Annotated in this window: 37 protein-coding genes and 1 pseudogene; 12 read left to right on the forward strand and 26 right to left on the reverse strand. The window is 61.0% G+C overall.

Translation table 11 applies throughout. The annotated features are described in order from the left end of the window. The 4 genes from A3A9_RS40200 to A3A9_RS0133520 all read right to left on the reverse strand — a co-directional run. Positions 1-531, reverse strand: a 531-nt coding sequence (locus A3A9_RS40200; protein ID WP_152536239.1) for a vWA domain-containing protein, incomplete at its 3' end; no start/stop codon positions are given. Between the two features lie 136 nt (positions 532-667). Then, the gene (locus A3A9_RS0133505; RefSeq protein ID WP_027062477.1) at positions 668-1,666 is read right to left on the reverse strand and encodes a GlxA family transcriptional regulator; all 999 of its coding nucleotides are present in this window, start codon (positions 1,664-1,666) and stop codon (positions 668-670) included. Positions 1,667-1,677: 11 nt separating this feature from the next. Further along, positions 1,678-2,577, reverse strand: a complete 900-nt coding sequence (folD, locus tag A3A9_RS0133510; RefSeq protein WP_027062478.1) for a bifunctional methylenetetrahydrofolate dehydrogenase/methenyltetrahydrofolate cyclohydrolase FolD — start codon at positions 2,575-2,577, stop codon at positions 1,678-1,680. A gap of 171 nt (positions 2,578-2,748) precedes the next feature. Next, a complete protein-coding gene (locus A3A9_RS0133520; protein ID WP_027062480.1) occupies positions 2,749-5,328 on the reverse strand; it encodes a GumC family protein in 2,580 nt (859 codons plus the stop codon). 199 nt (positions 5,329-5,527) lie between these two features. Here A3A9_RS0133520 and A3A9_RS0133525 point away from each other — a divergent pair, with 199 nt between their 5' ends. Continuing rightward, positions 5,528-6,823: a lipopolysaccharide biosynthesis protein gene (locus A3A9_RS0133525; protein WP_027062481.1), complete on the forward strand. Its 1,296-nt coding sequence runs from the start codon at positions 5,528-5,530 to the stop codon at positions 6,821-6,823. A gap of 2 nt (positions 6,824-6,825) precedes the next feature. Here A3A9_RS0133525 and A3A9_RS0133530 read toward each other — a convergent pair whose 3' ends face one another. The 3 genes from A3A9_RS0133530 to A3A9_RS0133540 are packed head-to-tail and all read right to left on the reverse strand — an operon-like array spanning position 6,826 to position 9,715. After that, positions 6,826-7,755, reverse strand: coding sequence for a DUF6492 family protein (locus tag A3A9_RS0133530; protein WP_027062482.1), 930 nt, complete (start codon positions 7,753-7,755; stop codon positions 6,826-6,828). Then, positions 7,752-8,546, reverse strand: coding sequence for a WecB/TagA/CpsF family glycosyltransferase (locus A3A9_RS0133535; RefSeq protein ID WP_027062483.1), 795 nt, complete (start codon positions 8,544-8,546; stop codon positions 7,752-7,754). Before A3A9_RS0133535 ends, A3A9_RS0133530 begins: the two co-directional genes overlap by 4 nt. Then, entirely contained in the window at positions 8,543-9,715 is a 1,173-nt protein-coding gene (locus A3A9_RS0133540) for a glycosyltransferase family 4 protein (RefSeq protein ID WP_027062484.1), read from the reverse strand. Before A3A9_RS0133540 ends, A3A9_RS0133535 begins: the two co-directional genes overlap by 4 nt. Positions 9,716-9,886: 171 nt before the next feature. On the opposite strand from A3A9_RS0133540, the gene A3A9_RS0133545 reads away from it, so the two are divergent. From A3A9_RS0133545 to proC, 3 genes are read left to right on the forward strand one after another with little or no spacing between them, the layout of a single operon-like run. Continuing rightward, positions 9,887-10,885: a glycosyltransferase family 2 protein gene (locus A3A9_RS0133545; protein ID WP_027062485.1), complete on the forward strand. Its 999-nt coding sequence runs from the start codon at positions 9,887-9,889 to the stop codon at positions 10,883-10,885. Then, entirely contained in the window at positions 10,854-12,200 is a 1,347-nt protein-coding gene (locus A3A9_RS0133550; protein ID WP_027062486.1) for an O-antigen ligase family protein, read from the forward strand. The genes A3A9_RS0133545 and A3A9_RS0133550 overlap by 32 nt, the downstream gene beginning before the upstream one ends. Before the next feature lie 60 nt (positions 12,201-12,260). After that, positions 12,261-13,076 (forward strand): pyrroline-5-carboxylate reductase, encoded by an 816-nt coding sequence (gene proC, locus A3A9_RS0133555; protein WP_027062487.1) that lies wholly within the window; start codon positions 12,261-12,263, stop codon positions 13,074-13,076. 3 nt (positions 13,077-13,079) lie between these two features. On the opposite strand, the gene A3A9_RS0133560 is transcribed toward proC, so the two are convergent. Further along, positions 13,080-14,396: an NAD(P)H-dependent oxidoreductase gene (locus A3A9_RS0133560; RefSeq protein WP_027062488.1), complete on the reverse strand. Its 1,317-nt coding sequence runs from the start codon at positions 14,394-14,396 to the stop codon at positions 13,080-13,082. A 344-nt stretch (positions 14,397-14,740) separates the two neighbouring features. Between A3A9_RS0133560 and A3A9_RS0133565 the strand changes: the two genes are divergently transcribed. From A3A9_RS0133565 to A3A9_RS0133575, 3 genes are all read left to right on the forward strand, one after another. Continuing rightward, positions 14,741-15,736: a PTS transporter subunit IIC gene (locus A3A9_RS0133565; RefSeq protein ID WP_027062489.1), complete on the forward strand. Its 996-nt coding sequence runs from the start codon at positions 14,741-14,743 to the stop codon at positions 15,734-15,736. Between the two features lie 73 nt (positions 15,737-15,809). Further along, complete coding sequence (locus A3A9_RS0133570; protein ID WP_027062490.1) at positions 15,810-16,271, forward strand: PTS sugar transporter subunit IIA; 462 nt, start codon at positions 15,810-15,812, stop codon at positions 16,269-16,271. 20 nt (positions 16,272-16,291) lie between these two features. Continuing rightward, complete coding sequence (locus A3A9_RS0133575; RefSeq protein WP_027062491.1) at positions 16,292-16,579, forward strand: PTS sugar transporter subunit IIB; 288 nt, start codon at positions 16,292-16,294, stop codon at positions 16,577-16,579. A gap of 42 nt (positions 16,580-16,621) precedes the next feature. Here the strand turns inward: A3A9_RS0133575 and A3A9_RS0133580 are convergent, their stop codons facing one another. Both A3A9_RS0133580 and A3A9_RS0133585 read right to left on the reverse strand, forming a co-directional pair. Beyond that, complete coding sequence (locus A3A9_RS0133580; protein ID WP_027062492.1) at positions 16,622-18,016, reverse strand: multicopper oxidase family protein; 1,395 nt, start codon at positions 18,014-18,016, stop codon at positions 16,622-16,624. 184 nt (positions 18,017-18,200) lie between these two features. Beyond that, entirely contained in the window at positions 18,201-18,854 is a 654-nt protein-coding gene (locus A3A9_RS0133585) for a TetR/AcrR family transcriptional regulator (RefSeq protein ID WP_027062493.1), read from the reverse strand. Positions 18,855-18,956: 102 nt separating this feature from the next. Between A3A9_RS0133585 and A3A9_RS0133590 the strand changes: the two genes are divergently transcribed. Continuing rightward, the gene (locus tag A3A9_RS0133590) at positions 18,957-19,361 is read left to right on the forward strand and encodes a VOC family protein (protein WP_027062494.1); all 405 of its coding nucleotides are present in this window, start codon (positions 18,957-18,959) and stop codon (positions 19,359-19,361) included. A gap of 62 nt (positions 19,362-19,423) precedes the next feature. Here the strand turns inward: A3A9_RS0133590 and A3A9_RS0133595 are convergent, their stop codons facing one another. The 3 genes from A3A9_RS0133595 to A3A9_RS0133605 all read right to left on the reverse strand — a co-directional run bounded on the left by A3A9_RS0133595 (position 19,424) and on the right by A3A9_RS0133605 (position 21,029). Next, on the reverse strand, positions 19,424-19,825 hold the full coding sequence (locus tag A3A9_RS0133595) for a helix-turn-helix domain-containing protein (RefSeq protein ID WP_027062495.1): 402 nt from the start codon (positions 19,823-19,825) through the stop codon (positions 19,424-19,426). Beyond that, entirely contained in the window at positions 19,825-20,121 is a 297-nt protein-coding gene (locus A3A9_RS0133600; protein WP_027062496.1) for a type II toxin-antitoxin system HigB family toxin, read from the reverse strand. Before A3A9_RS0133600 ends, A3A9_RS0133595 begins: the two co-directional genes overlap by 1 nt. Before the next feature lie 95 nt (positions 20,122-20,216). Further along, positions 20,217-21,029 (reverse strand): IS5 family transposase, encoded by an 813-nt coding sequence (locus A3A9_RS0133605; RefSeq protein WP_027062497.1) that lies wholly within the window; start codon positions 21,027-21,029, stop codon positions 20,217-20,219. Positions 21,030-21,108: 79 nt separating this feature from the next. Between A3A9_RS0133605 and A3A9_RS0133610 the strand changes: the two genes are divergently transcribed. Continuing rightward, complete coding sequence (locus A3A9_RS0133610) at positions 21,109-21,480, forward strand: hypothetical protein (RefSeq protein ID WP_027062498.1); 372 nt, start codon at positions 21,109-21,111, stop codon at positions 21,478-21,480. An 87-nt stretch (positions 21,481-21,567) separates the two neighbouring features. On the opposite strand, the gene A3A9_RS0133615 is transcribed toward A3A9_RS0133610, so the two are convergent. The 3 genes from A3A9_RS0133615 to A3A9_RS40205 all read right to left on the reverse strand — a co-directional run bounded on the left by A3A9_RS0133615 (position 21,568) and on the right by A3A9_RS40205 (position 30,916). Continuing rightward, positions 21,568-22,998, reverse strand: a complete 1,431-nt coding sequence (locus A3A9_RS0133615; RefSeq protein ID WP_027062499.1) for a cryptochrome/photolyase family protein — start codon at positions 22,996-22,998, stop codon at positions 21,568-21,570. A 121-nt stretch (positions 22,999-23,119) separates the two neighbouring features. After that, positions 23,120-26,929, reverse strand: coding sequence for a methionine synthase (gene metH / locus A3A9_RS0133620; protein WP_027062500.1), 3,810 nt, complete (start codon positions 26,927-26,929; stop codon positions 23,120-23,122). 123 nt (positions 26,930-27,052) lie between these two features. Next, positions 27,053-30,916: a caspase family protein gene (locus A3A9_RS40205; protein ID WP_051371403.1), complete on the reverse strand. Its 3,864-nt coding sequence runs from the start codon at positions 30,914-30,916 to the stop codon at positions 27,053-27,055. A 232-nt stretch (positions 30,917-31,148) separates the two neighbouring features. Here A3A9_RS40205 and A3A9_RS0133630 point away from each other — a divergent pair, with 232 nt between their 5' ends. Further along, positions 31,149-31,919, forward strand: coding sequence for an SDR family NAD(P)-dependent oxidoreductase (locus A3A9_RS0133630; protein ID WP_027062501.1), 771 nt, complete (start codon positions 31,149-31,151; stop codon positions 31,917-31,919). A gap of 50 nt (positions 31,920-31,969) precedes the next feature. Here A3A9_RS0133630 and A3A9_RS44420 read toward each other — a convergent pair whose 3' ends face one another. Beyond that, positions 31,970-32,878, reverse strand: coding sequence for a hypothetical protein (locus tag A3A9_RS44420; RefSeq protein WP_152536240.1), 909 nt, complete (start codon positions 32,876-32,878; stop codon positions 31,970-31,972). A gap of 9 nt (positions 32,879-32,887) precedes the next feature. Beyond that, positions 32,888-33,985, reverse strand: a complete 1,098-nt coding sequence (locus A3A9_RS46410) for an ion channel (RefSeq protein WP_082222346.1) — start codon at positions 33,983-33,985, stop codon at positions 32,888-32,890. A gap of 166 nt (positions 33,986-34,151) precedes the next feature. Between A3A9_RS46410 and A3A9_RS40215 the strand changes: the two are divergent. Further along, positions 34,152-34,499: pseudogene (locus A3A9_RS40215) on the forward strand (SDR family NAD(P)-dependent oxidoreductase); the annotation flags it as partial. Positions 34,500-34,549: 50 nt separating this feature from the next. Here A3A9_RS40215 and A3A9_RS0133645 read toward each other — a convergent pair. The 8 genes from A3A9_RS0133645 to A3A9_RS0133680 all read right to left on the reverse strand — a co-directional run bounded on the left by A3A9_RS0133645 (position 34,550) and on the right by A3A9_RS0133680 (position 41,815). Then, complete coding sequence (locus A3A9_RS0133645) at positions 34,550-36,184, reverse strand: DUF882 domain-containing protein (RefSeq protein ID WP_027062502.1); 1,635 nt, start codon at positions 36,182-36,184, stop codon at positions 34,550-34,552. Positions 36,185-36,457: 273 nt separating this feature from the next. Next, positions 36,458-37,600: a hypothetical protein gene (locus tag A3A9_RS0133650; RefSeq protein ID WP_027062503.1), complete on the reverse strand. Its 1,143-nt coding sequence runs from the start codon at positions 37,598-37,600 to the stop codon at positions 36,458-36,460. Between the two features lie 96 nt (positions 37,601-37,696). Beyond that, positions 37,697-38,242 (reverse strand): serine O-acetyltransferase, encoded by a 546-nt coding sequence (locus A3A9_RS0133655; protein WP_027062504.1) that lies wholly within the window; start codon positions 38,240-38,242, stop codon positions 37,697-37,699. A 307-nt stretch (positions 38,243-38,549) separates the two neighbouring features. Next, a complete protein-coding gene (locus tag A3A9_RS44425; protein ID WP_152536241.1) occupies positions 38,550-38,888 on the reverse strand; it encodes a hypothetical protein in 339 nt (112 codons plus the stop codon). 166 nt (positions 38,889-39,054) lie between these two features. After that, positions 39,055-39,255 (reverse strand): hypothetical protein, encoded by a 201-nt coding sequence (locus tag A3A9_RS0133665; RefSeq protein WP_027062506.1) that lies wholly within the window; start codon positions 39,253-39,255, stop codon positions 39,055-39,057. Positions 39,256-39,277: 22 nt separating this feature from the next. Continuing rightward, positions 39,278-39,757, reverse strand: coding sequence for a hypothetical protein (locus A3A9_RS0133670; RefSeq protein ID WP_027062507.1), 480 nt, complete (start codon positions 39,755-39,757; stop codon positions 39,278-39,280). A gap of 66 nt (positions 39,758-39,823) precedes the next feature. Continuing rightward, positions 39,824-40,756 carry a metallophosphoesterase gene (locus tag A3A9_RS0133675; protein ID WP_027062508.1) on the reverse strand — a complete coding sequence of 311 codons (933 nt, stop codon included), beginning with the start codon at positions 40,754-40,756 and terminating at the stop codon, positions 39,824-39,826. Positions 40,757-41,281: 525 nt separating this feature from the next. Further along, positions 41,282-41,815, reverse strand: coding sequence for a hypothetical protein (locus A3A9_RS0133680; RefSeq protein ID WP_027062509.1), 534 nt, complete (start codon positions 41,813-41,815; stop codon positions 41,282-41,284). Positions 41,816-41,944: 129 nt separating this feature from the next. On the opposite strand from A3A9_RS0133680, the gene A3A9_RS0133685 reads away from it, so the two are divergent. Beyond that, a partial coding sequence (locus A3A9_RS0133685; protein ID WP_027062510.1) for a transposase occupies positions 41,945-42,161 on the forward strand: 217 nt, incomplete at its 3' end.

A 42,161-nucleotide genomic window follows, 5' to 3' on the forward strand; every position in this document is an offset into this window, starting at 1 on the left:
GATCTGCTTGCCTTCATCGGCTGTCAGGCCGAAGCCGACGACATCGGCGGTGAAGTCGACGCCGGATGCCTTCAGTTCCTTGCCAAGAGCACAGGGGTCGCCACCACAGGTTTCCAGGCCATCGGTGATGAGGACGACGGTTGCCTTGTCCTCCGTGTATTTCAAGGCTTCGGCGGCCTGCTTGACGGCCGCCGTCAGCGGCGTCTTGCCGAGGAATTTCAGACTGTCGGCGGCGTCCGTGATGGCGCTTGCCGAGCCAGCCTGAGGCGGCACGATCAGCTGGATGTCCTCGCAGCTGCCTTTCTCGCGATGGCCATAGGCCATGAAGCCGATCTCATCGTCGGCGGGAACCGACTTCAGCACGGTTCTCAGCGTTTCCCGAGCAATTTCGAGCTTGGGCTTGCCGTCGATCTGCGCCCACATCGAGCCGGATGCATCGAGAATGATGATGACCTTGTTTGCGGCAAAGCCGAACGTCGTCATCGACAAAAGGAGGATCGCCGCAGCGACGCTCCGTGAAAGTCCCAACATCAGAATCTCCTGAGTAGCCGCCCCGCCTGCGGCTCAAAACTATTTGAGCGCGTGCCGGGACACAAGCCCACACGCAGCCATCTCGCTCAAGGCGCCTGCTTGTCGTCTCCATGTCCGGGCATGGACCGGAACTGGCTCAGTAGGTGGTGCGTCGTTCTTCGGACGGCGGACGGCCAAACTGCAGCCGGTAGCTCTGGGCGAAATACGAATGCGAGGTGAATCCCGTCGCGATCGCCACGTCGAGGATCGGCATGTTGGTCTGGCGCAGCAATTCGCGTGCCCGCTCCAGCCGCAGCCGCATGTAGTAGCGGCCGGGCGTGACGCTGAGGTGGCGCAGGAACAGGCGCTCCACCTGGCGCACCGAAAGACCGGCCGACTTGGCGAGTTGCACCGCCGACAGCGGTTCGTCGAGATGGTCGGCCATCAGTTCGACGATGCGCCTCAGCTTCTCCGACTTGCCGGTCAGGTCGCGCTCCGGCCCGACGCGCTGGCGGTCGCCGGCCGAGCGGATACGCTCATGCTGGAACTGGTTGGCGACGCCATTGGCGAGGTTCGAACCGAAATCGCCGCGCACGATCTCCAGCATCAGGTCGATCGAGGTGGTGCCGCCGGCGCAGGTGTAGCGCTTGCGGTCGATCTCGAAGACATTGCCGGTGCAGTTGATGTCGGGGAAGCGCTCCATGAAGCCGGCGCGGTTTTCCCAATGGATGGTGCAGCGGTACCCGTCGAGCTGTCCGGCCTCGGCCAAAAGGTACGAACCAACCGACAGCGCGCCAAGCGCATTGCCACGCCGGCCCCAGCTGCGCAAGGCCGCCAGAACCTTGCTCTTGCCGGGAAATTCCGTCGTCAGGCCGACCGAAACGAAGAGGATGTCCACCGGCGGCAGGTCGGCAACGGCATAGTCGATCTTGAGCGGCAGGCCGTTGGAGGCCATCACCGGATCGCCGTCGGCCGATACTGTGGTCCAGCCGTAGAAATCGCGGCCGAGCAGGCGGTTGGCCGAGCGGAACGTGTCGATCGCGGCGGCCAGCGAGAACATCGAAAACTTGTCGACCAGCAGGAAGGCGAACTGCCGGCCGCCTTGAACGGGGTCACTCGTGACTGGCCGTTCCTGGGAAACAAAAGGGTTCGGCAAAGCTGGCGCTCTCAGAAGGAGGGCCGTTTCAATCCGGCCGCAAGGTAGGCAGAAGCTAACGTATTGGCCATCAGCATGGCAATGGTCATCGGGCCAACGCCGCCGGGCACCGGCGTGATGGCGCCGGCGACCTTGGCCGCCTCGGCATAGGCGACATCGCCGACGAGGCGCGACTTGCCCTCGCCCTTCTCAGGTGCGGGAATGCGGTTGATGCCGACATCGATGACGGTGGCACCGGGCTTGACCCAATCCCCCCTAATCATTTCCGGCCGGCCGACGGCGGCGACAAGAATGTCGGCGGTGCGGGCGAGCGCAGGCAAGTCCTTCGTGCGGCTGTGGGCAATGGTGACGGTGCAATTGGCGGCAAGCAGCAGATTGGCCATCGGCTTGCCGACGATGTTGGAGCGGCCGACGACAACCGCATTGAGCCCGGACAGGTCCTTGCCGCGCACACGCTCGATGAGAAGCATCGAGCCGGCGGGCGTGCAAGGAACGAAGGCGGTGTCGAGTTCGCCGGTGCCGACCTTGCCGACATTGATGAAATGGAAGCCGTCGACATCCTTCTCAGGCGCGATGGCCTGGATGATCTTGCCGGCGTCGATATGGGCAGGCAGCGGCAGCTGCACCAGTATGCCGTTGATGGCTGGATCGGCGTTGAGGTCGGCGATGATCTTGAGCAACGCCTCCTCAGAGGTTTCGGCCGGCAGCGTGTGCTGGAGCGAGTGAAAGCCGCATTCCTTGGCGGTGCGCGACTTGGAAGCAACATAGACTTGGCTCGCCGGATCCTCGCCGACGATGACGACAGCAAGGCCAGGCTGGGACTTGCCCTTGGCGACCAGTTCGGCGGTCAGCGCCTTGACCGTCTGCACCACATCGGCGGCAACGCTTTTTCCGTCAATCACTTCGGCCATGAACCATCCTCAACACCGTTTCGCCAAAACGCCGCATCGCAGCGGCATCGGCAACATGCAGCGCGGCATTGTCACGAAAATCCGACAACGCAATCCCGTCAAAACGCCGTCCGATGCCGTTTACGCGAAACCGGGTTGGTTTTGTTCGGCCTCCGCGAAGTATTCGGTGGCTCAAAAATAGCGGCGGCGGGCGCGGCTCTCGGTGAGTTCGCGGACCGCTTCGCGGAATTCGCGCAGGCTGGCGCGAATTTCCTCGATGGGCGCCTGTTCGGCGCTTTCCTGGACCTGGTGATCAGGCTCCGGCGATGGCGGGGCTGCATAGGCAGGCGGCTGCGGCGCAGCGGCCTGTGGCGGGTACGGCATATGCCCGGCATAGGGGGCCTGGGCATAGGGGCTGCCTGCCGACGGCTGTGCCTGCCAGGTCTGCGTCTGCGGATAGCTTGCCTGCTGTCCATGGGGGTAGGGAGGCGGAAGGGGAGCCGGATAGACCGGCAACGGTGGCATCAGGGGTGACCGCGACGGCGGACCCATGGGCTGGGAATAGGTGGCATCGAAGCCTGGCTGGAAAGGCGGCCGCGAATAGTCCGACGGTCGAGGCATGAAGGCGGGATCCGGGTTCGGGAAGCCGGAGGGTATGGCAGCATCCGTCGGCCGCGCGTTTTCACCAAAGGCGGCGAACTCGCTGGCGTCATCCACTTCGGCGGGTGGCTTGCGGGACACGGCGTTGCGCAGCTTCGCCATGAGGGCGCCGATCCGCCTGGGCCTTTCGGCTGGCGCGGCTTCGGTCTGCGCGACGAGCGGCGGTGTTGCGGGTGGCGGGGGCGGTGGCGCCGGGGGCACTGGCGCTGCCGGCATTGGCGGCGCCGGTGGCGGTGCTGCTCGAAATGCCTGCGCCTCGAGAGGCGCCTTGCGGTCGCGGCGCGAGCGCGATGTTGCTGTCTCGCGCAAGCTTTCATAGGCGCCGCGCATGGCACCAAGGCCAACGCCAGAGGCAAAGCCAAGCAGCAGTCCGGCAAGCGCCATCAAGGCGCGCGACGGGCCTTTCGCTTCGAGCGGCGCAAAAGCCTTGGAGATCACATTCATGTTGGCGGTGTTGATGTCCTTCTGCTCGCCGGTCTCCTTGGCGCGCAGCAGATATTGTTCGTAAACGGAGCGCTTGGCGGCGGCCTCACGCTCCAGTTCGCGCATCGACACCAAATCGCTGTTGACGTCGCCGCTGCGGACCTTGAGCTGGGCAAGGCGGGAGGAAAGATCCTGTTCGAGCTGAACGGCGCGTTTCAGATCGACCTGCAGCGAAGAGGCGATGCGGCGCAATTCACCTGCGATGCGGTCGCGCGCGCCGGCGATCTGTGCGTTGATCGCCTGGAGTTCGGGATGGCGCGGGCCGAGCCGGATGGCGGCACGATCGGCCTCCTGCTTGAGCGTCGCATATTGCGAGCGCAGATCGCTCATCGTGTTGGAGTTGATCTCTTCCGGCAAGGTGCCGGAGAGAACCGAATTGACGTCGATCGAACGCGCCGAGGCCGCCCTCGCATTCAATTCCAGCGTGCGGGCGCGAGCGACCGAGAGCTGCTCGTTGAGCTTCAGCATCTCGTCGTCGCTGATCAGATGGCCTTGGGCATCGACAAGATCATGCGAGGCCCTGAAATCCTCGACCTTGCGCTCGGCCGCCTCGACGCCCTTGCGCAGGTCATCGAGCCTTGCCGTCAGTTCGTCGGTCGCGCGGCCGGCCGTATCCGACTGAATCTGACCGAAGGTCTGCAGAAACACATCCGTCATCGTGTTGGCGATGAGGGCCGATTTCTCGCCGTTCTGCGTTATCGCGCTGACGGTGATGACGAAGGTCTTGCCGCCGCGCTCGACCGAGAGGCTTTCGGCCAGATTGCCGACGGCGAGCGCGCGCCGACGGACTTGATCGACACCCTCCGGCCCATCCTGGCGTGACAGGATCGAATGGATCAGCGACCTGATGCCGAGGCCGCCGGAGCCCTGACCGTTGAACTCCGGATCGTTGACGAGATTGAGCTTGTCGACGACCTTGTTCAAAACCGTGCCCGAGGTCAGCACCCGGACCTGGTTTTCAACGATGGCGAGCGTAGCGTCGGAAGCGACGACATTTTGGGTAAGGTCACGGTCGGTGAGCTTGAGGTCCCGCGGATCGACGATCAGTTCGGCGGTGGCTTCATATTTCTTCGGCGTCGACAGCGCGATCGCTATGCCCAGCCCGGCGCCGATCAGGGTGGTCGTGATGATCAGCAGCTTCGACTTGGCAATGCCGCGCACCACCTGCATCGGATCGATCAACGGCTTCCATTGCTGGTCGTCACCACGACCGCCAAAGGAGGCATTCGCTTCACCCTCATGGTGGGATCCGGATGTGTCATGAGAGCTAACGCCGGCGGAAGGCTCTTCGGCGGCCGCCCTTGCGCGCGGCATCGCCGGCGGCAAATCGCCGGTGCCGACGCCCTCCTGCGAGCGCCAGGCGTCCTCCTGTGCAGCAGCCTCCGGCTGCTCGTCTGGCCGGAGCCGCTCTGTTTCGGCGGCGGCAGACGGTGTCGGGTTCGCCCGCGCCTCACGCCGTGAACGGGCCAGACGATGTCGTGTGGCAGCATCCTCGCGCCATGACGGATCGGCTCGATCGCCTATGGAGACCAGGGACGGGTCGGTGTCATCCTCGCCGCGCATGGCCTGGCCGAGCGCCAGCAAGGAACGCTCGCGCCTCCAGTCTTCACGGTTTTCCCTGTCGACCATTGTCTTGGAGCTTCACTTTTTGGCCGCTTGGCAGCGGCGGTCGGCCAATCGTTAAGTCACGCTAAACAAGCATAGGAAACAAAAGGTTAATTTCGGCAGGCCGGCGGGTAAGCTTTTCATAACCTCAAGCGCGGGAATTTCAACTTGTTCGGGCCTCAAAACGGCGCGTTAAGCTTTCCCGCCTATGGCTTCCCCGGACATGACCGAGGCTCGCGGCATACCGCAAAGGCGGACTTTCGCCCGGATCGGCACTTTCGTGGCCGAGCGACGGGGGCTGGTTCGCGACTATTTTTCGGCGATCAGCGGCGCCGGTGGGCGACTGGTGTTTTCGCTGGCCTACTTCATCGCACTTGCCAACACCCTGTCCATCTCCGAGTTCGGCATGTTCGCCACCGCTTCGGCGGCCGGCGTGATGCTGTCGCGGATCCTGGCCTTTGGTTTCATCTCGGCGCTCTATCGCACCGCCACCATCCGCCCCAATCTGATTGGTACCTTCACCGCCGGCTTCCTGCTGCTCGGGATCGTATCGCTGCCGCTGCTGGCCGCGGCCTCGTTCGGCGTCTACCTGATCTTCTTCGCCGGCACCGTACCGCTGTCGGTGTTTTCGGCAATCGTCTTCGCCGAGGCGCTGCTGTGGCGGCCGGTGGAAGTGGCGCTGATCGTCAACAACGGGCTGGGCAAGTTCGGCCGTGCTGCCGTGCTGGCGATCCTGGCGACAGCGCTGCGGGCGCTTGGCGCGGTGCTGTTCATGCTTTGGGCACAGCACAGCATCTGGGTGTGGTCGTGGTTCTATATTGGCGCCAACGCAGCCTCGCTGCTTTTGGCTTTCGGCTGGTTCTATCCGCGCCAGCGGCTTCGGCTGCGCATCGAGCTTTATCTGCGGCGGCTTGCCGATTCCCTCTACGTTGCCGGCGCCGAGATACTGTTCTACCTGCAATCGGAGTTCGACAAGCTGCTGGTGCTGGCGATCGGCGGCCCGCATTTGGCCGGCATCTATGCCATCATCATGCGGCTGGTTGACCTCACCGCAATCCCCATCCGCACGTTCTCCATGATGCTGGTGCAACGCATGATGCGCGCGCCGGACCTGTTGTCGCGCTTGACGGTCAAGAGCGGCATTGAGGGCGGCGTGTTCGCGGTCTCGACGGCGGCGCTGCTGGCGCTTGGCATCGTGCTGCATTTCTTCCCCAACGCGCTCGGCAAGAATGTCTCCGAGGCAGCTCCCCTGGTGGCGCTGGCGATCTGCGTTCCAGGATTGCGCAATCTGGTCGAATACCAGGCCGAGCTTCTGTTCGCGCGCGGCCAGACGCTGGTACGCGCGATCAATCTCGGCTTGCTCGCCGGACTGAAGGGGCTGTTGCTGACCTATGTGCTGACGACCATCTCCGACACGCCGAAGCTGGTGCTGTCGCTCAACATCGTCTTCCTGCTGCTCTATCTCGCCTCGATGCTGCTGACCTATTCCGCGATGCGCAAGCCGGCGAAGCCAATCTAAGACTACGAGGATTGAAGCCCGATCAAACGCCGGATGCGGCCGATATCGGTGCCGATGAAGGATTGCATGCCGATCGCCACCTGTTCCGGCGCCATGCCGTCCACGAAGCGGCGGAACTCGTCGTCCGACAGCGCCTCACCCGTCCAGTGGACGCGGCAGAATTCTTCCGAACCGTGGAAGTGACCGGCTCCGTCGAGCAGATCGTCGACATAGCGGCCATAGATCATGCATTCGGAGAATCGGCGCGCCTGACCGACCACCTCGACCCAGTCGCGGCCATGGACCTTCTCGATCTGTCCGCACATGGCAAGCACGGTGTCGCGGCGCCAGGCGATCAGCGTCGAGATGTAATCGTGGACCGACGTCCGCGACGGGTCGATGCCAAGCGCCGAGCCGGCATTGCTCGACCAGATGCGGTGCTCGTCATGCCCCTCCTGCGCAAGCACGCCGTCGCGGCGGAACAGGCGTGCCTCGCCGTCGCGCCAGAAGGCGGCGCAGTCGAACGGCTTCAGGAAAGCGACGTCGGAATCGCAGAAGACCAGAACGTCTTCCACGGCATGGGCCGATATGGCGATGCGGCGCAGCTGCTGCACGTGCCAGCCGCGCAGCGGCTGCGTCTTCAGGCTGAGCCAGACACGCCGGCGAAACAGACTGAGGGGATCGTCGAAAGCGTGCAGCCAGCGCGGCAGCAGGTCGCGCTCATCGATGACGGAGCGCCGGTCTGTCTCCAGCTGACGGAAAAGTGCTACGTCCCGATGTTCGACCAGTATGTAGTGATGCGCGGCACCGGAGACATGCCGGTCGAGCGTCTCGCACAGCAGCCGGCAACGCTCGAAATCCGGTGCGTAACTTGCCGTCACCACTGCTGCGGTCGGCGTTTTCGGCAACAGGCCCGGGCCAACCAGAGGGTCTGGAACGAACCGCTTGTTCAACGGAGCTCTCCGCCCGTTTCGGCTCCACGCGACAGTCTCTGCTTGACGGCGCGCCACAGGAAAACAGGATTGCCGACCACGTAGCGGCGCCACAGCCGGCTTGGCTCGACCGCCAGCCGGAACAACCATTCCAGCCGCAGGCGCCGCATCCACAACGGCGCGCGCGGCACCGAGCCGCTCAGGAAATCGAGCAGTGCGCCAACCGCCACCGGCATAGTGCAATGGCGGTCGTCAATGTGGCGCGCGATCCACAGTTCCTGGCGCGGCACACCCATTGCAACCAGCAGCATATCAGGCCGCAACGCTGCGATCCGGCCAATGATCTCCGGTTCCTGTGCGGCGGAGAAATAGCCATCATGAATGACGACGAAATTGTGCTGCACGGCAAGTGCCGCCAGCTTGACCGACGCCGCCTCGGCGTTGACACGCGTTGCGCCGAGCAGCCCGACGGTCAGCGGCCTCGTCGAGGCCTGCAGGAAGGCCGGCACGAAATCGGTGCCGTTGAGATTGTCCGGAAATGGTGCGCCATAGAGAAGCCTGGCAGCGAGATCGACGCCGATGCCGTCCGGCAGGATGAGGAAATCGTCCAGCGCCTCGGCGAAGGCCGGATCTGAATAGGCGATGTTGGCATTGTGGGCGTTGAGAAAACTGACTTTGGTGAAGCGCCGCTCGGCAATCAGCCGGTTCAGCAGGGCAATGGCATCGTCCCAGCGGATGGCGAGCACCGAGATGCCGAGGATCGTCTTCAGGCTGTCGAGCCCGAATGCGGCGCGGGCGGTGTGCATATTCATGCAAACACCTCCTGCCTGACCGCGCCGAGTTTTTCGAGGCCGAGCCGGATGGCGACATCGAGTGCCTTGACCTGCTGGCGATGGAACGCGCTGCCATCGACGTCTCGGATATTGGCCGCCGCTGTCTCCAGAGCCCTGGCGAAACCGGCCGGATCGTCGGTGACGACGCAATTGTCGGGGCGATGGTCGATGCCGCGCAGCGAGCGGCTGGTGGCGACCGAAGGCAGGCCGAGCTCGAAGGTCTCGATGGTCTTCAGTTGCACGCCGCTGCCGGCGGTGCTTATCAGCGGAATGACGGCAGCACCCGACACGAACGCCCTGGCATCCGGGACACGGCCGACAAACTCGACACCCGGATGCGTCGAGGTGATACCGGAAGGCCTGTGTCCCGCGATGCGGATGCGAAAACCCGGCCGCAGATGCGGCACCACCTTGCCCAGGAACCAGTCGAGGCCGATGCGGTTCGGCTGCCAGGTCCAGGTACCGACCAAGGCGGCATCGCAGTCGATCTGGCGCGGGCCCTTCCGGGTTGGCGCCCTGACGCCGGTCACCAGCGGGAGCACCGCTGAACGGTCGGCGGCGGCGACGCCGAGTGCCGCGCGATCCTCCTCCGCCAGCGTGAACACGAAGCGCGCGCGGCGGCAGAGGCGTTCTTCCACGATTTTGAGCAACCGTGCCTCGCGGCGGAACAGCAGGCGCTGGAAGAGGCTGCCGGCGGCAGCGGCATTCTCCCGCGCCGAAAGATGCTCGACATTGTGGGCGACGAAGATCGAAGGCTGGTCTTCGAACAGCCTTTCAAAGGCGCTGGCAAACTGCACGGAATTCAGCACATAGCCATCGAACGGACCGGCCTGTTCGACAGCGGCCAGAACAGCTTGGTCGGACACCGCGCGCAGCTTGGCCGATGCGAAGGTGAGACCCGACAGCATCGCCTTGCCGACCCAGACTAGTTTTTGCAGCGCCGAGGCACTTTCCGTACGCACGTCGATGGCACCCAGGACAACGGTGTTTTCCGGATCGGCCGCGGCTTTCCCCGGCCAGGTGAAGCCGACGACCGTGACGCGCGCGCCGGCGCGCCGCAAAGCGGCGATGATTGCAGCGTTGGCGATCTCATAGCCCGAGGCGAGAGCGCCGTCGGGCACGATCGATGTGGCGAACAGCAGATGCATCTCACCTATCCATTGGTGTAGCCGGTAGCAAAGCGCGGTGAACCCTTGATTAAGTCATCCTGTTAAACGCGTCGGAACGGCGGAGCTGTGGGCCGCTCAGTGAAAGGTGATTAACGAAAGCTTATCACCGTGGTGCTACCAGAACCCAACTCACGACGCGGCTGGAGACGGATGATCCCTTTGCCATCGGATGGTTCGATATCGATCGCTGGACGGTCTCCCCGGCTTGACGTGGAGGCTGTCGAAGCGGTCGTCACCTTGCCGACGTTCAAGCGACCCGAACAAGTGCTGGAAACGCTGGCGTCGCTTCGCGCGCAGCGGACCGGCCGGCGCTTTGCCGTCATCGTCATGGAGAACGAAGCCGAGGCGCGTGAAGGCGCCAAGGCGGTGCTGCCGCTGTTCGAGCGCGGCGACATGCCAGGCATGGTCATCATCGCGCATCAGCGTGGCAATTGCAGCGCCTACAATGCCGGCTGGCAGACAGCGATCCTGCACTTCCCGAACTTCAGACATCTGCTGGTTATCGACGATGACGAGATCGCCGACCCGCAATGGCTGGAGCGGATGTGCTCGGCTGCGGAAACGCTTGGCGCTGACATTGTCGGCGGCCCGCAGGTGCCCGTCTTTGCCGATCCCGCCCATGCGCAATGGGCCGGACATCCCGTCTTTGCGCCTCCCTACCGGGAGACGGGACGCGTGCCCGCGCTTTATTCGTCCGGCAATCTTCTGGTTGGACGCAATGTGCTGATTGCCATGGGGCCACCCTTCCTCGATCTCAAATTCAATTTCATGGGCGGCGGTGATTCCGACTTTCTCAGCCGCTCGACGCAAAAGGGCTTTGTGCTCGGCTGGTGCGCCGAGGCCAAGGTGCAAGAGACCGTTCCGGCCCGGCGTGTCGAAGCCGACTGGATCAGGGCCCGCAGCCTGCGCAACGGCGTCATCTCGACACTGGTCGAGAAGAAGAAGCGTGCCGGCACGCCATTCGCCGGCGCCAAGGTGTTCGCGAAGAGCCTGGCGTTGCTGGCCGCCTCACCGTTTCGCGGCCTGATCCGGCTCGTGCGGACCGGATCGCCGGCGATCGCCATCTATCCCGTCCATGTGGCGCTGGGCCGCGTGATGGCCGAATTCGGATATGCCAATGAGCAGTATCGTCAGCCCGAGAAAAACTGAGCGCGCCCCGCTCAGCGACGCGTTTACGCGCGATGGCGTGGCGACTGCCATTGCCGCACTGCTGTTCACGGTCATCATGGTGTCGTTCCGGCCGTTTCAACCGGGCGGCGGCGAGCTCACCGGCGACGGCGGCGACATCGTCAACCAGCTCGGCTTCGGCGCGCTCGGCGGCATTTCAATCTTCTCGCTGATGGCCTTCGCCGATCCGCGCGTCGTGCGCTCGCTGCTCAGCCCGTCCTGGACGCTGATGCTGGGTTTCTTCTTCCTGTCGGTGGTGCTGGCGACCGACCCGCCCTCGGCGATGCGCGCCGCCTCCTTCACCATGATCGGCATCCTGACCATGGCAACCATCCTGGTGCTGCCACGCGATGCCGAGGCCATCTCCAAGGTCATCATTTTCACCGCCGTGGTGGTCATGGGCCTTTCCTATCTCGGCCTCATAGTCTTTCCGCACGAAGCGCTGCACACGGCCGATTCACAGGAGCCCGAACATGCCGGCCTGTGGCGCGGCGTGTTCACCCACAAGAACATCGCCGGCCCAATCATGGCCTGCTTCAGCTTCGCCGGCCTTTATCTCTATCGCCGCGGGCAACGCTGGTGGGGCGCGGCAATCTTTTGCGCGGCGATGATCTTCATGCTGCACACCGGCTCCAAGACGACGGCCGGCCTGGTGCCGTTCTCGATCCTGATTGTGGTGCTGCCGAGCCTTATGGGCATGCGGCTCGGCACGCCGATCCTGTTTGCTCTGGCGATCATCGCCACGGCGGTCGGCACGCTGGGCATCGTCTTCCTGCCGCCGGTGAAGCATCTGGCGGCGATCTATTTTCCCGACATGACCTATACCGGCCGCACGACGCTGTGGGAGTTCGCCGGCTCGATGCTGGCGAAGAAGCCATGGACGGGTTACGGCTATGAAAGCTTCTGGGGCACGCCGCTGCTGCTCAACCAGGATCAGCCCTTCGACCGGCCCTGGGACATCCGGACTATCGTGCACGGCCATGACGGCTATCTCGACATCGCCGTGCTGATGGGCATTCCCGCCCTTTGCGTGGCGGTCTACACCTTCCTCATCGCACCGCTGCGCGACTACATGCGTATCCCGCTGCGCCGGGAAAACATCTTTCTCGGTGACTTCTTCATGATGGTGGTGCTGTTCACCGCGCTCAATGCTTTTCTCGAGAGCTTCTTCTTCCATCGTGGCGACCCGGTCTGGCTGTTCTTCGTGCTCGGCGTGCTTGGCCTGAGACAAGTGTCGCTGCGGCCGATCGTGGTGCGTGGCTCCGATCGCGATTCGCGATCTACCCGCCCGGCCTGACAGGGCTTCCACGGCTGGACCTGAACGTCTATGGAGGGGCCTGCTTTTTGGAGGGCTCCAATGACGATCAGGCTTGTTCTCGCCGGGTGCGGCAATATGGGTTACGCCATGCTTTCGGGCTGGCTGAAGTCCGGCAAGCTTGCGCCAGCGACGGTTTTCGTGGTCGAGCCCAATAACGATCTGCGCCAGCGCGCCGCCGCGCTCGGCTGTGCGATAGCTGCTGATGCCGGCGATATTCCGGCCGACACCGTGCCCGATCTCGTCGTCATCGCGGTGAAGCCCCAAGTGATCCGCCACGTCACCACTTCCTACAAACGCTTCGGCGACGGCCGCACCACGTTTGTCAGCATCGCTGCCGGTACCCCGGTCGCCACTTTCGAAGAGATCCTCGGCAACCATGCACCTGTTGTGCGCTGCATGCCCAACACACCCGCTTCCATCGGCAAGGGCATGATGGTGGTGTTCTCCAACCCGCTCGTCTCCGATGATACCAAGCGGTTTGTCGCCGACCTGCTGTCGGCCAGCGGCGAAGTGGCCACCATTGACGACGAAGGCCTGATGGATGCGGTGACCGCCGTGTCGGGATCGGGGCCGGCCTATATCTTCCATTTCATCGAGGCGCTGACCGTGGCCGCCGAGAAGGCCGGACTGCCGACGGCAACCGCCAGGCTGCTCGCCATGCAGACGGTCTATGGTGCTGCCTCGCTCGCCGCCGAGAGCCAGGACGAACCGGGCGTGCTGCGCCAGCAGGTGACCAGCCCGAACGGTACGACGGCTGCCGCCCTTGCCGTGCTGATGGGCGAGGATCGGCTGACCAATCTGCTCACCGAAGCGGTGGAGGCGGCGCGGCTGCGGTCGATCGAACTGGGGAAGTAAGCCTCAACCCGTTCCGTACAGCATCTCATCCTGCAGCCGGCGCAAAGCGAACAGCTTCGTCGTCTGATCAGGCGCGGCATTGCCGGCGGTCAGCAACTCGCCCTTCCTGACCGGTTTCAACACCTTGCCGCCCTCGAGCAGGCCGACCGGCACGGCGCGCTGGGCGCGGGCCTCGCCGACGGTCATCGTCCAGGAGCGATAGCAGGTCTCGCCGATGGCATCGAAGGTTTCGCCGGCGGTCAGGTCACGCTTGGCGACGGCGCATACTTCGGCGACCGGCCGTGGCAGCGGCACCATATCAGGCTTGCCGAACAGCACGATGCGGGCGGCGGTCAGCGGCACTTCCAGTGACGTCAGGTGATAGGGTCGGAACAGGCTGTAATAGGGACCATGGCCGATATGCAGATCGTCCATGCGCTCGATGATGCGCGGGTGCGTCGCCTCGACGATGACGAAGACACCGGGCGCCACACCCTTGCCGATCGTATAATCGACGACGCCTTTTTTCAGCAACAGTCCGCCGTCCTCACGTGGGATCAGCACCTTGACGAGGTCGTCGCGGTCGGCCTTCGGGCCGTGCATGCCGGGCACATCGGGCACCAGGCCGGTGGCGTTGGCGATGGCACACATCTCGACCATGGTTTTCGAGCCGTCGACGAACTCGACCAGCATGCGCGGGTTCATGTTGCGGCGGATCGCTTCCTCGCGATAGTCGTCGGGCACGGCGTCATGATTGAGCGGGTTGTTCTTGCCTTTGCCGGCCGAGACGATGGTCAGGCCCAGTGCGGAGGCGAACTCGATCAGTTCCATGCAGCTGGACGGCTCGTCGCCGGCGCCGACCGAATAGACGACGCCAAGCCGGTCGGCCTGCTGCTTGAGATAGCAGCCAATGGTGACGTCGGCCTCGACATTCATCATCACCAGATGCTTGCCATGCTCCATCGCCATCAGATCGAAATCGGCAGCGACACCGGGTTTGCCGGTGGCGTCGATGACGACGTCGATCAATGGATTGGTGACCAGCATCTCATTGGAGGTGACGGCGATTTTTCCCGCCTCGATTGCCGCGGTGACTTTCGATGGAGTGTCGGCTTCGACCGCCATGGCTTCGTCGCCATAGGCGATACGGATGGCCTCGCGCGCGGTGTGCGGACGCCGCGTCGAGACGGCGCAAACCGATATGCCCGGCATCAGCATGCCTTGCGTGACCAGGTCGGTGCCCATTTCGCCAGAGCCGATGACGCCAATGCGGACGGGACGGCCCTCCGACGCACGCTTGGCAAGATCGCGAGCAAGGCCGGTCAGGGCGACATTGATCATACGGGGATGTCCACAGCTTCTTGATTTGCGGCCGGATTAGCAGGGACCGGTCACCTGTGCCAACGAAACCGGCTCCGGCCGGCCGTTTCCAGCGAAAATGACGCGGGAAACGCGGCTTTCCTTTGCCCGATTGGCCCAAAGGGTCGCCGATTCACATTGCTGTGAACAGCTTCAATAAAACATTCGTTTGCTGAAAAAGGCAAATGTTCACAAGACGACCGCTCGGAGGGGCATTCGTCTCGCGGCAATCTGGGGAGTGCCTTTGCGCCGAGGTGGCGGCAGAGGCGTTGGATGAGATCAAGGAGCATTGCGAGGCATAGGCTCGGGGCTCCAGGGGAGGAAGAATGGATACAATTCTCGCGGGCCCCAAAGGGGCCATCGACACGCTTGGCCCGACGATCCTGCTGCCGATCGTCATTTTCATCATTGCCGTCATTTTGGACGCCAAGGTCAGCAAGGCTTTTCGGGCCGCCGTCACCATCGGTGTCGCCTTCATCGGCATCAACCTGGTGCTTGGCCTGATGTTCACGTCGATCGGCGACGTTGCCAAGGCCATTGTCACCAACACCGGTATCCACCGCGACATCATCGATGTCGGCTGGCCTTCGGCCGCGGCGATCGCCTTCGGCTCGTCGGTTGGCCTGTGGGTCATCCCGGTCGGCATTCTGTTCAACATCGTGCTGCTGCTGACGCGCATGACGCGCACGCTCAATGTCGACGTCTGGAATTTCTGGCACTTCGCCTTTGTCGGCTCGCTCGTCGTGGCCGCCACCGACAATCTGGCCTATGGCATTGCCGTCGCCGCGTTCTCGCTGCTGTTCGCCGACTGGTCGGCGCGCGCGGTGCAGCAGTTCTATGGCGTGCCTGGCATCTCCGTGCCGCATCTCGCTTCGGCGCAGATCCTGGTGCCGATCGCGATCATCCTGTCCATCATACTGCCCGGCAACCGCGTCATCCTGTTCGCTGACCTTGCGGTCATTCCGTTCATCGTCGCCATGGCCGCGCCGCTGGTCAAAGGCAATGTGTTCCGCATGGTGGTGATCGGCACGGTGACCCTGGCCATCGGCTTCTACGTCGCCAACGCACTGGCGCCGCTGTTCACCAGCGCGGCCGTCGCTTCGGGCTTCAAGCTGCCGGCGGACGCGCTGCAGATCACCTCGGTCGTCGACGGCTTCCTGTGGGTGCCCTATGTCATCATCGAGGCCATGGGACTTGGCGTTGTCGGCATCATAGTGATCGCCGTGGTCATCGCCGCCCTGTTTGTCCTCTACCGCCGCAACCCACTCGGTTGGGAACGGGCAGCAGGCGCCGAGGACGAGCCGGCCGAAGGCACCGCCTGAGCACCATCGCGCCTTCAATTCGAAACGAACGTGCGCCCTCCCCGGGCGCACGATCTTATCAACGGAGCAAGATATGCCCGAAGGCCTCATGCAGCTTCTGGATCCCGAGGCGATCGTGCTCGGATCCGATGCCTCGACCAATGAGGAGATCATCCGCATCCTGGCTGGCCGGCTGGAAACCCTGGGCTATGTCAAAAGCTCCTATGCCGACGCGGTCGTGCACCGCGAAAGGACCATTCCAACGGGACTGCCGCTGGAACGCGCCGACAATGTCGCGGTGCCGCATACCGATCCCGAGCATGTGCTGAAGCCCGGCATTGCGATGGGCACGCTGAAGCGGCCCGTGACCTTCGCCAACATGGAAGACCCCGACGAGAAGCTGCCTGTCGGCTTCGTCTTCCTGCTTGCCATCAATGACAAGGACAAGCAGATTGAAGCGCTGCAGTCCGTCATGGCCACCATCCAGAATCCAGAGGCATTGGACGGCTTGAGGTCGGCCGGGACGCTTGACGACGTGCGTGCCGTTCTCGGCTGATAACCAGGGAGAAGCAAGAGATGTCCAGACAGAAAACAATTCTCTTTGCCTGTGGCACGGGCATCGCGACGTCGACCGCAGTCAACGTCGCCGTCACCGAGGCGATGAAGAAGCGCGGCCTCACCTTCAACGCGCAGCAGGCAAAGGCCACCGAAGTGCCGGGGCTGGTCGACAGCGTCGACTTCATCGTCTCCACGACGCCGATCTCGGCTTCCGTGACCAAGCCGGTCATCAAGGGCCTTGCCTTCCTCACCGGCATCGGCAAGGACAAGGTGCTGGACGAGATCGAGGCGCAGCTGCGCAAGTGATGATCACAAGTGGTCGCGGAAACTGACGCCTCCGCTCCAGACTCAGACCACCCTGATATAGCTCGTCATGCCTGATTTCTGATGCTCGATGATGTGGCAATGCAGCAGCCAGTCGCCGGGATTGTCGGCGACGAAGCCGAGCTGGACCTTCTCGTTGGGCTGGATGAGATAGGTGTCGGAAATCAGCGGCTGAACGGGCCGCGTCGAGGATAAAAGCACCTTGAAGCTCATGCCATGCAGATGCATCGGATGCGATTGCGGCGTCAGGTTTTCCATGTCGATGACATAGCTCTTGCCGAGCTTCAGCTCGGCCAGTGGTGCTGTCGGGTCCGGCGTATCGCCCGGCCACGGCACCTTGTTGATGGCCCAGAAACTGTAGCCGAGTGAGCCGCAGATACCGTCGCTCGGAATGTTTTCGGCGGTAGCGCTGAGCGCCAGCGAAATATGCTGGGCGGCGGCGAGATCGACCTTCGCCACCGGATTCACTTCAAGCGGAGCAACATCGCGGACATCCCGCTTGAGCGAGCTGCCGGTCGCATGGAAGGTCGCCAGAACCTTAGGCTTGGTGCCCCTGACATCCCGCAGGCTGACGATCGCGCCCTCTTGGTCGGGCATGCGGATGGCGAGTTCCATGCGCTGGCCGGGTCCGAGCAGCAAGGCATCGGGTGAAAAACGCTCCCGCACCGGATTGCCATCCAGCGCCATCACGGTCGCCTCGGCACCGTCGACGCGGAAGGCATAAATGCGCGTGACATCTGTGATGGCGATGCGCAGACGCACCAGCCCGCCGGCGGGTGCGTCGTATTGCGGCTGGTCGAGCCAGTTGGCGGTGCGCACCGTGCCGTAGGTGCCGGTCCTCGCGGCATCGCGCGGCCGGAACTGGTCGATGAACTGGGCGTCGTCGCCGAGGCGCCAATCGCGCAGATTGAGGACGAATTCGGCGTCGAATTTCGGATCGCTGGGGTTCTCGACCACGATCACGCCGGTCAGGCCGTGCCCCATCTGCTCCAGCGTGTTGCAATGCGGGTGATACCAGAAGGTACCGGCGTCCGGCGGGGTGAAGGCGTAGTCGAAATGATCGCCGGTGTAGACGTAAGGCTGGACCAGGAAGGGCACGCCATCCATCTTGTTTGGAACGCGAATGCCGTGCCAGTGGATCGTCGTCGGATCATCGATGGCATTGACCAGGCGCGCGGCGAACGGCTCACCCTTTTTCATCCGCAGCACCGGCGGCATTCCGGCGTTGCCATAAGTCAGTACATTGTTGGTCGCGCCGGCATCCATCAGCTTCGCCTGGATTTTCGCTGTCTTCAGCACGAGCGGCTCTGGCGTGGCGGCGGCCCAACTGCCAAGCCTGCCCATGGCCGAGAGCCCGACCCCACCTGCGCCGGCGATGGCGGCCGTTTTCAGAAGCCTGCGGCGTGTAAAGACGGTCATTCAAGCTCCAATCGAGAAGACGAGTACCCGGACTCTACCGCTGCCTTGGATCATGCGCGAGCCGGCGATGCAAATGCCGATGTTGGCACACCGCATCCTGATGCCCGGCTGCCGTTCACAGGAAAGCGACGGTGCCGGGGGCAAAAGACAACACGCGCGGACGGGCAATCGACCGCAAGACGCATCACCAGCGGACGGCGCGTGAATATTTCGACCGCACCCCATAGGCGGCAAGGAAGGCTTCGACAGAAGCATCGGCATGCCGCTCAAGGTCGGCCTTGGAGCGCGGGTTGCGTCCGGTGAACATGGCTTCGTTCATGGGGATCCAGAGCAGCATTCCGAAGAGATGACTGGCCGCCAAACGGGGATCGCTGGTCTGCAGCAGGCCCCGACTGGTGAGCTTTTGAAAACATGAAGCCACCGAGGCCAGCATGCGCTCAAAGCCTTTTTCGTACCAGCTGCGGCCAAGCTGCGGCATCCGATCCGCATTGGCGATAATCAGACGCCGCAGCTTCAACAGCTCGTCGTCCATCAGCGTCGTCGTCATGCGTCGGGCGAGCTGCTGCAGGCCACCCTCCATGAATTTCGCCTCGGAAAGCAGCATGGTGACGGACTCGACGATGTCGTTGGTCTGGCTGGCGGTGGACTCGACGACTTCGGTGAAAAGCGTCTCCTTGTCCTTGAAATGCTTGTAGACGGTTTGCTTGGATGCCCCCGCCTTGGTGGCGATTTCCTCCATGCTGGTCCCGTCATAGCCCTTCGCGATGAACGCCGCAGTGGCCGCTTCGATGATTTCCCGATCCTTGCGGGCCGACCTCGTCTCGACATTATTTTCCACAGCGCCCCTCCACCAGTACTAGACGGTACCGTTCCCATGTGATAGCCATTGCGACAGTACTAGACTGGCTAGTACCCGTCAACGAAAGCAAGGTTTGAGCCGATGAGCAAAATGATCTTCCTCAATCTGCCGGTGCGCGATCTGCAAGCGGCCACCAAGTTCTATCTCGCTATCGGCGGCACGCTGAACCCGCAATTCTCCAACGACCAGGCCAGCTCGATCATGTTCACCGACGCGATCGGGGTGATGTTGCTGACCCACCAGCACTACGGCCAGTTCACAGCACGCCCGATCGGCGACGCCAAGCGGGACAGCCAGATGTTGATCGCACTTACCGTCGACAGCAAGGACGAGGTCAATGCCGTCATCGAGAAGGGCGTGACGGCAGGCGGCCGCGCCGATCCCAATCCGGCGCAGGACCTCGGCTTCATGTTCAACCGCCACATCGAAGATCCGGACGGCCATGTGTGGGAGTTTCTGTGGATGAACCCCGCAGCGATGCAATAACGCATTGAAGCGCCCGATGCCGGGGATCACCGCGAGAAGCGATCGTCACCTGCCTGTCGCTTTCATCCGGTGCGCTTGCGTTCCTTGTCCTTTGCAAGATGGTAGGGCCGCACAAGAACTTCTGCCGGAATATGCCATTCCTTGTTGAGCTTGAAGACCATGTCCATGGTGAGGGCGCGCCTCCGGCTCAACACCTCGGTCGCGCGAGGCGATGAGCCGAGGACATCGGCCAGGGCTTTGCGCGGAAGCTTGAACAGTTCCATGTGAGAACGAATGGCTTCGACAGGATCCGGCGCTTCAATTGGATAGTGCTTGTCCTCATAGGCCTCGATCAGGGTTGCAAGGACGTCGAAACGGTCACCGTCGGCAGAGCCCACCTCGGGTTCATCCTCAAAATATTTGGTGATCTCCGCAATCGCCCAATCGTAGTCGGCGTCGGTCTTAATGGGTCGAATGTTGTCCATCACACCTTCTCCGGATCAATCTTGTCGTATTCCTTGTGCGTCCCGACGAATTTGATCAGGACACGGTGAAACTTGTAAGCGACATGGACGATCAAGCGGTACTTGTTGCCGCCTATGTCGAAAATGACACGATTGTCGCCGACAAAATCAACCGTCGCGCCAAACGCAACCTTGATGCCGGCCGGGGTCTTCCAGTCGGCCTTGTCGACCGTCACATACCACGCAGTCAAAGGCGCTTCGGCCTGATTGTGCTTGGCCCAGAAGTCTCTCAGGGCCTTCTTGGCAATGATCTGCATGGCTGGATATAGGATATTCCCATATTGGGAACAAGTAAAAAGTCGGGCAATAGGTCAGGTCGTCAATCCCCAGCACTTAGAGTCCGTTTCGGAAGTCATGCTGAGCGTGCGATGCGCCTGACGAGCACCATGGCAGCGGCCGCGTAGAGGAACGCAGTGGCGGACCCGATGGTGGCTTCGAAATCTTTGGCAAGGCGGCGGTTGCGACCCAACCAGGCGAAGGTTCGTTCAACAACCCAGCGTCTTGGATGAACCGTGAAGCCGATTTGGCCGGTCATTTTGCGAACGATCTCTATGTCGATCGAGGTGGCATCGGCGACGCGGCTAGAGTTATAAGCACTATGGGCAAATGCCTTGGCTACGAACGGGTGACGACGGCGGGATTGTTTGAGCAGTGGCACCGCTCCGTCGCGATCTTGCATGTTGCCGGGATGCACGAGCAGCTCAAGCGCCCGGCCATCAGTGTCGACCATGGCGTGCCGCTTGCGCCCCATCACCTTCTTGCCGGCATCGTAGCCGCGCGGACCGCCAGCTTCCGTGGTCTTTATCGACTGGCTGTCGATAACGGCGGCGGAAGGTGCTTCTTCGCGTCCGTGTCGAACGCGATCGGCGAGGACGAGCACGTGATTGAAGCTTTGGAAGAAGCCTGTGTCACGCAAGGAGGCGAACCACCGATAGACCGTCTGCCAAGGCGGAAAACCGGGTGGCAAACATCGCCAAGGTGCGCCGGTTCGCAGCACGAACAAGATGCCATCAAACAGGCATCGCCATGGCCAACGGCGTGGTCGCCCGGTTTTGCGATGGGTCGGAAGGTGTGCAGCGACGATCGCCCATTCGGCATCGGACAGGCTGCTTGGATATCGAAGGTGGTCGCGGCTATATTGCCGCCGAGTGTCGCGGGTCCACATGGCTTGTCCAAGGTTGGTATCAGCAAACCTCCTTGAATCAGCCGATCCCGAGATACTCAACCATGGAGGTTGCGCCCGCATGCTGTTTCCACCTTCCTTGTCGACTGCTGTGCTGGAGCGATCGTTCCGCTCGAGTAATGGAGAAATTGGCGTTCTCCCCGCAGATACGGAAGCGTTCCTGGCAGCCTGCGAGGCAGACCAAATCGAGGTACTCGGCTGGGAGCTATGGCTGGTCGACCATCTCTTCGATCCTGAAAGCGGCGTGCCAAAACAAGCCGATGGAGTGTGGTGCGGCCTAATCCCTACGCTTGAATATGACCTGCCCGCGGTAATCGCCGGAGAAGGCGACGCCCGCCTGACCAGAACCGATATCGCTGCCTTGAACCTAAATGCGGTGGTTAAGCCCCAATGGCTCCGCTACGCCCGGTTCAACTTCACACTCGACTTATAGTATCTTTCGAAACGGCCTCTTAGAGAGCTACCCTGTCTTTGACGGGCACGTAGTCTCCTACCTGGTCATGCTGCGCCCATATGAAAATCACTGCCCGCGCGCGGTGCGATAGGCCGCCAATGCCCTGTCCCTCGCCATGGCATGGTCCACAATAGGGCGCGGGTAGTCCCTTCCAAGTGTCAAACCAGACTGCCGCATGATGTCGGCCGGCGCCTCCCACGGGCGATGAAGATATTTGTCGGGCAGCTTGGCGAGTTCCGGGACGAATTGGCGGACATAGCTACCCTTGGGATCAAACTTCTCGCCCTGCATCACGGGATTGAAGATGCGGAAGTAAGGCGCCGCATCGGCGCCCGATCCCGCAACCCACTGCCAGCTGGCGGGATTGTTGGCGGCATCGGCATCTACCAGCGTGTCCCAGAACCATTCCTCGCCCTCGCGCCAGTCGATCAGCAGGTCCTTGATCAGGAACGAAGCCGCGATCATGCGGACACGATTGTGCATATAGCCGGTTTGCCAGAGCTCGCGCAGACCGGCATCGACGATGGGATATCCGGTCAGTCCATCCTGCCACGCTTTCAGTTCGGCCGCGGCACCCCGCCATTTGAACGCATTGAACTCCTCGCGGATGTTTTCGCGGTGGATCTTCGGCAGGTTGAAGAGGAGATGATAGGAGAATTCGCGCCAGGCAAGTTCTTTCCTGAACGTCTCTGCATCGCCTGAGTGCTTATGGCTGACGGCGCCCATGATCTGGAATGGCGTGATCTCGCCATGTGCGAGATGCGGTGAAAGGCACGACGTGGCGTCCTCGCCGGGAAAGTCTCGGCCCTCGGCATAGCTATCGAGGCGGTCTTCGATAAATGTTTTCAGCCGCTGCAGCGCCCCCTGCTCGCCAGGCTGCCAGCGTTCGGCAAGCCCGCCCGACCAGTCGGGCTTTTTCGGCAGCAGGCCGAACGCGCCAAGCGGATCGGAATGGAGCTTTCCATTCCAGCCGCCGAGCTTGTCCGGCGCATCGACCGGATGTCGATGATCGAGCTCCGCCAGCTTCCTGTAGAACGGCGTGAACACCTTGTAGAATTCGCCGGCCTGCGTCCTCAACCGCGATGGCTCATGCAGCAGGAAGCCGTCGAAACTCTCCGCCACGAAGCCATCCTTGCGCAGCTTCGCCATCATGGACTTGTCGGTTTCGATGTCGGCCGGCGCATAGCGACGGTTCCAGAACACCGAGGCGGCTTTTGTCGCGCTGATGGCTTCGGCGACGATCGTCTCCGTCGCGCCTTGCCGAAGGATAAGCCGCGCGCCCAACGCCTCGATGTCGCGCGCGAGCGCATAAAGCGAATGGTGCAGCCACCAACGGCTGGCGCCGCCCTTGCGGCGCGCCAGCTCTACCTCCTCGTCGAGTATGAACAGCGGCACAACAGGCCTGCCTGTCGCGGCGGCGGCCGAAAGAGCGCGGTTGTCGCGGACCCGAAGATCGTTGCGAAATAGAACGAGGATCGGGGCGTCACTATCGGTCATGCGGCAGACTCCAGCGCGGTCCATGAGGCGTCCCTGCGGACCGACGCCGACCATACTTTCGATGAACTAGATAGAAGGCGGCAAATGCAAGAGCCGCGCATTTTTTTTAAGGACTGCAATCCTACTCCGCCGCCTCCGCATAATTCACCGGCACATAGTTGAGGATCGGGCCGAGCCAGCGCTCGACCTCGGCGAGCGGCATGTCCTTGCGACGGGCATAATCCTCGACTTGGTCGCGCTCGACCTTGGCGACGCCGAAGTAATAGCTCTCGGGATGCGCGAGATAGATGCCGGACACTGACGAGCCCGGCCACATCGCATAACTTTCCGTGAGGCTCACCCCGGCATTGCGCTCGCCGTCGAGCAATCGGAACAGCGTCGCCTTCTCCGTATGGTCGGGCTGCGCGGGATAGCCGGGTGCCGGGCGGATGCCGCGATAGGGTTCGCCTATCAGCTCGTCCGGCACCAACTTCTCGTCTGATGCGTAGCCCCAGAATTCCTTGCGCACCTTTTCGTGCATGCGCTCTGCAAAAGCTTCGGCGAAGCGGTCGGCCAGCGCCTTGACCATGATCGAGGAATAGTCGTCATTGGCCCGCTCGAACCGCTCCGATATCGCCACTTCCTCGATCCCGGCGGTGACGATGAAGCCGCCGATATAGTCGGGCTTGCCGCTCTCGGCGGGTGCTACGAAATCCGACAGGGCGACATTGGCCTTGCCGTCGCGCTTGGTCAGTTGCTGGCGCAACGTGAAGAACGTTGCCAGCTCCTGCGAGCGCCCCTCGTTCGTAAACAGCCTGATGTCGTCGCCAACGGTATTGGCCGGCCAGAAGCCGATGACGCCGCGCGGCGCGAACCATTTTTCCGCAATAATCTTCTTCAGCATCGCCTGCGCATCCTCGAATAGCTGGCGCGCGGCAGGCCCTTGTGCCTCATCCTCGAGGATCTTGGGATAGCGGCCCTTCAGCTCCCAGGTCTGGAAGAACGGCGTCCAGTCGATATAGCCAGCGAGTTCCGTGAGGTCCCAGTTCTCGAACACCTTTACACCTGTGAAAGACGGCTTCGGCGGCTGGTAGGCAGGCCAGTCGACCTTGTGCGCATTGGCCCTCGCTTTGGCCAGCGGCAGCCGCTGCTTGTCGGCCTCGGAGCGGGCATGCCCGTCGGCGACTTTCTTGTACTCGGCTCGCACCCCGTCGACATACTCGGCCTTGGCATCGTTCGACAGCAAGGCGGAGACGACGCCCACTGCCCGGCTGGCGTCGGTGACGTAGACCGTCTGCCCCTTGCTGTAGCGCGGATGGATTTTCACCGCTGTATGCACGCGGCTGGTCGTCGCGCCACCGATCAGCAGCGGGATGTCGAAACCCTCGCGCTCCATCTCGGCGGCCATGTGAACCATCTCATCCAGCGACGGCGTGATCAGGCCGGACAGGCCGATGATGTCGACTTGTTTGTCGCGCGCCGTCTGCAGGATTTTCGCCGCTGGCACCATGACGCCAAGATCGATGATCTCGTAATTGTTGCAGGCCAAAACCACGCCGACGATGTTCTTGCCGATGTCATGGACATCGCCCTTCACCGTCGCCATCAGGATTTTTCCAGCCGTCTGGCGCTCGCCATTGTCGATGCCATTGGCGGCGTTGGCCAGTTTCTCAGCCTCCATATGCGGCAGCAACCCCGCGACCGCCTGCTTCATCACCCGCGCCGACTTCACCACTTGCGGCAGGAACATCTTTCCCGCGCCGAAGAGGTCGCCGACGACATTCATGCCGGCCATCAACGGGCCTTCGATGACATGCAGCGGCCGCTCGGCGGCGAGCCGCGCTTCCTCGGTGTCGGCGTCGATGAATTCGGTGATGCCGTTGACCAGCGCATGGGAAATCCGCTGCTCGACCGTCCATTCGCGCCAGGCGAGATCGCGCTCCTTGCCCTCCTTGCCGGCTGTGCCCTTGAAGCGCTCGGCGATCTCCAGCATGCGCTCGGTGGCGGTGCCGCCGGCCTTGGGCGCGCGGTTGAGCACGACATCCTCGCAAGCCTCGCGCAGCTCGGGCTCGATCGTGTCATAGACGGCAAGCTGGCCGGCATTGACGATGCCCATATCCATGCCTCGCTGGATGGCGTGGTAGAGGAACACCGCGTGCATGGCCTCGCGCACCGGCTCGTTGCCACGGAACGAGAAGGACAGGTTCGAGACGCCGCCGGAAATATGGACATGCGGCAGCGTCGAAGTGATCTCGCCGGCGGCCTCGATGAAGTCGACGCCATAATTGTCATGCTCCTCGATGCCGGTGGCGACCGCGAAGACATTGGGGTCGAAGACGATGTCCTCGGGCGGAAAGCCGGCCTGTTCGGTCAAAAGCTTGTAGGCGCGGGTGCATATCTCAACCTTGCGCGCCTTGGTGTCGGCCTGGCCAGCCTCATCGAAGGCCATGACGACCACGGCCGCGCCATAGGCTCGGACCAGTCGGGCATGATGCAGGAAGGCTTCCTCGCCTTCCTTCATCGAGATGGAATTGACCAGCGGCTTGCCTTGCACGCATTTCAGGCCCTCCTCGATAATCTCCCATTTCGAGGAGTCGACCATCACCGGTACGCGCGCGATATCCGGTTCGGCGGCGATCAGGTTGAGATACTCGACCATCGCCTTCTTCGAATCGATCAGGCCTTCATCCATGTTGATGTCGATGATCTGGGCGCCATTGGCGACCTGGTCGCGCGCCACGTCGAGTGCCGGAACATAATCGCCCGCCGTGATCAGTTTTCGGAACTTGGCCGACCCGGTGACATTGGTGCGCTCGCCGACGTTGACGAAAGGGATTTCGTCAGTAAGCGTGAATGGCTCCAGGCCGGACAGGCGCATCTTGCGCTCGATCTCGGGAATGGCGCGCGGCGGATATTTCTTCACCGCCTCGGCAATCGCCCGGATATGGTCCGGCGTCGAGCCGCAGCAGCCGCCGACGACATTGACCAGCCCCTCGCGTGCAAAGTCCTCGATCTGCGCTGCCATGAATTCCGGGCTCTCGTCGTAGCGGCCGAATTCATTGGGCAGGCCGGCATTCGGATAGGCGCAGACAAAGGTGTCGGCAGCACCCGATATTTCGGCCAGGTGCGCGCGCATGGCGTTGGCGCCGAGCGCGCAGTTGAGGCCGATGGTGAACGGGCTGGCATGACGCACCGAATGCCAGAAGGCCGTCGGCGTCTGGCCCGACAGGGTGCGGCCGGAAAGGTCGGTGATGGTGCCGGAAATCATCACCGGCAGGCGCGCGCCCTTCTCGATGAAGATCTCGTTGCAGGCAAAGATCGCCGCCTTGGCGTTCAGCGTGTCGAAGATGGTCTCGATCAGGATGATGTCGGCGCCGCCGTCGATCAAGCCGCGCAGCTGCTCGCCATAGGCAAGCCGCAATTCGTCGAAGGTCACCGCCCGATAGCCGGGATTGTTGACGTCAGGCGACATTGAGGCGGTGCGGTTGGTCGGCCCCAGCGCGCCGGCGACGAAACGGCGCTTGCCGTCTTCCTGCTCCGCACGAATGGCGGCGCGTCTGACCAGACGCGCACCATCGCGGTTCAGCGCATAGACCGCATCCTCCATGCCATAATCGGCCTGGGCGATCGAGGTCGATGAAAAGGTGTTGGTCTCGAGGATGTCGGCGCCTGATATCGCGTACTGGTAGTGGATCTCCTCGATCGCCCCGGGCTGCGTCAGGATCAGCAGGTCGTTGTTTCCCTGCTGATGGCAGGCGCAGCCGGCGAAGGCCTCGCCGCGAAAATGGTCTTCGTCGAAGCCAAGCCCCTGGATCTGCGTGCCCATGGCGCCGTCAAGAATGAGAACACGTTCGCGCGCCGCCGCGGTGAGCGCCGCAAGCACTTCGGAGCCGTCGGGCTTGGTCGCGACGGGGCCGAACAACGCATCCAGCGATGCAGAATTCTGCGACATTTTTTATCCCTTTGGCGACAGGCATTATCCCATCACATAAGGATATCTTTATGTCAATATATGATATGCGCTCACCATTGTCACGCGACGTTGCATCGTCGACCGGGGCGCAGCGCTCCAGCGTCAGTGCAAGTCGGCCAGCAAGGCTTGTGCCTCGGCAAGGTTCTTCTCGGAGCCGGCGGTGAGATCGTCCATCCTGCGATCCCTGAAGATGACCAGCGCGTCCTGGCAAGCCGCAATCGCCTCCTGGGCAAGCGCCTTGTCCTTGCGGGCCGTGCCCAGATCGGTCAGCACATCGCAAAGACTGTCTTCGGTGAAGGCGACGGCCGGCACCGAATTGATCTTCTTCTGCACGGCGATCGCCTCGCGCAGGATCGGCACCGCCTCCTCGAAACGGGCGACGTTGTGTTCCGAACGGCCGGCCATCGTCAAGGCATAGCCGACCTCGTTCTGCAGGCTCGCCCAACGGTCGGGATCGCGATCGCGGCCGACCTCGTCGGCCAGCGCCCGGTTGACGGCGATCGCCTCATCGAACACCGCGGGTTCCGGCGCCTTCTCACCAATCATGCTGAGCACCCTGGCGAAATCGCCTTGCGTGCGCGCCCATTGCTCAGGCGCACGATCACGGGTGCGGACACTTTGTATGCTGCGGTAGATGCCGGCCGAACGCTTCAGCAAGGCGACATCGTTGCGCCAATATCCCAGCGACGACAGCGCGCTCGCCAGATTGGACTGATTGCGGGTCCAGTCCTCGGCATTCTTGTCGCGGGTCGTCACCGTCAGCGCTGCCTCATAGGCCTGCACCGACTTCGCCATCATGTCCGGATCGGAAGCAGCACTCGCCTGCATCATACGCGCATTGCCGAGATCGCTTTCGACCGAGGCCCACAGCGTGCGGTCCGGCAGCGCGGCATAGACGGCAAGCGCTGCTTCATGCGCGGCCGCCGCCTTCTGATAGAGCGACGGATCATTGCTTGCACCGGCGAGGTAGTAATAGGCGCTGCCGAGATCGCTCTGCAGTTGGGCATGATCCTGCGGCACGCTGGCAAGATCATAGAAGGGCAAAGCCGCTTCGAGCGCTGTCACCGACTGCTTGAAATCGGCGCCGTCCTGCACCCGGTCGCCCAGCACCAGAAGCACATGACCTAGCCCCCATTGCGTTGCCGCCCAAGCGTCGGGATCGCTGTCGCGGGTCTGCACTTCGAGGGCCGCCCGATAGGCCGTCACCGAGCGTTCCAGCGCTTCGGTTGGGCCGTCGCTGGATTTGCCCAGCATGGAAAGGGCCGCGCCCAGCCGGTACTGCGTCTTCGCCCAATCTTTCGGGGCATTGTCCTTGGTCCGCACAGTGAGCGCGGCGTCATAGGCGGCGACCGCCTGTTCGAGCACCGCTTTGTCGCCGGCGCGATCGCCCCAGCTCGACAGCGTACTGCCGAGACTGTGCTCGATGGAAGCGAACTCCGTGGGCGCGGCCGTGGCCGTGTAAACTTCCGATGCGCTGCGATACGCGGTCGCGGACTTCTGCAAATAGTCGATTCCCGTGTCGCGATCGCCGAGCGAGGCATAGGCAGAGCCGAGATTCTGCTGCAGCGAGGCCCAGTCGAGAGGCAGCTTTTCACGCGGATATTCCGAGAGTGCTGCCTCATAGGCGGAAACCGACTTGAGCAGCGTCGCCGTGTCGTCCTGCTTCACGCCGAGACGCTGTAAGGCATTGCCGAGCGTCAGTTGGCCGTTGGCCCAGCTTGCCGGCGCATGTTCGCGTGTCCACACGGTGAGCGCCGCTTCGGCGGCTTCGCTCGCATGCTGCAGCGTCGGGATGTCACCATTGATCTCGCCGATCGTCTCCAGCGCCGAGCTCATATTGTTCTGGATCGTCGCCCATTGCGCCGGTGCTCGGTCCCTAGTCATTTCCTCCGTCGCCGACTGATAGGCGGCAACCGACTGCTCGAGCGTCGCGACATCCTTCTCGCGCGCGCCAAGGCGAAACAGCGCCGCACCGAGATTGACCTCACTCAACGCCCAGTCGAGCGGCACGCGCTCACGGCTGTATTGCGTCAACGCGGCGCGATGCGCCTTGATGGCGGCGCGAAAACTGTCGCTGGTCGTCTCGCGCTCACCGAGCTCAGACAGCACGATGCCAAGATTGTTCTCAGTCGCCGCCCATTCGAGCGGCACCTTCTTCGATCCCTGCACCTCCAGCGCCGCGCGGAAGGTGGCGACCGCCTTGTCGAGCAGCGCCGTACCGGTCTCGCGCTGGCCAAGTCGCCAATACACCGTGCCAAGATTGCCTGAGGTGGACGCCCAATCGTCGGGATAGGCCTCGCGGGTGTAGACCGTCAGCGCCTGCTCGAAGGCGGCGGCCGCCTTGTCGAGGTTTTCGCGGCCGGCCTCGCGCTCACCCAGCGTGGAGAGATTGGTGGCAAGATTGTTCTGCGTGGCTGCCCATTTCCGCGGCGTCTTTTCACGCGACACATAGGTCAGGCTCTTTTCATAGGCGGTGACGGCCTGAAGCAGAAATGCGTTGTCGCCGGAAAACGTGCCCTGATTGGAAAGCGCTTCGGCTTCCGCTGCCTTGTAGAACCAGGCGTCCTCGTCACTCCATTTCTCCGCTTCATCATAGGCCTTGGCGTAGTCCTGTGCGGCCTTCAGATAGTCGAAAGACAGTTCGTAGGTTTTCGCGCTTGAGGCGAAGACTTCCGCAAACTCCAGCCGGCGCGCCTTGAGATCGGCTTCGGCCTTGTCGACCGTGTTTGCCAATTCGCCGACGCGCGCCTTGGCCTGCTCGTGGAATTTCCGGGCTGCATCGAGCGCACCTTCGCGCACCGCCTGGTCGGCCAGTTTCGACAGCCGGACGATCTCCGGGTCCTGGCTCTTCAGGGCCGCCTGCTCGGCCAGCACCTGCTTCAGCCGTTCGGTCTGGCCGCGCAGCAATTTGTCGAGCTCGGCCGGGTCCTTCGGCGTGTCGGTGCCGAGCGTCTTCAGCATGGCATAGAGCGTATCCATCGGCACGCCGCCGTCGCGCGAGATGGTCTCGATCTGGCGGCGTTCCGGATCGGGCAGCGTCGAGATGGTAAGCAGCAGCTTGCGGCGCTCGGTGAGGATGTCGCCCTCGTCGCCCTTCGGGGCTTCGGCTGGTGTGCCGAAATAGAGTAGCCGGCGCAGGCTCTCATTGACCCACGGCCGCTGCTGGCCATTGGTCTTGAGGTAAACCTCCTCGCCGATCATGCGCAGCACCGTGCCGAATTCCTCGCCGCCCATCGTGTCGATGTGGCGCAGGATCGCCGCCGCATAGGGGCTGTTGCCGTCGGCCGGACCGTCGAGCGCCACCTTGCCGGGCTCGGCGGCAAAGCCGATGACCTGGCCGAGGCTGTCGTCGGCCGAGCCGTTGGCCGGCGCGGTGGTCTTCAGCGCAACGACGCTGCGCGTTTCGCCGAGACCGCCGGCGCCGATGGGCTTGCCGTCATCGCCCGGCGCCAGCTTCAGCAGCGTGCCCGGCGGAAACGGATCGTTGCGACAGGCATCGAGCAACACGATGGTGACCGGCACCTTGGCCTTCAGTTCGGCGACGATCGAGGACAGCGGCACCAGCTTCTCGCCAGCATTGTCGAGCGCCGAGAGATCGGCATCGACAGGGACCAGGAAATTCTCGCCGCCGGCTTCGATGCCATGGCCGGAATAATAGATGACGGCGACATCGGCGCCTTCGGCATCGTCGACAAAGCCTTCTAGGTCACGCCGCAATTTGCGTGCGTCGCGGTTGGTGGCAACGGTCGTTTCGAAGCCGAGCTTGCCGAACATCGCTTCGATGGCACGGGCATCGTTTTCGGGATTGGGCAATTTGCCGACATGCTTGTAGTCAGACTGGCCGATGATGAGCGCGACGCCTTTCAGCGCCTTCGGCTCCTCGGCGTAAGCCGGATCCCACACGCACAGGCACAGCACCAGTGCCGCGGCAAATGCCACGCACATGCGCGCCCTTTCGACTGTCATTCGCCCAAGCCGCATCGCCCACCCCGGAACCCGCAAGATACGATTTTCCCCAGGGAGATGGCATCATGATGGCCGGCGCGTGGCAAGGCTCGGGACAAACGGTGTTCTTGTCGCGAGTTGGCCAGATGCCGGCTGGTTTTCGCGCCGTGAGCGGGTAGTCTTCGGCAAAACGGCCGTTCCGATGCGTACTGTCGACAGGTGCGGCCCCAAAAAGGCTTCAGGGGAGGTTGCGATGACGGACTTCACACCAAAATTCGATCTGGCCGGCAAAGTGGTGCTGGTGACCGGCGCCTCGCGCGGGATCGGCCGCGCCTGCGCATTGGCCTGCGCCGGCTCCGGCGCCGATATGATCGTCGGTGTGCGCAGCAAGGCCGACGGGGCGGAGCTTGTCGCCGAGATCGAACGCATCGGCCGGCGGGCGCTTGCCGTGCAGATGGATGCAACCGATCTCGCCACGGTGCGCAAGGGTGTCGCCGACGCGCATGCCGCCTTCGGCCGCATCGACGTGCTGGTCAACAATGTCGGTCTTGGACCGGAAAACCTGGCCGAGGACGTCACCGAGGAGGATTTCGACCTGACGGTGAACGTCAACCTCAAGGGCACGTTCTTCACCACCCAGGCAGTGGGAAGGCTGATGATCGCGCAGAAAGGTGGGCGCATCATCAACATCAGCTCGCAGGCCGGCACGGTCACGCTGAAGGGCGAGGCGATCTACTGCATGAGCAAGGCGGCGATCAACCATCTGACACGCTGCCTGGCGGCGGAATGGGCGCAGCACAGGATCGCCGTCAACAGCGTGGCGCCGACCTTCATCTGGACCGATGGCACACGGCCATCGCTCGCCGAACCGGAATTTCATGCCCATGTGCTCGGCCACATTCCGCTCGGCCGCATCGGCGACCCGATCGATGTGGCGGGTACCGTGGTGTTCCTCGCCTCGCCGGCGGCGTCGCTGATCACCGGGGCGAACATACTGGTCGATGGCGGCTGGTCGGTGGCTTGAGCGCGCTGAGTCTGCGTCAGCCCACTGACATCAGTAGATTTGCGATAGCCCTACACCTCCGACCTTTTCAATGAGCTGACGAGTGCCTCTTTGTATTGAAAGCTTTCATTGGAGAGTTGAGTCAAGCGAAGTTCACCCTGCTCGGACGCAAATTTTCGCAGTTTAGGGTAGTCAGCGGGGTTACAAACTAGTTGCCATATCTCGAAATACTGATCACCAGGTATTTGGGTGTCAAGCTCTCTCGGATCGTATTTGGCTAGTAGCGATAGCTCAAAACGCCTTAGCTCATGATAGCCGTTCGGCCAAGTTGAAGGCCTGCTACCTGTCGCATGTAAATCTCCGAAATGCTTGGCAATTTTGAGTGCCGAGGCTACTGAACGATCAACATCATCTCGAATTGTCACCCCACTATCCCTTGAGCGATATGCACACTTCAAGGACCTGAGTCGCGCTATGGATACGTATTCTTCATCAGTCAGCTTGGCTTCAGTTGCAAGAAATTCGAAGAGTCGTGTGTGTTCAAAAATATATTGATGGCTGATGGCGTTTGCTACAACTGCGGCGTTTCGGCATATGACGTAAAGAATATCTGCTATGCAAAGCTGAGACCAATAACTACGTGGAGTGCTTCCTATCCATGATAGGGGTTCAAATGCATCGATTAACTGCCTACTGTAGTCTGACCTTGGGGCAAAGCAATCCAGAGCAGCCGATAGGATCCCACTATCTTCTACAATTTTCCCCTCAATTTTGATGTGTTGAACAAAAAGCGAACCGGCTGATGCCATCTTGAGGAAATGGTCGGCGGTAAAACAAGACACACTCCAACCGGAAGTTCGCCATTTGTATGCAACGGAGTCACACTCTTCCTGCGTTAGCCCAACGATTAAAACATCTTTATCGCTGAACTGATCCGCCGTATTTCGCGCCCACGAGCCAAACAGGCAAATTGATGTCATTCCAGGTTCCTACTGAGAAAATCTTCTGAACATCATGGATGCAAACGTAGCAAAAAGGAAAAATCCGGTAATGGCTTGGAAGCTAACGAATACCTTTCCAATTGCCGAATGAGGAACAATATCCCCAAATCCGACTGTAGTCATTACAACAATCGAGAAATAGAGAGCATCCCATATATCTTCTATCTTGGTATACTTCATCTCTGTAAATCCTAACTCGAATCTAGCAAGCCAGTTTATAATTGTGAATGCGAGGAGTACAAAAATCGTTGTCATCGCCAAATTCTTCATTCTAACGCCGTACCCAAGACATATTTGAAATATATAACTTGGCAAATCTGAAAAGAAATTAATTGTCTTCCTCCAAGTCGAACCACCCCGGTTAGAGTGCGTACTAAACCGTCGTTTCCACAATCTAAACATGTACAAAGCATCATCAGAGTGGTCTGGTTGAGATTCCTTCCGGCCGTTACGCAGAAGCTCCTGGTATAGATATATTGCTATATTTGCGTATCTATAATCGACTATACAATTTTCGAAAGAAGATGGCTCTATGTATACTTTTTCAAATTCTACGCGCGACATATTCGAATCTAAAAACTCGCATCTGTTAAAACGACAGTCGTCAAAATGCGTAAATAGAAAAAGACACCTAATAAATTTACAGTCTGTGAATTCAAAACGCTCTATACTCGTTTTTGAGAAGCTAACGTTAGTAAAAACCTTCTCTTTAATTCTCCAGCGCGATATCGATGACGGCGATATCAAACTGACCGGCCTATATATTAGGTCTGAAATTTCGATCTTATTCGAATCTAGCAGCTTTAAGAATTGTTTCTGGTTGACGTCTTTTGGACTGCCTTCCAGTTCAAAGAAGTCACGAGTCAGAACCGAAGATCGCGTTTGTAATCCGAGCTTACGGAGCCACGGATCGGCACCCAGTTTGAGCCAGCTTGTGACCCTTTGACAGCGCGCAAAGCAGTTCATTTCATTTTCTCGCGTACACCCTGCATCATCTCTGTCCATGGACTCGCCAAACCCAATGCGATCTCCGCGCACAAAGCGGTCTGGCGGATATGGCCTGTCGACCAGGAAAAGCGCCCCCATCTAGCTACTAGAGGGCCAACTCTCCTGAGAATCCAGAGCGGTTGTAAGCTGATATCGCACTAGAAAACCCTTCACTTGTTCGGAGCGACAAAGTGACTGTGACAATCGATTAGGGGGCGCGGCACCTTACGTGTCAAGGGCTTCAGCAATTTGAGAGAGGAGCTGGCGCATCATCAACATCAGCTCGCAGGCCGGCACGGTCACGCTGAAGGGCGAGGCGATCTACTGCATGAGCAAGGCGGCGATCAACCATCTGACACGCTGCCTNGCGGCGGAATGGGCGCAGCACAGGATCGCCGTCAACAGCGTGGCGCCGACCTTCATCTGGACCGACGGCACGCGGCCTTCACTGGCCGAACCGGAATTTCATGCCCATGTGCTCGGCCACATTCCGCTCGGCCGCATCGGCGACCCGATCGATGTGGCGGGCACCGTCGTGTTCCTCGCCTCGCCGGCGGCGTCGCTGATCACCGGGGCTAACATACTGATCGATGGCGGCTGGTCGGTGGCGTAGTGGTTGCGCAACAGGGTTCTACGCCGGGTCGAACGAGTGCGTCAGCCCCCTTATTTGAAGCTGGCTATGGGCAGGAACTTGACCGCAGAGCCGGTGAAGCGGCGGTGATCCGACGTCTGTCCTCGCGACTGGAATCCATCGAGATAGACCTTCTGCGGCGCCGTGCGAATGAAATTGGCGGCCACGACAGGCGCTGTTGACCCGGTTCCGCCGGCAATGCCTCGACCTGTCAACACGGCCGGTACAATGACGGCGGCGGTTTCGGGATCGAGCCGAGGCTGGACACGGTCGGCCTTAGGGCTGGTCCTGACGTGATCTTCGGGTTTCGATGCAGGCACGGCAACTCGCTGGCCGGCCAGTCCATCGAGACCGCCGTCAGGGTGATGCATGGCCAGGAGGGCACCGATAGCATCGGCGGATTTGGCTGCTTCCGGCTGACGCGCCGGGCTCGTCTGGCCTTCAGGCCGCCATGTCGGCAAGGGGATGTTGAGCGCCACTATCTCCGGCGCGACGCTCGCGGCAGTGGCATCGGCCTTGCCCAGGAGCATTTCGGCATTGGTTGGCGCTCGCTTGGCAGTCGGCAATTCGGCCCGCGCCATGGACGCGCTTTCTATCGCGAACGGTGCGGTTTGCGCGGTCACAATGCCGGCCGTGGACTGGGCGCGCGGGGCGAAGTCCGGCAACGGCACAGCCTTGGGCGCCATCGCCATGACGATCGCTTCAGGCGTCTTCTCCGTCTGCGCAGATGAAGGTTCTTCAGCCGAACCCCCGGAAGCCATCTGAACATCCGCCCGCTGGGCTGCCTCCGGCGGCACGATGGCGATGCCCTGTCCGGCCGTCTTGGGCTCTACGGACTTGGCCGGTTTGCGCGGCGCCGGCACCGCATCGGCGACATCATCCGCCTCGTCCGTGCCGCGGCCCAAAAGCGTCGCCAGCAGGCCACGAGCAGGCCTGCGTTGGCCGCCGTCGACGCTTGCCAGTTCAATGTTGGGCGTGCCGGCCGCCTTGCGCGATTTGTAAGCGGCAAACGCCTGCCCGTAACCAGGCAGCGGTTTGCCGTCGCTTGGTACATGCAGCGTGTTGCCGTTCGGGAAGACCCTGGCGAGCTCCTGGCGGCTGATGCCCGGCCAGTGCCGCACATTGCCGACGTCCATATGAATGAAGGGCGAACCGGAGGTCGGGTAATAGCCGACGCCACCACCCTGCATCCTGAGGCCGATATCGCGCAGCTTCTTCAGCGGCACATCCGGCAGGAAGAAATCCATCGCGCGGCCAACCATGTGCTGGCTTTCCCGCGCCACGCCCTTCGAGCGACCGCGCAGCATGGCGTTCGTCGCCGGCGAGCGATAGGCGCTGACCACATGGATATAGCCCGTCGAGCCGCTGGCACGATAGGCCTGCCAGACAAGGTCGAGCAGGCGCGGATCCATTCGGGTCGGCTCGTTGCGGCGCCAGTCGCGCAGCATGAAATTGATCTTCTTCAACCCCGCCTGATCGTAACGCCCATTGCGCTTGAAGACGATCTCGGCCTTCTCGCCCGTATGGAGATGTTGAATCCGCAAAGCGCGCGTCTCGGCGGACGCGCTGGTGACGCACAGGCAAAGCAACGCAGCAACGATGGCCGACGACCATGTCCAACGATGGGAGGCCCCGGGCGCGTTCTGTTTGCTTTCAATCACGTTCATGCCTTGCACATTGTTTCTGTTTCGGGCGATTTGACGTCTTCACCGCATGCGGGGCCTTCTTTTTGAAGCCTTCGGCCCGACAAGCAGGCCAGACCGGGCAGGCCAGACCGGGCAGGCCAGACCGGGCAGGCCAGACCGGGCAGGCTTGACCAAGAGCCGACGGCACCGGGCCCACAACCCATCCTATCGATGAACAGCATCTTGGTTAATGAATCGTGTCCGCGCGGAGCCTTGCCGCAGTGCGGCTGGCTGGAATGAACTCAATCGATCGCTTCAACGGAACAGATATTTCGAGACTTCCGGATTGCCGCGCCGCCACATCACATTGTCCAGGAAGTAGTGGTGCACGTTGATGAATATCCAGGCGATGAACAGGAAAAGCGACGAGCCGAGCACCTGCTTGTCGTAGGGAACCAGGTCGATCAGCATCATTGGCACCAGCCAGAAACCCAGCGCTCCAAGAAGTGCGCCGACGACGATGAAGGCCAGCACGCGCAGCCTGTAGAGCGGTCCAAGCATGGACAGGATCTTCAATCCCGGCCTCTCGATGGCATCCGCACGATCGCGCTCGACATTGGTCTGGTAGCGCCAGACCACAGCCAGGTATTGCAAGGAATGGAGCGCCGGCACCACGAGCAGCCAGAGCGGGTTCAGCGTCACGAACAGGATCCAGGCATAGAGGGACACGATGTAGGCGACGACGCCGTTATAGGGGAGCGCCCCACCGTGCTTGCGCCATCGATTGATGAACATCACGGCGGTAGCAGCCGAGGAGGCGGCAGCGATCGACATGGCGATGGTGATGAGCCATGGCGGGACCGCGAAAGTGTAATACTCAAGGCCCCAGAACTGTCTTTCGGTGATCACCACATTCGTCTGCAGCCATGCGAAAAGCCACACGGCATAGCCGTTGAACAGCAGCACCTTCTTGTCCTGATCGCTGAAGAATCTGCGCTTCAGCACCGCGTCCACCATCAGCATGCCGTAGCCTTGCTTGACGTAGTGCCAGCCGACGAAAAAGCCCATAGCGTTGGTTGCGTTGCCGAGCAGGCGGGCATTCCCCGTCAACGAGCCATAGGCAAAGAAGGCAATCATGGCCAGCGGGACGACAATTCCCGCCAGGATATAGCGGATCTGGAGGCTCCTGCCGTAGCCGTCGCCGAGCACCTTGCGCGCGAAATTACGATAGAAGATCTGGTAGGAATGACCGAAATGCGGCTGGTTTATGAGATGCGAGATCAAGAACATCGTCAGCGTCAGGGCAGCTTCATACCTTAGAGGCACAAAATACAGGACCGGCAGGATCAGCAGCGCGCTGCCGCCAAGCATGAAAAAGTCGATGAACGGACCAAAGAGATATTTCTGTGGCGTGGCTGCTGCCGAAACCGGGGCATCCGCCGAAAGGTGAAGTGCCATGTTACCCTCCCCCTGTGATCGTTTATCTAGCCCTCGACCCGGGCGCCCGGCAAGTCATCGGCGCACAGCCATGAGCGCCGCTCGCGGTACGGTTGCTCATACTTCAGGCGGCCATCGGTTGGTGATGAAATTGTGTTGCCGGGCCTTGTCGATCGGCCGCGCGGGAACCCCTACCGCGGTGCTCCCGGCAGGAATATCCCTGGTGACAACGGCACCCGCGCCGATAAGGCAATGGCTGCCGATCGTCACGTCCTCGACGATGCAGACACTGGGGCCGATATAAACCTCGTCCCCTATCGACGCGGATTTGCCGAGCGTTGCTCCGATCGTCACGTATTGGGATATGTTGCAATTGTCGCCGATCCTGGCCGTGTGATGGATCACGCAGGGGCCGCCATGGCCGATGTAGAAGCCAAAGCCGATCCTGGTCTCCGCCGGAATCTGTATGCCGAATTTCCTCATCTTCAACGACAGCAACAGACGGGCTATCCGGCGCACAGCGGAATTGTCCGACTGCGCGAGCCGGTGCCAGACCATGTAGTTGAAGCCTCGATTCGTGAGGTATTGCCGGCACAATGCCCTGATGTCGCTTCTGTGCGTATAGCGATACAGATCGCTCTTGATGGCCTCGACAATGTGCATTTACAGCCTTTGGCACCATGCCCGAAATGGGCAGAGGCAATAGATCACCCCGACAGCGCAAAGGAAACAAACGCTATAGGCAATCCACGGATTCGAGCGCCGTACTGTGCCTTCATTCGCCTGTCCGTGCCGGAAAGACGAGAATTATCGTGACGGGCTGGCGTTGTCTGTGAGAAATCTGGTGCTGCGAGAGAGGATTGAACTCTGGATTACTATAACAATTTCAATGACTTATAGATTATTTTGTAACGTTGTGACGACCAGCGAAAGGAGCTGAGAGACCTCATATATGTCCAGCGAACATCCTTCAGCTTGTTGGTTGGCACTGCAGGACCATCGACCGATATGATCTCAATGTCGGTTGATTATGACCTGGCTTCGCCAAGTTCGCATCCTTGCCAATCACACCAACCAGCCGCGCTCCCGGCGGCACCGAGACCTTGACGTCTATCGGTGTGAGATTTGCAACAATAATGCGGATATGTCCGCCGGCACGATAGGCGATAGCGGCAATGCCCGGATGATCGACCAAGACCTCGAAGCGCTCGGCGCCGGCCGCCGAAGCGAGTTCGGAATGGACAGCCTGCAAAGGACGCCGACGGCCGAGATCATCCAAAACCCCAAAAGGTCCGGTGGGCGCTGCCATGACGAGGTGATCGACCCCCGCGGTTGCAGCACGTGCAGGGTCCAGTAGATAGCTGTGAGGATCTAACAGGCCTCTGCCTCGAGTTCAGCGATGGTAAATGTAGGGATCGCACGTCGCTTCTCCTTGGATGATTTGCTGGTCACAGTCAGCTCCGTCAGAATTTCGCTCAGTCCACTGCCCAGCCGCCGTCAAGAAGTTTCGCAACTGTCGGGTATTGAATAACCTCATTCGTCTCTTTGTCGATGACGCGGATGGTGCCGCTGCGAAGGGAGTCGAGATCTATCGTGCCAAATGCGCCTGCCACATTTTTCATGTGCAGCAGTTCGCTGCCGGGCGGGACAACCCCGGACATACGATCCGCGATCATGGTGCGGGTAAGTTCCTGCAGGTCAGTTGACCACATTTCCTATCGCTTTCTGTTCAACCGGAACGTCCTCTTTCCGAACGAAAAAGAACTCGGCCCCATCCATATAATGGGCATATCGATCCGTCAAAAATAGGAGATATCGCCCAATCAGCCTCTGATAGCACATGTGTTTTTTCTCATCGGTGGCGTGAAAGTGGAACATGTATGGTCTCTCCGCACGAATCCAGTCGGCCAATATTTCAGTGACTTTTCGCAGAACGGGCGCTGCGTTCGCGAAATAGCCTCCCACTTCGAAATCGGATGCTTGCACGTTACGCACGTCATCTACGTCGTCATCAAACATCCAAAAAGGATCGTCATTCTCGTATCTCTTCCTGGATGTTCCGCCTCCAACGGCTCTGAAACTGACTGGCCCCCCGTCTATGGCCAGGAAGCGAAAGTGAACGCCGCCGACCGTGAAACTCGTTGCAAACGTGCCTTCTTCCTTTGCAGCTCTTTCCATGGATCCCCCTAGTAGCGGTGGTAAGAATGGAGCCAGCAGGGAACTCGCCCAAAGCTGAGAAACAGTTCAAGCGCGAACCGGAACTGAGAGCAAGTTTTCCTTCCGGAGTTCGGTCTCGCCGCTCCACCTATAGGCGCACAGGAAGCCGTCCTTATTAACCACCGAAAAATCCAGGCAAGCGACTTTTGCGGATGTCAGTTTTGGCGTTCCAGATAGCGCGTGGTGCCCGATGAAGACCGGCCTGTGATCACTATGGCCTTGCCGGGGATCATTTAGAAAGAGTTCATCGGCAAGGCCTAGGACAACAGCCTCCGCCATAAGGGCTGCATCGCGGTATGAAGAAGGGCCGCTTTCCCACCATTTCAGCCGTATTTGGCTTCGAGAGTGCCCATCCTTGTCCGTGAAAGAAGCCCCCGGTGGCAAATCCGCTTCCACGCCTTTGAGGATGGTCTCGATTGCGTAATAAGTTTCAGAGCTTTTTTCGCAATAACGTTGCATTACGCAGGCAGTTAGTTTGTTTCCTGGAGCCAGCAACGGCTTAAGTGAGTTCATCTTTTTCTCGTCCCAAGCAGCATGCACTACCAGTAGTTTGTCGAGTTCCAGCCAGAGGGGGAGTTGCCAAAACCAGGCAATCATCTCGGCATGGAGCGCGCTACCCTCGACAACTTGGTTCAGAAAGGACGCGTGCTGAGATCTGTTTTTGGCACTATGGCTGCGAAGAAAATTATCTGAGCTGGTTGGATCAGCGATCATCCAAGCGGTCGCGTTGAATTCGTGGTTGCCCATTACGGCCAACGCTTTTCCATTCTCAATCATCTTGCGAACGATACGATAGGTTTCTTCTTGACGAGGCCCGCGGTCCACAAAATCGCCTAGAAAAATGACCTGTCGGTCCGGGTGGCTCCAACCTTCCTCCCCCTCCGAGTAGTCCATCTTAGCCAGCAGATCAGTTAATGTTCCAGCATAGCCGTGTATGTCTGCAACAATGTCAAAAGCCATTCGGATTTCGCCTCCTAAATCACTTGCCCATTTCCGGTGTCGAAACGATCCCTCTGTGGGGCCTGGTCCCATTCACTTTCGTTGCCATGCAAAAAGCAGATTTCAAGCAAGGTCGCAGCATCGGCTGCCTCATCGCCTCGATCACCTTACCCCAACCGAGCGCAGCCCCGCGCCTCCACGCGGGGGCGATCCATCCTCCGCTATGCGCCGCGCTGCAACATCGCGCCCATACCGGCACTGCGATCCGCTGACGCGCTTCGACTATCGACAAGAGTTACCTAGGCCAAGAAGCACCTTACCGGCTCTCGCCCACGAGAATGGCTCAAATTCTTGGCATTATAAGATTGCCACCGAGGAGGAACGGGTGATCAAAGTTTTCGTAGCCTGGAGGATGTGCATCAGGACCTCCGCTCATTTAACCTGTCTGGAGAGCACTGCTCTGTTGCGGCATTGGCTCCAAGCAAGCGGAGTAGCGTCACCGGCACCAAGAATTCTGAGCCATTTTTGCAACCGGCGAGGCTTCCGCTAACCATTCATCGATGCCTTATGACAATCATAAAATGCAAGGAGCGCGCTGGCGGCCAACAACGCCTTCCGGACCTCATCATCGCTCAATTCGGTCCAGTTTTCATTTGGAGCCCCAACATCAATCTCGATCATGGCAGATGTCCCTTCCGTTCTCCACCACGCTCGATTTCCTATCTGAGCCAACTCAGTCAATTCGGTCTGCCTAACACCAGCACCCGCCCAGAACGATAGCCCGACTGTGCCTCTCAGAACCTTCCAGTCGATCGTAATCCGTTTGGGTAAATTGGCCTTGAATATGATCCACGAAGAATTCGAGCCCTTGTCACCTGGCGACTTCATGCGTAGTTCAGGGAACTCGAAACTGGCTATATCGAAGACTCGTTCCCACAGGCTTGCAACTACCTTGCTGGCAACGATTGCATAAGCCGCCCGCGCTTGGCTGACAGCCCTTGTCAGTAAGTTCGAGCGGTCGACCGCGCGCGGCGTTCCCTCAGAAGCAATGGCGTATGCCAGATCCTCGTAAGAAAGCACCGCATCGAAAAAGGCGAGCGCCAGCGATTCTTTCGCGGCGTAACCTTTAGGAGCTACTAGGCTGCAAACTCATAAACGGACTACCGTTTTGTGATGTGTTCTGATTCAAGGCTTCTTTTGGAGGCTTGAATGCGTCGTTACGAACTGAGCGATTTTGAATGGAGCGTGATCCAGCCAAACTTGCCTTCCAAGGTTCGCGGCGTGGCGCGTGTCGATGACCGTCGCGTTCTCAACGGCATCCTGTGGCGTTTCCGAACCGGCTCGCCCTGGGCCGATGTGCCGGAGCGCTACGGCCCCTACACCACCTGCTACAACCGGTTTGTTCGATGGCGCAAAGCCGGGGTCT

This window comes from Mesorhizobium loti CJ3sym, assembly GCF_000472785.1.
Lineage (GTDB): Bacteria > Pseudomonadota > Alphaproteobacteria > Rhizobiales > Rhizobiaceae > Mesorhizobium > Mesorhizobium loti_E.

What these genes read in the sequence shown, in the direction of transcription:
- folD (WP_027062478.1), bottom strand. Translation starts at nt 2,577, where the DNA reads ATGGCCGAAGTGATTGACGGAAAAAGCGTTGCCGCCGATGTGGTGCAG.
- A3A9_RS0133520 (WP_027062480.1), bottom strand. Translation starts at nt 5,328, where the DNA reads ATGGTCGACAGGGAAAACCGTGAAGACTGGAGGCGCGAGCGTTCCTTG.
- A3A9_RS0133525 (WP_027062481.1), top strand. Translation starts at nt 5,528, where the DNA reads ATGACCGAGGCTCGCGGCATACCGCAAAGGCGGACTTTCGCCCGGATC.
- A3A9_RS0133535 (WP_027062483.1), bottom strand. Translation starts at nt 8,546, where the DNA reads ATGAATATGCACACCGCCCGCGCCGCATTCGGGCTCGACAGCCTGAAG.
- A3A9_RS0133540 (WP_027062484.1), bottom strand. Translation starts at nt 9,715, where the DNA reads ATGCATCTGCTGTTCGCCACATCGATCGTGCCCGACGGCGCTCTCGCC.
- A3A9_RS0133545 (WP_027062485.1), top strand. Translation starts at nt 9,887, where the DNA reads ATGATCCCTTTGCCATCGGATGGTTCGATATCGATCGCTGGACGGTCT.
- A3A9_RS0133550 (WP_027062486.1), top strand. Translation starts at nt 10,854, where the DNA reads ATGAGCAGTATCGTCAGCCCGAGAAAAACTGAGCGCGCCCCGCTCAGC.
- proC (WP_027062487.1), top strand. Translation starts at nt 12,261, where the DNA reads ATGACGATCAGGCTTGTTCTCGCCGGGTGCGGCAATATGGGTTACGCC.
- A3A9_RS0133560 (WP_027062488.1), bottom strand. Translation starts at nt 14,396, where the DNA reads ATGATCAATGTCGCCCTGACCGGCCTTGCTCGCGATCTTGCCAAGCGT.
- A3A9_RS0133565 (WP_027062489.1), top strand. Translation starts at nt 14,741, where the DNA reads ATGGATACAATTCTCGCGGGCCCCAAAGGGGCCATCGACACGCTTGGC.
- A3A9_RS0133570 (WP_027062490.1), top strand. Translation starts at nt 15,810, where the DNA reads ATGCCCGAAGGCCTCATGCAGCTTCTGGATCCCGAGGCGATCGTGCTC.
- A3A9_RS0133575 (WP_027062491.1), top strand. Translation starts at nt 16,292, where the DNA reads ATGTCCAGACAGAAAACAATTCTCTTTGCCTGTGGCACGGGCATCGCG.
- A3A9_RS0133580 (WP_027062492.1), bottom strand. Translation starts at nt 18,016, where the DNA reads ATGACCGTCTTTACACGCCGCAGGCTTCTGAAAACGGCCGCCATCGCC.
- A3A9_RS0133590 (WP_027062494.1), top strand. Translation starts at nt 18,957, where the DNA reads ATGAGCAAAATGATCTTCCTCAATCTGCCGGTGCGCGATCTGCAAGCG.
- A3A9_RS0133595 (WP_027062495.1), bottom strand. Translation starts at nt 19,825, where the DNA reads ATGGACAACATTCGACCCATTAAGACCGACGCCGACTACGATTGGGCG.
- A3A9_RS0133600 (WP_027062496.1), bottom strand. Translation starts at nt 20,121, where the DNA reads ATGCAGATCATTGCCAAGAAGGCCCTGAGAGACTTCTGGGCCAAGCAC.
- A3A9_RS0133605 (WP_027062497.1), bottom strand. Translation starts at nt 21,029, where the DNA reads ATGTGGACCCGCGACACTCGGCGGCAATATAGCCGCGACCACCTTCGA.
- A3A9_RS0133610 (WP_027062498.1), top strand. Translation starts at nt 21,109, where the DNA reads ATGCTGTTTCCACCTTCCTTGTCGACTGCTGTGCTGGAGCGATCGTTC.
- A3A9_RS0133615 (WP_027062499.1), bottom strand. Translation starts at nt 22,998, where the DNA reads ATGACCGATAGTGACGCCCCGATCCTCGTTCTATTTCGCAACGATCTT.
- metH (WP_027062500.1), bottom strand. Translation starts at nt 26,929, where the DNA reads ATGTCGCAGAATTCTGCATCGCTGGATGCGTTGTTCGGCCCCGTCGCG.
- A3A9_RS40205 (WP_051371403.1), bottom strand. Translation starts at nt 30,916, where the DNA reads ATGACAGTCGAAAGGGCGCGCATGTGCGTGGCATTTGCCGCGGCACTG.
- A3A9_RS0133630 (WP_027062501.1), top strand. Translation starts at nt 31,149, where the DNA reads ATGACGGACTTCACACCAAAATTCGATCTGGCCGGCAAAGTGGTGCTG.
- A3A9_RS44420 (WP_152536240.1), bottom strand. Translation starts at nt 32,878, where the DNA reads ATGACATCAATTTGCCTGTTTGGCTCGTGGGCGCGAAATACGGCGGAT.
- A3A9_RS46410 (WP_082222346.1), bottom strand. Translation starts at nt 33,985, where the DNA reads ATGGGGGCGCTTTTCCTGGTCGACAGGCCATATCCGCCAGACCGCTTT.
- A3A9_RS0133645 (WP_027062502.1), bottom strand. Translation starts at nt 36,184, where the DNA reads ATGAACGTGATTGAAAGCAAACAGAACGCGCCCGGGGCCTCCCATCGT.
- A3A9_RS0133650 (WP_027062503.1), bottom strand. Translation starts at nt 37,600, where the DNA reads ATGGCACTTCACCTTTCGGCGGATGCCCCGGTTTCGGCAGCAGCCACG.
- A3A9_RS0133655 (WP_027062504.1), bottom strand. Translation starts at nt 38,242, where the DNA reads ATGCACATTGTCGAGGCCATCAAGAGCGATCTGTATCGCTATACGCAC.
- A3A9_RS44425 (WP_152536241.1), bottom strand. Translation starts at nt 38,888, where the DNA reads ATGGCAGCGCCCACCGGACCTTTTGGGGTTTTGGATGATCTCGGCCGT.
- A3A9_RS0133665 (WP_027062506.1), bottom strand. Translation starts at nt 39,255, where the DNA reads ATGATCGCGGATCGTATGTCCGGGGTTGTCCCGCCCGGCAGCGAACTG.
- A3A9_RS0133670 (WP_027062507.1), bottom strand. Translation starts at nt 39,757, where the DNA reads ATGGAAAGAGCTGCAAAGGAAGAAGGCACGTTTGCAACGAGTTTCACG.
- A3A9_RS0133675 (WP_027062508.1), bottom strand. Translation starts at nt 40,756, where the DNA reads ATGGCTTTTGACATTGTTGCAGACATACACGGCTATGCTGGAACATTA.